The following is a 56,175-nucleotide window of genomic DNA, read 5'->3' on the forward strand; positions in this document are numbered from 1 at the left end:
CATATGCCGACCGCGCCATCGGGCGCTGGGCCGGTTTCACCATTGGCTGGCTGTACTGGTGGTTCTGGGTGCTGGTAATTCCGCTGGAGGCCAACGCCGCAGCGGCCATCCTGCATGCCTGGTTCCCTGCGGTCGACCTGTGGGCGTTCTCCCTGGTCATCACCTTGGCGCTGACCCTGACCAACCTGTGCAGCGTGAAGAACTACGGCGAGTTCGAGTTCTGGTTCGCCCTGCTCAAGGTGCTGGCGATCATCGGCTTCATCGCTGTGGGTTGTGCTGCCATGTTCGGCTTTGTGCCGAGCAGCCAGGTAAGTGGTGCCAGCCACCTGTTCGACACCCAGGGCTTCATGCCTAACGGCCTGGGCGCGGTGCTGGCAGCCATGCTGACCACCATGTTCTCGTTCATGGGTACCGAAATCGTTACCATTGCCGCTGCCGAGTCGAAGGATCCGGGCAAGCAGATCAGCCGCGCCACCAACTCGGTGATCTGGCGTATCTGCCTGTTCTACCTGGTGTCGATCTTCCTGGTCGTGGCCCTGGTGCCGTGGAATGACCCGGCCCTGGCCGAGACCGGTTCCTACCAGACCGTGCTGAGCCGCATCGGCGTGCCGAATGCCAAGCTGATCGTCGACATCGTCGTGCTGATCGCCGTGACCAGCTGCCTGAACTCGGCGCTGTACACCTCGTCGCGCATGCTGTTCTCGCTGAGCAAGCGTGGTGACGCCCCGGCCATTGCCCAGCGCACCACCAAGTCGGCTACCCCGCATGTGGCGGTTCTGCTGTCCACTGCAGCGGCCTTCCTCTGTGTGTTCGCCAACTTCGTGGCCCCGGCCCAGGTGTTCGAGTTCCTGCTGGCCAGCTCTGGTGCCATTGCGCTGCTGGTGTACCTGGTGATTGCCGTGTCGCAGCTGCGCATGCGTGCCCAGCGTGAGGCCCGCGGCGAGAAGATCACCTTCAAGATGTGGCTGTTCCCGGGCCTGACCTGGGCGACCATTGCCTTCATCATTGCCATTCTGGTGGTAATGGCGCTGCGTGAGGACCACCGCGCCGAAATCATCGCGACCGCACTGCTGAGCATTGGTGTGGTGGCGGCTGGCTTGCTGGTGCACCGCAAGCGTGAAGCTGCCGGGCGGGTGGCGCTGGACAACTGATCCGCGCTGGCTGAAATGAAAAGGCCGCGTCCTGTGAAGGGCGCGGCCTTTTTTGTTGACTGTACCGGCCCTTTCGCGGGCTTGCCCGCTCCCACAGGGACGGCATTGCCTTCGGGCCTGTGGTGTTCATGTGGGAGCCGGCTTGCCGGCGATAGGGCCCGGGCAGGTTATCCAGCCCTGTCAGCCAAACTGCTTCTGCTGCTGTTGCTGCTTGGCAACCAGCTCTGAAGCCGCCACATAGGCTGCCTGGAACTCATCGCTCTCCAGCCAGGCCATGGTGGTCTCTTCGTCGGCCCCGTCCAGCCATTTGCGGTAAGCATTGAACACCAGCACGATGTAGTCGGTGGCGTGTTCTTCCTTGTGCCCCTTGAGCACCAGGGCCAGCAGCGGGTCTACCAGGAACACCGAAATCATCGGCACCAGGCCGCCTTCCTGGGCCTCCTTCATTTTCTTGAACAGCGGGTCGTAGCTGCCCGATTCCATGGCCTTGTTGTACACCTGCTCGATGCTGGCGCTGTCGCCTGCGCTGGCCTTGACTGCCTGGCCGCTGCGTACCATGCGGTTCTGCTTGGCCTTGCTGGCGGCGCGCTTGGCGCGTTTCTGTTGCTTGGTGGGGGTGGCCATGGGGAATCCTTGGGCGTGTCTGAAAAGTGCGCGTATTGAAGCGCAATTACCAGAGAAACCCAAGCTGTGCCCCTTTTCGGCATAGGCTGCCAGATGTGCCAGGGATTCGTGTCCCGATTATGGCGACTGCGCAACGTCAGTAGCTTCTCTCCTGCTGTCACTCACGCCAGGCGACAGCCAATTTCGACAATGGATCGGCGCTTTGAGCACGCGTATGTCTGCGCAAAAGGAGAGAACCATGAAGCATTTCTATCTTGTTACTCTATACGGCTATACCGACGACGGACGCCTTGTCTTTCCGACCGGCTTCGCCCCCTGCGATGGACCGCAGATCACGAAGGAGGATCTCGGCGCAGTTATGGCCGATCTTTATGAGAACGATAAACGTTTCAAGAGCGGCCTCGGTTTGCATAGTGTCTCCTACCTGGGCTACATGACCGAAGACGCCTTCGAGCATCTTCGCTCCATGCCTGATGTGGGGGCAGACGAAGAAGCTGACGAGGACTAAGGTTCGATCCGCAGCCCTTCTTGGGTTGCGGATGGCTGGCGTTGGCGTGAACCTTCAATCTATGGTTGCGCCAACTCGTCTTCTTCGAACCCCCGCGACGCCCGACCGACCAACAACTCATCCGGCGCATGCGCCACACTGTGGTTCTTGCCCGGATAATCCAGCGAATGCAGAAAGTGCCGGATGCAATTGATCCGCGCACGCTTCTTGTCATCGGACTTGATCACCGTCCACGGCGCATCGGCGGTATCGGTATGGAAGAACATCGCCTCCTTGGCTGCTGTGTAATCTTCCCACCTGTCCAGCGACTTGATGTCGATGGGCGACAGCTTCCAGTGCTTGAGCGGGTCGTCCCGGCGCGAGATGAAGCGGCGCAGCTGCTCTTCGCGGTTCACCGAGAACCAGTACTTGAACAGCAGGATGCCGCTGTTGCACAACATCCGCTCCAGCTCCGGGGCCTGGCGCATGAATTCCAGATATTGCAGCGGCGTGCAGAAGTCCATCACCTTTTCGACGCCGGCGCGGTTGTACCAGGAGCGGTCGAAGAACACCATTTCGCCTGCCGTGGGCAGATGCTGGATGTAACGCTGGAAGTACCACTGGCCTTTTTCCTGCTCGGAAGGCTTTTCCAGGGCAACGATGCGCGCACCACGAGGGTTGAGGTGCTCCATGAACCGCTTGATGGTGCCGCCCTTGCCTGCGGCATCGCGCCCTTCGAACAGGATCACCACGCGCTGGCCGGTTTCCTTCACCCAGCTCTGTACCTTCAACAATTCGATCTGCAGCGCGTGCTTGGCCTTTTCGTAGTCCTGGCGACGCATGCGGGTGCGGTAGGGGTAGCTGGCCGGCAGGTGGGCCGAGGTGCTGTCTTCGTTGCTGCCCTTGGGGGCGGTGGCGACTTCCAGTGCAGCAGGTTGCTGGCTGATGCTGGTGATCGTCGGCTCCGGCTTGCGCTGGCGTGGGCGACGCGTGCGGGCTGGGGTGATGGCGGGCTCGCTGGGGGCGGGGAGCAGGAGGGGGGATTCTTCGCTCATGGAGGTCCTTGCGGGTCGGGTCGGATGTCCATCTGGCATTTTAAGTCGAGCGATTGGCGGCACTTTGATATCGGTCAACGGCGCGTCCACAAACAGTTTGAAACAGCTAAAAATTGAATGTAGTGTGAACTGTGGTTCACATTTTTTCATGCGCACACCCTCCTGGCGGGTGGCGATAAAACCAGCCAGGCCAGAGATATCAAATCTGCCCTCAAGCTGGCACGCGACCTTTAGGAGGCCGCCATGACAAATATCAAGCTGACCAAATGGGACGCTGTAGACCATTTGAAGACAGAGGAAGACATGGCCCTCTACCTTGAGGCCTGTCTTGAAGAAAACGATCCAGCACTGCTTGCTGCAGCCCTGGGTGATATCGCTCGTGCCCGGGGTATGGCTCAGTTGGCGCGTGATACCGGCCTGACACGAGAAGGGCTGTATAAGGCGTTGTCTGCGGAGGGTAACCCGAGTTTGGCGACCATCATGAAAGTGATGGCGGCCCTCGGGGTCAGACTTCATGCCGAGGTGCTGCCGCGCGCGGCGGGGTAAGGTTTAGCGATCAGGAGGGGCAGTAACGGCAGGTAACTGCCAAGCCTCCAGCAAAAATGACAGACAACAAAAAACCCGCACTAGGCGGGTTTCTTGTTGTCGCTTCGGGTAACTTTGCAACCACCAGAAGCTTGAAGGTGGTGCCCAGAGACGGAGTCGAACCGCCGACACGAGGATTTTCAATCCTCTGCTCTACCGACTGAGCTATCTGGGCGACGAGGTGAATTAAATAGACTTTCAGACCGCTCGTCAACGACTTTTTGAAAAAATTTTAAATTAATTCCGTCGCTTACGTTCCGTGGGGTCATTCCGAGGGTGGAACGTAGCCTTCCGCCTGGGCGTATTCTTCGCCGGCGAAAAACTTGTCCATCTCGCCCTGGAGGAATTTGCGGTCCTCGGCGTTCATCATGTTCAGGCGCTTTTCGTTGATCAGCATGGTCTGGTGCTTCTGCCAGTCGGCCCAGGCTTTCTGCGAGATGTGTTCGAAGATGTCCTGGCCCTTGGCGCCGGGGTAGGGCGGGCGCTCCAGGCCTGGCAGTTCTTCTTTGTACTTGCGGCACATCACGGTGCGGGTCATCGGGCGTCTCCTGCAATCAGTTCGTCGGCCGCGCGTTTGAGCAGCTTTTTCACCGGGGCGGCAAGGCCCAGGCGCGGCGGGGTGGCGAGGTTATACCAGAGCCAGTCGGCCTCGGCCACGTGCTGGCCGACCGGGTCGACGCGCACCAGCCAGGGCTCGATCGCCAGCTGGAAGTGGCTGAAGGTATGGGTCAGGCCGTCCATGGCGCGGCTGTCAGCCAGGCGCAGGCCGTGCTGGTAGGCCAGATCGTCGAGCTGGGCGATGTCGTCAAGCTCCGGCAGGCTCCACAAACCACCCCACAGGCCGCTGGACGGGCGGCGGTAAAGCAGGATGGCGCCTTCGTGGTTGGCCAGCAGTGGCATCAGTGTGCGGCGTTGCGGCAGTGCCTTGCGCGGCTTGGGCTCGGGGTAGCGGGTTTCTTCACCGTGCAGGTGCGCTTCGCAGCCGCGCTGCAGCGGGCAGATCAGGCAGCTGGGCTTGCTGCGGGTGCACAGCGTGGCGCCCATGTCCATCATCGCCTGGGTGTAGTGGTTGGCTCGCTGCTGCGGGGTAAAGCGTTCGGCCGTGGCCCACAGCTGGTTGGCTACCTTGGGTTCGCCGGGGTAGCCGGCCTGGGCGGTGTAGCGGGCCAGCACGCGCTTGACGTTGCCGTCGAGGATCGGTGCGCGGATGCCCATGCTGATGCTGGCGATGGCGCCGGCGGTGGAGCGGCCGATGCCGGGCAGCTCGGTGAGCTGCTCGACACTGCGCGGGAATTCGCCGCCATGCTGTTCGACCACGATCTTCGCGGCCTTTTGCAGGTTGCGTGCCCGGGTGTAGTAGCCCAGGCCCGTCCACAGGTGCAGCACTTCGTCCTCCGGCGCCTCGGCCAGGGCCTGCACGGTCGGCAGGGCCTGCATGAAGCGGTCGAAGTAGCTGAGCACGGTGCTGACCTGGGTCTGCTGCAACATGATTTCCGACACCCAGACCCGGTACGGGTTGATGCCCTGTTGCCAGGGCAGGTCGTGCCGGCCGTGTTCGTCATACCAATCCAGCACTGCGCTGGAGAACTGCTCGGGGCTCATCGCTTGAACAGCCCCTTGAGCGCGTCTTTCAGTTCCGGGCTCACTTTGTCTCCGAGTTTTTCATCGATCTTGTCTTGCAGGCGGTTGCCGGCCACCTTGGCGGCAACCTTGCCCAGGCCGTCCTGGTCCAGGCGGCAGGCTTTGGCGCCCAGCTCCAGCGGGCCGCGGCAGCGCAGCGGTATTTCGACACCCACATAGCGTTCGTTGACCTGGCAGGCCGGGTCCGGCATGGCGCGCTGGTCGCCTTCGACGACCACGCCAACGTTGTAGTCCATGCCCAGTACACGCAGGTCGAGGTCACCATGGCCATTGACGGTCAGGCCCGGAATGCGTGCCTTGAGGTCCGGGTTGTTGGCGACGCCATTGCGTACTACCAGGCTGCCCCGCAGTTCCTGGAACGGGGTGTCCTTGCCGCGAGGCTCGCCGGTGAGCGATTTGCGGTTCAGCGTGGCGATGGCCTTGCACAGCTGCTGTTCCAGGTTGGCATTGACCAGCACGCCGTCGTTGATGACGAAGTTGGCGTTGCCGTTGAGGGTGTCGACCAGGGCCTTCTGGCTGTTGCCGGTGGCGGTCAGGTCGCTGGTCAGGGTCAGCAGGCCTTTGACCGGTGGCGTCTGTTCCTTGCCCTCGGACTTGATGAAGTGTTCCACCGGCACCCGCTGGATGCTGGTGTTGACGCCCAGTTGCGGCACGGCAGGGCGCACGTCGACGGTGCCCTTGGCCTCGAAGGTGCCGTTGTACAGTTCACCGCGCAGGGTTTGCAGGGTCAGCAGGCCGCCCTGGCCGATGGCCTTGAGCTGGGCGTCTTCGATCGGCAGTTTGTCCAGGGTCAGCGAGCCGAAGGCCAGGTCGGCCTGCAGGTCGAGGGCGCGCAGGCGGTCGACCGGCAGCAGCTTGTCGTCGCTCCAGGCGACCTGGGTCGGGGCGTTGGGAAGCGGCGTGGTGCCAGGGCCGGCGACCGCGCTGGCTTCTTGTTGCTTGACCTCGGCCTGGCGCGCGGCGGTGGCGCCCTTGGCCTCTTCACTCTTGGCCGGCAGGTAGCGGTCGGCGTTGAAGGTGTCGCCCTTGAGCTGCAGGCGCAGGGCCTGTTTGGCGAAGTCTTCGACGGCCACGCGGCCACTGAAGGTGCTGTCGTCCAGTTTCACCGCCAGGTCTTCCAGGGCCAGGCTGTTCGGCGTGCCCTGCAGGCGGGTGACCAGCTCCAGCTTGGCGAAGGCCGCCGGGTCGTTGGTGGCTGGCAGCGGGCGGCCGGTGCTGTCGAGGAAGGTGCGCAGGTCGAACTGGGCGATGGACAGGCCGCCGCTCAGCTGTGGCGCCTTGTCCAGGTCTCGCAGGTTCAGTTCGCCCAGAGCGCGCAGCTGGTTGGCCGAGACTTTCAGGCCGTTCCACGAGGCGACATCGGCGGCCAGGTCGACCAGCAACTGGCCTTGGGCGGCGAAGGTCACGGTCTTGCCGCCGGTGGGCTCACCCGAGGTTTCGCCCGACAGGCGCATGTCTTCGAAGTTGTAGCGCTTGAGCTTGCGGTCGAAGCGCAGCTCGCCGGCCAGTTCGGTGCGGGCCTTGATGTTCGGCTGGCTGGCACTGAGGAAGGCGCTGGCCTTGAGCGGAATGTTCGCCCCTTCGTGGACCGGGCCGGTGCTCAGCTGGATGCTTTCGGCGCTGTAGCTCTGGCCGGTCTTGGCATCGGTGTACTGCACGCGGGCGTTGTTCACGGTCAGGCTGTCGATGTCCAGCTTGACGGCGCGTTCATTGCTGGCGACCGGTGCCGACGCCTGTTCGGCCGGTGTCTGGGCCGGAGCACTGGCCTGCGCATCGGCGCTGGCGCCGTTCTGCGCGGGCAGCGGCTTGCCGATGTCTTCCCAGTTGCCATGGCCCTGTTCGTCACGGGCCAGGGTCAGGTTCAGGCCCTCGACGCGTACGTCGCTCATCTGCACTTCGCGGCGCAGCAGTGGCAGCACACGTACAGAAAGCCCGAGCATCTGCAGGTCGGCGAACGGTTCCTTGGGTTTGTTCAAGGTGGCGATGCTCGCTTCGTGCAACTCCAGGCCCAGCCACGGGAACAGGCTCCAGCCAATGTCACCGTTGAGGGTCAGCTCGACGTGAGCCTTGTCACGTGCCAGCTGGCGAATCTCGTCTTTGTAGTCGTTGGGATCGAAGAGGTGGGTCAGGGCGAAGCCCAGCGCCACGATGATCAGCAGCAACCCGAGAAGCCCTAGTCCCAGGATTTTGCCGAACGCTTTCATGGGCGAGTCCTTGTAGTCCGTTTTTGAAATTCAAGCGCCAGAGTATAGCGCCGCAGTGGTTGCCCCTGCGTATTCGACTAGAGATACAGGGCATTTCCTACGCGTACAGCAGATGGTACGGCTTTCGACAGCCATGTTTGTCAGTTCCGAATGTGTGGCCTGTACTGGCCCTATCGCCGGCAAGCCAGCTCCCACAGGGATCCCGCTGTCCCCGAGGTCGGTGGGATCCCTGTGGGAGCTGGCTTGCCGGCGATAGGGCCGGTATAGGCAACATGACCGTTTCAGCCGAGCAAAAATTAACGATATCAGATTGCTTTCACGCTACTTGATGCTGCTACCCTTGCGCCGCTTTGCCTGCACCCTACCTATAAGAAGGATCTGATCCATGAGCAGTACCGTCGCGGCGGGGACCTTGGCCAGTGCGCCAGGCTTCCTGTCGAAGGAGCGCATCATCGCCCGCCCGGGCTTCAACCGCTGGCTGGTCCCGCCGGCCGCCCTGGCCATCCACCTGTGCATCGGCATGGCCTATGGCTTCTCGGTGTTCTGGCTGCCGCTGTCGCAAGCCCTCGGCATCACCGCCCCGGTTGCCTGCGCAGCGGACATGGGCTTCATGGCCCGTATGTTCAGCGCCGAGTGCGATTGGCCGATTTCCATGCTGAGCTGGATCTACACCCTGTTCTTCGTCTTCCTCGGTTGCTCGGCGGCTGTGCTGGGTGGTTGGCTGGAACACGCCGGCCCGCGCAAGGCCGGCCTGGTGTCGGCGCTGTGCTGGTGCGGTGGCATGCTGATTTCGGCGATTGGCGTGAAAACCCATCAGCTGTGGCTGATGTGGCTGGGTTCCGGCGTAATCGGTGGTATCGGCCTGGGCCTGGGCTACATCTCGCCGGTGTCGACCCTGATCAAGTGGTTCCCGGACAAGCGCGGCATGGCCACCGGCATGGCGATCATGGGCTTCGGTGGTGGGGCCATGGTCGGTGCACCGCTGGCCACCGCGCTGATGGGCCATTTCGGCAATGCGCAGGAAGTGGGCGTGTGGCAAAGTTTCGTCGTCATGGCGGCGATCTACTTCGTGTTCATGACCGCCGGTGCCCTGGCGTATCGCGTGCCGCCGACCGGCTGGAAGCCAGAAGGCTGGAGCGCCCCGGTGAAGAAAGCTGGCAACACCATGGTCACCGACCGCCACGTGCATGTCAGCGTGGCCTGGAAGACCCCGCAGTTCGCCTTGATCTGGTTGGTACTGTGCCTGAACGTGTCGGCGGGTATCGGCATCCTCGGCATGGCTTCGCCGTTGCTGCAGGAAGTGTTCGCCGGCAAGCTGCTGGGCAACGGGCTGAGCTTCAGCGAGCTGAACAGCGCCCAGCTGGCGCAGATTGCCGCGATTGCCGCCGGCTTCACCGGCCTGCTGAGCCTGTTCAACATCGGCGGGCGGTTCTTCTGGGCGTCGTTCTCGGACTACATTGGCCGCAAGAACACCTATTTCGCCTTCTTTGCCTTGGGCGTGGGCTTGTACAGCCTGGTGCCGAACATGGGGCACCTGGGTAACGTGGCGCTGTTCGTGGCGGCGTTCTGCATCATTCTGTCGATGTACGGTGGTGGTTTTGCCACGGTACCGGCCTACCTGGCCGACCTGTTCGGCACGCAGATGGTCGGCGCCATTCATGGCCGCCTGCTGACCGCCTGGGCGGCGGCCGGGGTGCTGGGGCCGGTGCTTATCACCTACCTGCGCGAGTACCAGTTGGCGGCCGGGGTGGAGCGTGCGGCTGCTTATGACATGACCCTGTACATCCTCGCCGGCCTGCTGGTGCTGGGCTTTGTCTGCAACATGCTGGTGCGGCCGGTGGCCGACAAGCATTTCATGAGCGATGCCGAACTGGCTGCCGAACGGGCGTTGAGCCATGACAAGGGCTCCGACGGGGCGCGCTCGCTGGAGTGGAAAGCGGCGCCGGGTAGCCTGCCGCTGGTGCTGCTGGCCTGGGCAGTGGTGGTCGTGCCGTTGGCCTGGGGCGTTTGGATTACCCTGCAGAAGACGGCTGTGCTGTTCCATTGATCAGTGGTAAAACCGGCTGACTTTGCTGGCTGTACTGGCCCTATCGCCGGCAAGCCAGCTCCCACAGGTACGCCACAGGCCTGGAAGATTGTGAGGGTCCCTGTGGGAGCTGGCTTGCCGGCGATAGGGCTGCAAAGCAGCCCCAGGCCACCCGGTTGTATAGACCTGTAACGGTATCCGGCCTGCGTAATTCCTCGTTTTGCCATATGTCATCCGCGTTTCAAGCCGGCGCGTTCTAGGCCTATAATGAAGCCCTTTTCGCCTAATGATTTTGCGGAGCTGGTGATGGTCGAACGTAAGGCTTCCGTCGAGCGCAATACCCTGGAAACCCAGGTCAAGTGCTCGATCAACCTCGATGGCAGTGGCAAGGCCCGATTCGATATCGGTGTGCCTTTCCTTGAACACATGCTGGACCAGATTGCCCGCCATGGGCTGATCGATCTGGATATCGAGTGCAAGGGTGACACGCATATCGACGATCACCATACCGTCGAAGACGTCGGCATCACCCTGGGCATGGCATTTGCCCAGGCCATCGGTGACAAGAAGGGCATCTTCCGCTACGGCCATGCCTATGTGCCGCTGGACGAAGCGCTGTCGCGCGTGGTCATCGACTTCTCCGGTCGCCCGGGCCTGCAGATGCACGTGCCGTACACCCGCGCCAGCGTCGGTGGCTTCGATGTCGACCTGTTCCAGGAGTTCTTCCAGGGCTTCGTCAACCACGCCCTGGTGACCCTGCACATCGACAACCTGCGTGGCCACAACACCCACCACCAGATCGAGACCGTGTTCAAGGCTTTCGGCCGCGCCCTGCGCATGGCCATTACCCTCGACGAGCGCATGGCCGGGCAGATGCCATCCACCAAAGGGTGCCTGTAAATGCAGACGGTAGCCGTAATCGACTATGGCATGGGCAACCTGCACTCGGTGGCCAAGGCGCTCGAGCATGTAGGGGCCGGTAAGGTGCTGGTCACCAGCGATGCCACGGTCATCCGCGAAGCCGACCGCGTGGTATTCCCGGGCGTGGGCGCGATTCGTGACTGCATGGCCGAAATCCGCCGCCTGGGCTTCGACAGCCTGGTGCGCGAAGTCAGCCAGGACCGCCCGTTCCTCGGCATTTGCGTGGGTATGCAGGCACTGCTCGACCACAGCGAAGAAAACGACGGTGTCGACTGCATCGGCATGTTCCCCGGCCAGGTGCGCTTCTTCGGCAAAGACCTGCAGGAAGACGGCGAGCACCTGAAGGTGCCGCACATGGGCTGGAACGAAGTTGGCCAGACCAACGACCACCCGCTGTGGCACGACATCCCCGACCGTGCGCGGTTCTACTTCGTGCACAGCTACTACATCAATGCCGGCAAGCCGGCCCAGGTGGTCGGCCGCGGCCATTACGGTGTCGATTTCGCCGCTGCGCTGGCCGATGGCTCGCGCTTTGCCGTGCAGTTCCACCCGGAGAAGAGCCATACCCATGGCCTGCAGCTGCTGCAGAACTTCGTCGCCTGGGACGGGCGCTGGTAAATGAGCAGGTCGAAGACCAAGGCCCCGGTCATCACCCTGGCCCCCGAGCAGGAGCGCGAAGCGCTGCACACGCTCAAGCGCTTCCTCGAAGACCGTTTCGAGCTGGAGCTGGGGTCGTTCGAAGTGGCCGAAGTCCTCGAGCTGTTCAGCAAAGAAATTGCACCCCTTTACTACAACAGGGCGATTGCCGATGTTCAGCTGCACCTCAAGGAGCGGTTCGAGAGCATCGAAAGCGATCTGTGGGCGCTCGAGAAGCCCTGAAAACCCAAGAACAGACAGGTTCCCAAGATGCTGATTATCCCCGCTATCGATCTGAAGGACGGTGCCTGCGTGCGCCTGCGCCAGGGCCGCATGGAAGACTCCACGGTATTTTCCGACGACCCGGTGAGCATGGCCGCCAAGTGGGTCGAGGGTGGCTGCCGCCGCCTGCACCTGGTCGACCTCAACGGCGCCTTCGAAGGCCAGCCGGTCAACGGTGAAGTGGTCACCGCCATTGCCAAGCGCTACCCGACCCTGCCGATCCAGATCGGCGGTGGCATCCGCTCGCTGGAAACCATCGAGCACTACGTCAAGGCTGGCGTCAGCTACGTGATCATCGGCACCAAGGCGGTCAAGCAGCCGGAGTTCGTCGCCGAAGCGTGCAAGGCCTTCCCGGGCAAGGTCATCGTTGGCCTGGACGCCAAGGACGGCTTCGTCGCCACCGACGGCTGGGCTGAAGTGAGCTCGGTGCAGGTCATCGACCTGGCCAAGCGTTTCGAGGCCGATGGCGTCTCGGCGATCGTCTACACCGACATCGCCAAGGACGGCATGATGCAGGGCTGCAACGTGCCGTTCACCAAGGCGCTGGCAGAAGCTACCTCGATCCCGGTGATTGCCTCGGGCGGCATCCACAACCTGGGCGACATCAAGGCCCTGCTGGACGCCAAGGCCCCGGGCATCATCGGCGCCATCACCGGCCGTGCCATCTACGAAGGCACCCTCGATGTCGCCGAGGCCCAGGCCTTCTGCGACAACTACCAAGGCTGAGGACTGAACCATGGCACTGGCCAAGCGCATCATCCCTTGCCTGGACGTGGACAACGGCCGGGTGGTCAAGGGCGTCAAGTTCGAGAACATCCGTGATGCCGGCGACCCGGTGGAAATCGCCCGTCGCTACGATGAGCAAGGTGCCGATGAAATCACCTTCCTCGACATCACCGCCAGCGTCGATGGCCGCGACACTACCCTGCATACCGTCGAGCGCATGGCCAGCCAGGTGTTCATCCCGCTGACCGTGGGCGGTGGCGTGCGCACCGTGCAGGACATCCGCAACCTGCTCAATGCCGGTGCCGACAAGGTCTCGATCAACACGGCCGCGGTGTTCAACCCGGAGTTTGTCGGCGAGGCAGCGGACCGTTTCGGTTCGCAGTGCATCGTTGTCGCCATCGACGCCAAGAAGGTGTCCGGGCCGGGCGAAGAACCACGCTGGGAAATCTTCACCCACGGCGGGCGCAAGCCGACCGGGCTGGATGCCGTTGAATGGGCTAAGAAGATGGAAGGCCTGGGTGCTGGCGAGATCCTGCTGACCAGCATGGACCAGGACGGCATGAAGAACGGCTTCGACCTGGGTGTTACCCGCGCGATCAGTGATGCGCTGGGTATTCCGGTGATTGCCTCGGGCGGGGTGGGTAACCTGCAGCACCTGGCTGACGGCATTCTGGAAGGGCATGCCAGTGCGGTGCTGGCTGCCAGTATCTTCCACTTTGGTGAGTACACGGTGCCGGAAGCCAAGGCCTACATGGCTTCGCGCGGGATCGTCGTTCGCTGATCGATTAATTGGGGCTGCTTTGCAGCCCATCGCCGGCAAGCCAGCTCCCACAGGGACCGCACAAGGCTCAGGGCCTGCGCTGCCAATGTGGGAGCTGGCTTGCCGGCGATGGGCCGCAACGCGGCCCCAATGGCATCAACCGTGGTTCTTGCCGAGCAATGCGTGATACAGCTCGGTATCCCCAAGAATCCCCACCACCTTGTCGTTATCCTGCAACACCAGCTTGTTGCCGGTCTGATAACGAATCTGCAGCGCCTCGCGCATGCCGATATCAGCATTGACCAACGTTGGGCGGCGGCCCAGCAGCTCCACATCCTGCCCCGGCGCCCAGTTCTGCATCTCCAGCCCGTTCTGCCCCTGGCGTGCGCGCTTGATCGAGTTGCCTTCGCCCAGGTCCAGCCACGAATCGCCACCCGGGTCCAGGCACACCGAACCATTCACCCGCTTGCAGTTGTCCAGGCTGCGCATCAGGCTGCGCCCGCACAGCACGTTCAGCGGGTTGGTATGGGCGACGAAGGTGCGCACATACTCGTCGGCCGGGTTGAGCACGATCTCTTCCGGCTTGCTGTACTGGATGATCCGCCCGTCCTTCATGATGGCGATGCGGCTACCCAGCTTCAGCGCTTCGTCCAGGTCATGGCTGACGAACACGATGGTCTTGCTCAGCTTGGCCTGCAGGCCAAGCAACTCGTCTTGCAGGCCCTGGCGGATCAGCGGGTCCAGTGCCGAGAACGGTTCGTCCATCAGCAGGATGTCGGCATCCATCGCCAGAGCCCGGGCCAGGCCCACGCGCTGCTGCATGCCGCCAGACAGTTCGTCCGGCTTCTTGTTGCGCCACTGGGTCAGGCCCACCAGCTCGAGCTTCTCGTCGACCAGCTTGCGCCGTTCCTTCTCGGGGCGGCCCTGCATTTCCAGGCCAAAGCTGATGTTCTCGCGCACCGTCAGCCAAGGCATCAGGGCGAACTTCTGGAACACCATGGCAATGCGCTTGGTGCGCATCATCTTCAGCTCGGCGGGGGTGCAGTGGGCAATGTCGATGTGCTTGCCTTCGTGCTCGACGAACAGCTTGCCGCGGCTGACGGTGTTGAGGCCGTTGATGCAGCGCAGCAAGCTCGACTTGCCAGAACCGGACAGGCCCATCAGCACGCAGATCTCGCCCTTCTGGATATCCAGGTTGGCCTTCTCGACACCCACCACCAGGCCGGTCTGCTTGAGGATCTGCTCGCGGGTCTGGCCCTGGTCGAGCAGGGCCAGCGCTTCGCGCGGCTTGTTGGAGAAGATGACGTCGACGTCTTCGAAACGAATGATGCTCATGCTTCACCCCTTACCGGCAGGTCCGGTTGCTTGCAGATACGGTCGAGCATGATCGCCAGCAGCACGATCGCCAGGCCCGCTTCGAAGCCCAGGGAAATATCGGCGGTGTTCAGTGCGTTGACCACAGGTTTGCCCAGGCCGTCAGCGCCGACCAGGGCGGCAATCACCACCATCGAGAGCGACAGCATGATGCACTGGGTAACGCCGGCGGCGATGCTTGGCATCGCGTGCGGCAGTTCGATACGGGTGAGCAGCTGGCGCCGCGAGCAGCCAAAGGCCTTGCCGGCGTCCATCAGCTCCTGCGGGACGTCGCAGATGCCCAGGTAGGTGAGACGGATCGGCGCGGCGATGGCGAACACCACCGTCGAGATCAGCCCCGGCACCACACCCAGGCCGAACAGGGTCAGGGTGGGGATCAGGTAGACGAAGGTAGGTACCGTCTGCATCAGGTCGAGTACCGGGCGCATGGCGGTATAGAACATCGGTTTGTGCGCGGCGACGATGCCCAGTGGCACGCCGATGGCCACGCAAACCACTGTGGCGAAGGTGACCTGCGCCAGGGTTTCCATGGTTTCCTGCCAGTAACCCAGGTTGAGGATCAGCAGGAACGAAAGAGCAACGAATGCGGTCAGCGCCCACTTGCGCTGGATGAAATGCGCCAGGGCGGCGAACAGAGCGATGAGCACGAACGGATTGAAGAAAGTCAGGGCACTGGTGACGCCATGGATCATGAACTCCAGGCCTTGCGCGATGGCATCGAAGTAATTCGCGCCGTTCTGGGTCAGCCACTCGACGAACGACGCGATGTACTGGCCCAGGGGTATTTTCTGATCGATAAGCATGATAGCGAGCTTCCACCTGCATAGATTGAAATCAACCCGGGGCAGGCACGGGCCTGCCCCGAGGTAGCGCTATTGCGTATTTCGTTATTGCGTCAGCTTGGCCTTGGCCGCCTCAAGGCCGGGTTTGCCATCCACGGTGGTTACGCCGGCCAGCCAGGCATCCAGTTTGCCAGGGTTGTCCTTGAGCCACTTCTTGGCCGCCGCCTCGGGTTTCATCTTGTCGTCCAGGACATAGCCCATCATGGTGCTTTCATCCTTGAGCTCGAACGACAGGTTCTTCAACAGCTGGCCAACGTTGCTGCATTCCTGCACATAACCCTTGCGGGTGTTGGTCAATACGGTCGCCTTGCCGAAGTCGGGGCCGAAGAACTCGTCCCCGCCGGTCAGGTACTGCATCTTGAAGCGGGTGTTCATCGGGTGCGGTTCCCAGCCGAGGAACACCAGCGCATCGCCGCGTTTCTGCGCGCGGTCGACCTGCGACAGCATGCCGGCCTCGCTGGACTGGACGATCTTGAAGCCGGCGTCCTTCAGGCCGAAGGCGTTCTTGTCGATCATGCTCTGGATGGTGCGGTTGCCATCGTTGCCGGGCTCGATGCCGTAGATCTTGCTGTCGAGTTCTTTCTTGAACTTGGGAATGTCGCTGAAATCCTTCAGGCCCTTGTCATACAGCGCCTGGGGCACGGCCAGGGTGTACTTGGCGTTTTCCAGGTTGGCGCGCACTGTTTCTACAGTACCGGCGTCGCGGTACTGCTTGATGTCGTTCTCCATGGTCGGCATCCAGTTGCCGAGAAACACGTCCAGGTCCTTGCCGGTGGCCAGCGACTTGTAGGTCACCGGTACCGAGATCATGGTGGTGTGGGTCTTGTAACCCAGTGCTTCGAGCACAACGCTGGTGGTCGCGGTGGTTACCGTGATGTCGGTCCAGCCGACATCCGAGAACCGTACCGTCTGGCATTGCTCGGGTTCGGCGGCCTGGGCCAGCAAAGGCGCGGACAGCAACGCAACCAGCAACAGCGAGGGTGAACCTTTCATGGATGGACTCCTGTGATTTTGTCTTCGGGTTCGCGTGGGTCGCCGGGCTTTCTCAGGGTCCGGTCGACCAGGCCTGCAGAGGGCAGGATGCGTGGCCGTGCTTTACGAGTCGCTTTCGATAATCCTCCAGCGCTGGGCAATCGCCTACTGGTGGGGTCGTAACCAGTACGGAACGGGTCGTATCCAGTATGGGCGATGTCGCTTATGGATTTTTCCACCCCCTCAGCCGCATTTTTACGTCACCAGGCCGCCGGAAAGCGGCGTGGCGAGGGCAGCTCCCCGGTAAAAAACAGCGCGGCGCTGCTGGACAAAAGTACGTCGGTTGCAGACGGCGAGGGGGTTGGTAAAAGCCCGATGATGCGTGCATTCAAGGCGGCCCGCTGCTTCAGCCTAGCAGCTGCCCCGCCCTGCGCATGGCGCGCAGAGACAAGCCCAGCAAGAGGTGATTCGACAATGGCCATCAGCGTGTTCGACCTGTTCAAGATCGGTGTCGGGCCCTCCAGCTCCCACACCGTCGGCCCCATGCGTGCTGGCGCCCTGTTCGTTCAGGGCCTGCGCGAACGCGGCGAGCTGGAACGTGTGAAGCGGATCGAAGTGCGCCTGTATGGCTCGCTGTCGGCCACGGGTGTGGGGCATGGCACCGACAATGCCACCATCATGGGCCTGATGGGTGAATGGCCTGACGCCATCGACCCGACCCAGATCGCACCGCGTATCGCCGACCTGCGCGAAACCAACACCCTGCAGCTGGACAGCCGCCTGCCCATCGAATTCGTCTGGGCCCGCGACATGCTGCTGCTGGACGAGAACCTGCCGTACCACCCCAACGCGATGACCCTGATTGCCGAAGGCGAGCAGGGCGAGCTGCACCGCGACACCTACTACTCGGTGGGTGGCGGCTTCGTGGTCGATGCCGCCCAGGCCGCCAGCGGCGTGCTGGATGCCGACCAGACGGTGCTGCCGTACGACTTCAACAGCGCCGCCGAACTGCTGCGCCTGTGCAAGCAAAACGACCTCAGCGTGTCGCAATTGATGATGGCGAACGAGAAGGTCTGGCGCAGCGAGGAAGAGATCCGCGCCGGCCTGCACAAGCTCTGGGAAGCCATGCAGGAATGCGTCAACAACGGCCTCAAGTACGAAGGCACGCTGCCTGGCGGGTTGAACGTGCGCCGCCGCGCCGCCAAGCTGCACCGCAGCCTGCAGGAAATCGGCAAGCCCAACGTGATCGGCTCGACCATGAGCGCCATGGAGTGGGTCAACCTGTTCGCCCTGGCGGTCAACGAAGAAAACGCCGCCGGCGGGCGCATGGTTACCGCGCCGACCAACGGTGCGGCGGGCATCATCCCGGCGGTGTTGCACTACTACATGCGCTTCAGCGATGCGGTGGACGAGTCCAGCGTGGTCGACTTCTTCCTCGGTGCTGCCGCGGTGGGCATCCTGTGCAAGAAGAACGCGTCGATATCCGGTGCCGAAGTGGGTTGCCAGGGTGAAGTCGGTTCGGCTTGCGCCATGGCCGCGGCGGGCCTTGCCGAAGTGCTGGGTGCCACCCCGCCACAGGTGGAGAACGCTGCCGAGATCGCCCTGGAGCACAACCTGGGCCTGACCTGCGACCCGGTCGGCGGGTTGGTGCAGGTGCCGTGCATCGAGCGCAACGCGATCGCCGCGGTAAAGGCCATCAACGCGGTGCAGATGGCCCTGCGGGGTGATGGCGAGCACTTCATTTCCCTCGACCAGGTGATCCGTACCATGCGCGATACCGGGGCCGACATGCACGACAAGTACAAAGAGACCTCGCGCGGTGGTTTGGCAGTCAGCGCGATCGAGTGCTGATAGCTTGATCTGACCTCAAGGGCCTCTTCGCGGGTGAACCCGCTCCCACAGGTACTGCGTTGCTCTCACTCGCGGTGCTGTACTTGTGGGAGCGGGTTTACCCGCGAAGAGGCCCTTGAGTTTGACGCAGGTGCAGCACAGCCCCCCAATGCCCCTTTATGGTGCAGTACGGCGCATACCGATCGTCGGGTGTCGTTATCAGTGTGGGCGTTGTCGGTGACACTCAAGAGTGTCGTTTCTGGGCATCTTACACTGCGCATGTCACCAAATTGCTCAGCCGTTACACGCACAGCGCCTAGCACGCCAGTTCCACGAAGATTGGCCAACTCGATCAAAGCACCTGATTTGCCTGACAAAGGCGTCGTTTTCAGGTTTTTTTGGATAGCCGTTCAATTTCAGGCACGGCGTTTGCGTTGAGATTGGCACCAAGGCCCCTGCACATGAACCGGGGCCATACATAACAAGAAATCAGTGCTCGCCTGAGGCACACCCTGCATTTGTGTGAGGAGAAATCGCGATGACGTCGTACACCTCCGGGAACCCAACCCAGAACCGCACAGCCCCCCAGTCCATCGGGTTTCTCCTACTGGACAATTTCACCCTCATTTCCCTGGCATCGGCCGTCGAGCCGCTGCGCATGGCCAACCAGCTTTCCGGCCGCGAGCTGTACCGCTGGCACACCCTCACCGCCGATGGTGGACAGGTGTGGGCCAGCGATGGCTTGCAGATAACCCCTGACGCCGCCATGCACAGTGCGCCCCCCATCGATACCGTGATTGTCTGTGGCGGCGTGGGCATCCAGCGCAGCGTTACTCGCGAGCATGTCACCTGGTTGCAAACCCAGGCCCGTCAGTCGCGCCGTCTGGGCGCGGTATGTACCGGTAGCTGGGCCTTGGCCTGTGCCGGGCTGCTGGATGGTTTCGATTGCAGCGTGCACTGGGAATGCCTGGCGGCCATGCAGGAGGCCTACCCGCGGGTCAACATGAGCACCCGCCTGTTCACCCTCGACCGTAACCGCTTCACCAGCTCCGGCGGCACTGCGCCGCTGGACATGATGCTGCACCTGATCAGCCGCGACCATGGCCGTGAACTGTCGGCTGCGATTTCCGAAATGTTCGTCTACGAGCGCATCCGCAACGAGCAGGATCACCAGCGCGTGCCGCTCAAGCACATGCTTGGCACCAACCAGCCGAAGCTGCAGGAAATCGTCGCGCTGATGGAGGCCAACCTCGAAGAGCCGATCGACCTGGACGAACTGGCGGTATACGTGTCGGTATCGCGTCGGCAGCTCGAGCGCCTGTTCCAGAAGTACCTGCACTGTTCGCCGTCGCGTTACTACCTGAAGCTGCGCCTGATCCGCGCCCGGCAGCTGCTGAAGCAGACGCCGATGTCGATCATCGAAGTGGCGTCGGTGTGCGGCTTCGTGTCTACCCCGCACTTCTCCAAGTGCTACCGCGAATACTTCGGCATTCCGCCGCGTGACGAGCGCGTGGGCTCCAACACCGCGCAGCAGGTGGCGATGATGCCGATCCCGCAGGCCATGACTCTGTCGCCGCACAGCGGACCGATGGCGGCCCTGAGCCAGGCGCGCAACGAGTCGACCTTTGCCAGTGTAAGGCTCTGAAACAGCACTGGCCTCTTCGCGGGTAAACCCGCTCCCACAGGTACTGCACTGAATTCAAAAGCAGTGCAGTACCTGTGGGAGCGGGTTTACCCGCGAAGAGGCCAGTACAGGAAAACGAATCAGCCGCGCTTGTTGAACTGCGCCAACGCCGGCAACAGCTGTTTGTCGATGGCTTGGCGCACCGCCGGCAGGATCGTCGCACTACCGGTATACATCTGCTCCACCATCCCCTTCAGCGCCCGTGCATTGGGCTCGGTCAGCCCACGCACCACCGCTTCGCACGCCTGCTCGGCAGTAGCGCCGGCCGGAATCTCGAACCCGCGCGCGCGCAGGTGGCCTGCCAGATCGTCCTGGTCAATCAAATCCGCATGCATCATGGCTGTTGTCCCTTTTATCGCTAAGAGAGTGCTGCTGTGATTTACGACCGATTCTGTGACGCCGGCGACATGCCCGCAACAACAGAATGGCGCCATGGCTGCTTTGGCTAAGAACAGGTCGTTCCCGGCTAAATCCACCTGCCGGGAAGTGCGCAAACTCAAGCCATCTACCGCAACGGAGGGTTTGGTCACCCTCGTTCGTGCACAGTGGATGTTGCTCGCTCTTGGCCCCGGATGCTCACGGCTTTCCGGGGTTATTTTTTTGCCCGACGCAACACCGCCGCCGCTGTTGGCACACTGTCTTGCTTGCTCAATACTTGCAGGCATGCATGCCCTCTGTGGGAGCGGGTTCACCCGCGAATGCGTCGGTAGCATCACCATCGCATTCGCGGGTGAACCCGCTCCCACAGGGTACGCAGTTTTGTTCAGGATCGGGTGTTCAAACCCATCACACGGCCGACGAACTCAGCCGAGGGCACATCCTGCTGCTCATCCACCAACCCTTGCAGCAACCCGACACTACGCTCACTGAACGGCGCCGACTTCGGCCCCGCCAGGTCTACATGCAGCAGCATCTGCTCACTGGCCGCCAGCGCTTCGTCGAACCCTGCCCGGTGCAGGCTGTGGTAGACATGCAGGCGCTTGCGGTCGAAGCCGATGATCTGCGTCTGCACCCATACCTCGGTGCCCAGCTTCACTTCGTGCAGGTAGTTGATGTGCGCCTCGAGGGTGAACAGCGAGTTACCGCTCTGGCCGCGGCTGTCGGCATCCAGGCCGATGCGCTCCATCAGCGCGTCGGTGGCGTAGCTGAAGATCAGCAGGTAGAAGGCATCGCGCAGGTGCCCGTTGTAGTCGACCCAGTCCTCCTGGACTGGGGTGCGGTAGGTGATCAGTGCGGGCATCGCGGTCTCCTCAGTCGCCGAAAGCCATACCGTGCTTGGCCTTGCTGGTCTTCACCGCTTCCAGCACTGCCAACAGGGTGTCATCACGATAACGCTCCAGCGCGGCGATGCTGCGGTCGCCCAGTTGCTCGGAGGTGCCTTCGACCACATCGTCGATCAGTTTGTCGGTCAGCTCTGGTGCCGGCAGGTAAGTCCACGGTAGCTGCAGCGCCGGGCCGAACTGGGCCATGAAGTGACGCATGCCTGCGTCACCACCGGCCAGGGTGTAGGTGAGGAACGTACCCATGAACGACCAGCGCAGGCCGGCGCCGAAGCGGATGGCATCGTCGATCTCGCCGGTGCTGGCCACGCCGTCGTTGACCAGGTGCAGGGCCTCGCGCCACAGGGCTTCGAGCAGGCGGTCGGCGATGAACCCGGGCACTTCCTTGCGTACATGCAGCGGGCGCATGCCCAGGGCGGTGTAGATGGTCCTGGCAGCTTCAATGGCCTCGGGGGTGGTGCGCTTGCCACCGACGATTTCCACCAGTGGCAGCAGGTACACCGGGTTGAACGGGTGGCCGACCACGCAGCGCTCGGGGTGGGTGGCCGATTCGTAAAACTCCCTGGGCAGCAGCCCCGAGGTGCTGGAACCTATGATCGCGTCGGGTTTGGCGGCAGCGCTGATCTTTGCGTGCAGGTCGAGCTTCAGGTCCAGGCGTTCAGGGGCGCTTTCCTGGATGAAATCGGCATCGCGGACGCATTCCTCGATGGTGGCGACGAACTTCAGGCGGTCTTGTGAGGCGCCTGGTGCCAGGCCTTGCTTTTCCAATGCCGGCCAGGCGTTGGCGATGCGTTTGCGCAACGCCTGCTCGGCGCCTGTCGCCGGGTCCCAGGCGACCACGTCCAGCCCGTGGGCCAGGGCGCGCGCGACCCAGCCGCTGCCGATCACGCCACTACCCAGGGCGGCGAAGGTCTTGATCTCGGTGATGAAGGTCATGTTGGGCTCCTGAAAGTGTCAGCGGCGTTTGAGGTTCATCTTTTCCCGGCCTTCGGCCGGGGTCAGCACACGGGCGCCAAGGCGCGAAATGATCTCTACCGCGCGCTCGACCAACTGGCCGTTGCTGGCCAGCACGCCACGGTCCAGGTACAGGTTGTCCTCCAGGCCCACCCGCACGTTGCCGCCCAGCAGCACCGCCTGTGCGGCCATCGGCATCTGCATGCGGCCGATGCCGAACCCGGCCCAGGTGACGTTGGCCGGCAGGTTGTCGACCATCGCCTTCATGGTGGTGGTATCGGCCGGCGCGCCCCACGGGATGCCCAGGCAAAGCTGGAACAGTGGGTCGTCGAGCAGGCCTTCCTTCATCATCTGCTTGGCGAACCACAGGTGGCCGGTGTCGAAGATTTCCAGCTCGGCTTTTACCCCCAGCTCGGTAATGCGCTTGGCGCCGGCGCGCAGTTGTGCCGGGGTGGAGACGTAGATCGAGTTACCGTCGCCGAAGTTGAGGGTGCCGCAGTCGAGGGTGCAGATTTCCGGCAGCAGCGCTTCGACGTGGGCCAGGCGCTCCAGTGGGCCGATCAGGTCGGTACCCGGGCCGAATTCCAGTGGTGTTTCACCCGGGCCGATTTCCAGGTCGCCACCCATGCCCGCGGTAAGGTTGACGATGATGTCCACGTCGGCTTCACGGATGCGTTCCATGACTTCGCGATACAGCGCCACGTCACGGCTGAAGCGGCCGGTTTGCGGGTCGCGCACGTGGCAGTGGACCACGGTGGCGCCAGCTTTGGCGGCCTCTACGGCAGACTCGGCGATCTGCTTGGGGGTGACTGGAACAAGGTGGCTTTTCGAGGCGGTGTCGCCGGCGCCGGTGAGGGCGCAGGTGATGATGACGTCGTGGTTCATGGCGGGGTTCCTTGTGGTGTCTGGTGGCCTTTTCGCGGGTAAACCCGCTCCCACAGGGGACGATGTTGCCCCTGGCATGTGCATGACTTGTGGGAGCGGGTTTACCCGCGAATGGGCCGGATCAGTTGGCAGTGAGGTTGAGGTTGTCGGCAGCCGGCTTGCCATCGAAGGTGGTCACACCCTCGAGCCAGCGGGCCTTGTCCTCGGGGTGGTCCTTGAGCCACTGGCGGGCCGACTCCAGCGCATCCTTGTGGTCGAGCAGCGGCTGCATCATGCGGCTCTCGTCCTCGGCGCTGAAGTTCAGGTTGGCCAGCAGGCGGTGGGCGTTGGGGCAGCGTTCGGCGTAGTCCGGCGCAGTCACCGTCCACACTGTCGCGCGGCCTTCGTCCGGGCCCAGGGCGTCCTGGCTGTCGCCCAGGTAGACCATGTCGATATTCACGTTCATCGGGTGCGGTGCCCAGCCGAAGAACACCACAGCCTCGTTGCGCCGCACCGCGCGGTCGACGGCGGCGAGCATGCCGGCCTCGCTGGACTCGACCAGCTGGAACTTGCCCAGGCCGAACTGGTTCTTGGCGATCATTGCCTTGATCTGGGTGTTGGCGCCGGAACCCGGTTCGATGCCGTATATTTTCCCGCCCAGTTCCTTTTCGAACTTGTGGATGTCGGCGAAGGTCTTCAGGCCCTTGTCGGCCAGGTACTTGGGCACTGCCAGGGTGGCGCGGGCGTCTTCCAGGCTGGGTTTGTCGAGCACCTTGACCTGCTTGGCGTCGACGAACGGTGTGATGGTCTGGGTCATGATCGGGTTCCAGTAACCCAGGAACATGTCCAGGCGTTTGTCGCGGATGCCGGCGAAGATGATCTGCTGCGAGGCGCTGGTCTGCTTGGTCTGGTAGCCAAGGCCATCGAGCAGCACCTGGGCCATGGCGCTGGTGGCGATGACGTCGGTCCAGTTGACCACGCCCAGACGGACGTTCTTGCAGGCCGCAGGCTCGGCGGCGAATAGTGGGGAAGTGGCGATGCTGCTCAGGGCAAGGGTCAACAGGCTGCGGCGGATCAAGCTGTGCATGGTGGCTCTCCATCGGCAGTGCATATTGTTATTGGGGTTCGACCTCTCTGGGCCGTATGAAGAAGCTACGCTGCTGTCAGGGTGGAAAATCGCACCCTGGCGACCAACATTTGCACGGAGGCGACCACCTTTGCCGTGGAGCATGCAATGCCGCAAATCATTCACTTCCTGTTGTTGCCCGGGTTCTCGGCCATGGGTTTCATCAGTGCCTTGGAGCCACTGCGGGTGGCCAATCGTTTCAAGGGACCGTTGTATCGCTGGCAGGTGTTGAGCCTGGACGGCGGGGCGGTGCAGGCCAGCAATGGCATGTCGGTGAACGCCGATGCGGCGCTGGCGGCGGGCGAACCTGGTGGCATCCTGCTGATCGTCGCGGGTTTCGAGCCATTGGCCTGTTACGGGCCGGCGCTGCAGCAGGCGCTACGCCGCCTGGACCATGAGGGGGTGGTTCTGGGTGGCATCGATACCGGCGCGGTGGTGCTGGCCGAGGCCGGCCTGCTCGACGGCCACCGCGCCACCGTGCACTGGGAGGCACTGGAGGCGTTCAAGGAGAATTACCCGAGCCTGCAGGCCACCCAGGAACTGTTCGAAATCGACCGGCGGCGCATCACCTGTGCGGGCGGTACTGCCTCAATCGACCTGATGCTCGACCTGATTGCGCAATCCCATGGTAGCGAGCTGGCGGTGCAGGTTTCGGAGCAATTCGTGTTGGGCCGTATTCGGCCGCGGCAGGATCATCAGCGGATGCAGGTCGCCTCTCGCTATGGCATCAGCAATCGCAAGCTGGTGCAGGTGATCGGCGAGATGGAAAAGCATACCGAGCCACCGTTGAGCACATTGGAGCTGGCCGCCCGTGCCATGATCACCAGGCGTCAACTGGAGCGCTTGTTTCGCTTGTACCTGAATGATACGCCCAGTGGCTTCTATCTTGACCTGCGTCTGGACAAGGCGCGTCAGCTGCTGTGTCAGACGCAGATGAGCATCACGCAGGTCAGCGTGGCATGTGGTTTCGAGCTGCCGTCGTACTTCACCCGCCGTTACAAAAGACGCTTTGGGCGCTGTCCGCGTGAAGAACGTCAGGCGCTCAAGCCACAGCTGCCGGATCAGAACTGATCGAGGTCAGAAAGCGCCTGGAGGCGGTTTTCGACCTGTACTCGCCGTGCCTCGAAAGCCCGGGCGTCGAGTTTCGCGCCCATGTGGTCCAGTTGCAGGGCAAGGCGCGTACGTGGGGCATCCGGGTCGGTCGAACAGCACAGGTTGAAGACGATCGCCAACGGGCTGCCGCTGTCATCCAGGTCAAACTCGATGCGCAGGTGCGAGCTGGCCGAGGTGCTGCGCAGCAGGGCGAGGTCTGGCTGTTTCAAGCCATTAAGTATGTCGTTGGCAACCCGCTCGAACTTGAGGTTGCGACGCTGGGGCGCTGGAATCCAGCCGTTGAAGACGTCTTGAAACACAGCATCCGTGGGTACGCAGTTGATGCTTTTCGTCGTCCGTTCGATCAGTTCGACACCGCTGTTTTCCAGGCCTTGCAGAAAACGGTTGAACCAGCGCTGGCCATCCTGTTGGCGATCGTGAACCTGGTTGGCCTCCAGTTGCGCCAGGCGCAGGCAGGCATGAAGGTCTTCCCAGGGTTGGTTGGCAGGTTTGGTGGGCATGCTTGTGGCCCTCGCTGCAGGCGTAGGAAGGGGAACCTGGCGCCGCTGGGCGGCGCCAAGTGGAGGTCAGATGTCCAGCGCCAGGATGTCGAACGCCTGGCTGGCCAGCTTCATCCTGACGGCTTCGCGCATGGCGTCGAAGTGGCGAACACTGAACGAGCCCTGCTGCGAGGCCCGATATACCCGGGTGTTCGACTTGTCGATGATGCGGCCAGCGGAACCTGCGGTTTTCTCGGCCTTGTCATAGCTCAGCTGAACGCTGGTCATGTGCATGATCGGCAGGCCTTGCGGTGTCATCTCGCAGGCCGAAATCTGAATGGTGCTGGATTTGCCCGAAACGCTCACGCTGCTCTCTTCGAGCAGTTGCTGCGCCTTGGGTGTTTGCACGATCACTTCGAAGGAGCGTTTTACACAGCGGCTCAGGCGGTGGCTGGCGCCGATCTGGACGGTGACGATCTGCGGCACCAAGGTGGCCAGCGTGTGGGTGTCCTTGTCGATTGCTTCCTCGACATGGGCGGCGCCGGTCAGCGTCCAACCGAACTTGCCCAGGCCGTCGTTGTAGAAGTTGTACCACTCGCGCTGCTGGGTTTCCTTGTCGAACTTCTTGTTCGCCGACAGGTTCATCAGGCGCATGCCATCGAGCACGTCTTCGGCAACGCTGGCGGGTACATCCGGGGCAAAGATGCAGACGGTGTTGGCAACCATGACGGCGCGTTCTTCGCCTTCCTTCTTCAGGGCGGCAATGGCGCTGTTCATGTCGGTCTTGCTGATAGTGGAGGTCATGTCTTGGTTTCCGATCGAGTTCATCATCGGCACCTCGGGTGAGGCGCCGGGGACGCACTTTGGTTCGGATCGTCAAGACAGATAAGCCGAAAGCCTTTCCTGCCGAGGAACTCCCTTACTGCTGGCCGATGGACTGCAGGTACTCAGAGCGGTCATCGCTGCGCTGTGCCACGCAAGTGTTCCACGCCGCTTCGAACGCCTTGCTGCCCGGCTTCTCGGCGTAGGTTTCGACCTTGCAGTCGGCATCGCGCAGTTGCGTCCACAGTTTTTCGGCCGCCTCCATGCGCCCGGCCAGCGCATCTGCCTTGTCGCCTTCGTCGGCGTACTGGTCGCGAATGCGCTGTATCAGGTCGTCATACGCCGACTTCAGTTCACGCTCGGCCGTCTGCTTGTTGAACGCCGCGCAAGCGAATGTCTGCTGGTCGGTCTCGACGTTGTCGCACGGGGTGCTTTCTTCCTCGCCGGCCTGGGCGCCCGATACGACAGCCAGCAATACCAGCCATGCCATTGATTTCATCCGTTTTCTCCTCAACAAGGCTGACGAATCGGCTGGATTCTCGCTCAGCCGCCGACAAGACGATAGCTCCCTGAAGAAATGTTCATGAAACGGCCGGAAATGTCGTTATCGAGACTGTCTCTCATCGCCAGACGGCGCGCCAGAGGGCGCGATGTCGCGCATTGACGCTTTCGGCAAACCCCCTGTCGTTTTTGCATCGGGGCGCCTTTGGGCACAGGCATATGCTGGCCCCAAAGCGCCGGCAATAAGGTTTGGCGCAAACCCATTCAATAAAAGGGGACAGCCTGATGAGCCCAGCCGAACTTCACGCCGACAGCATCGTCATCGACGGCCTGATCATTGCCAAATGGAACCGCGAGCTGTTCGAGGACATGCGCAAAGGCGGGCTGACTGCGGCCAACTGCACGGTGTCGGTCTGGGAAGGCTTCAAGGCTACCGTCGACAATATCGCCGCCAGCCAGAAGCTGATCCGCGATAACAGCGACCTGGTGATGCCGGTACGCACCACCGCCGACATCCGCAAGGCCAAGGAACTGGGCAAGACCGGCATCCTCTTCGGCTTCCAGAACGCCCACGCCTTCGAAGACCAGATCGCCTACGTCGACGTGTTCAAGCAGCTGGGCGTGGGCATCGTGCAGATGTGCTACAACACCCAGAACCTGGTCGGCACCGGCTGCTACGAGCGTGACGGCGGCCTGTCGGGCTTCGGCCGCGAGATCGTTGCCGAAATGAACCGCGTCGGCATCATGTGCGACCTGTCGCACGTCGGCTCCAAGACCTCCGAAGAAGTCATCCTCGAGTCGAAAAAGCCGGTCTGCTACTCGCACTGTCTGCCTTCGGGCCTGAAAGAGCACCCGCGCAACAAGTCGGACGAAGAACTGAAGTTCATCGCCGACCACGGCGGTTTCGTCGGCGTGACCATGTTCGCGCCGTTCCTGGCCAAGGGCATCGACTCCACCATCGACGATTACGCCGAAGCCATCGAGTACACCATGAACATCGTCGGTGAAGACGCCATCGGTATCGGTACCGACTTCACCCAGGGCCACGGCCAGGACTTCTTCGAGTACCTGACCCACGACAAGGGCTACGCCCGTCGCCTGACCAACTTCGGCAAGATCATCAACCCGCTGGGCATCCGCACTGTGGGCGAATTCCCCAACCTCACCGAAACCTTGCTCAAGCGCGGCCACTCCGAGCGCGTGGTGCGCAAGATCATGGGTGAGAACTGGGTCAACGTCCTCAAGGACGTGTGGGGCGAGTAAGCCGCTCTCCAAGCCTGAAAGCCCCTGCCAGCAACGCCGGGGCATCCCAATAAAAAATTTTATGGAGTTGAGTTTCCATGGCCAAGATCGCCCCGCAATTGCCAATCGAAGTAGACAGCGAGACCGGTGTCTGGACCAGCGACGCCTTGCCGATGCTGTATGTGCCGCGCCATTTCTTCGTCAACAACCACATGGGCATCGAAGAAGTCCTGGGCGCCGACAAGTACGCCGAGATCCTCTACAAGGCCGGCTACAAGTCCGCCTGGCACTGGTGTGAAAAAGAAGCCGAGTGCCATGGCCTGGAAGGCGTGGCGGTGTTCGAGCACTACATGAAGCGCCTGAGCCAGCGCGGCTGGGGCCTGTTCGAAATCCAGGACATCGACCTCGACAAGGGCACCTGCAGCGTCAAGCTCAAGCACTCCGCGTTCGTGTACGTCTATGGCAAGTGCGGCCGCAAGGTCGACTACATGTTCACCGGCTGGTTCGCCGGCGCCATGGACCAGATTCTCGCTGCCCGCGGCAGCTCGATCCGCACCGTGGCCGAACAGGTCTATGGCGGGTCGGAAGAAGGCCACGAAGATGGCCTGTTCGTTACAAAGCCGTTGTAAGCCGGAGATAGCGTCATGGCATTCGAAGCAATGTTCCAGCCGATCCAGATCGGCAAACTGACCATCCGCAACCGTGTGCTCAGCACCGCGCACGCCGAGGTCTACGCCACTGACGGCGGCATGACGACCGACCGCTACGTGAAGTACTACGAAGAAAAGGCCAAGGGCGGTATCGGCCTGGCGATCTGCGGCGGCTCGTCGGTGGTGGCCATCGACAGCCCGCAGGAGTGGTGGGCGTCGGTCAACCTGTCGACCGACCGCATCATCCCGCACTTCCAGAACCTGGCCGACGCCATGCACAAGCATGGCGCCAAGATCATGATCCAGATTACCCACATGGGCCGTCGCTCGCGCTGGGACGGCTTCAACTGGCCGACCCTGATGTCGCCGTCGGGTATCCGTGAACCCGTGCACCGCGCCACCTGCAAGACCATCGAGGTGGAAGAGATCTGGCGCGTGATCGGCAACTACGCGCAAGCTGCCCGCCGCGCCAAGGAAGGTGGCCTGGACGGCGTGGAACTGTCGGCCGTGCACCAGCACATGATTGACCAGTTCTGGAGCCCGCGGGTCAACAAGCGTACCGACGAATGGGGCGGTACCTTCGAAGGCCGCATGAAGTTCGGCCTGGAAGTACTGAAGGCTGTGCGCGCCGAGGTCGGTGACGACTTCTGCGTGGGCATGCGTATCTGTGGCGACGAGTTCCACCCCGATGGCCTCAGCCACGAGGACATGAAGCAGATCGCTGCCTACTACGACGCCACTGGCATGCTCGACTTCATCGGCGTGGTCGGTTCGGGTTGCGACACCCACAACACCCTGGCCAACGTCATCCCGAACATGAGCTACCCGCCGGAGCCGTTCCTGCACCTGGCGGCCGGCATCAAGGAAGTGGTCAAGGTTCCGGTGCTGCACGCGCAGAACATCAAGGACCCGAACCAGGCCACGCGTATCCTCGAAGGCGGCTACGTGGACATGGTCGGCATGACCCGTGCGCACATGGCTGACCCGCACCTGATCGCCAAGATCAAGATGGGCCAGATCGACCAGATCAAGCAGTGCGTCGGTGCCAACTACTGCATCGACCGCCAGTACCAGGGCCTGGATGTACTGTGCATCCAGAACGCCGCGACCTCCCGTGAATACATGGGCGTGCCGCACATCATCGAGAAGACTACCGGCGCCAAGCGCAAGGTGGTGGTGGTTGGCGCCGGCCCGGCCGGCATGGAAGCGGCCCGCGTGGCTGCCGAACGTGGCCACGATGTGACCCTGTTCGAGAAGAAGGAGCAGATCGGCGGGCAGATCACCATCGCCGCCAAGGCCCCGCAGCGCGACCAGATCGCCGGTATCACCCGCTGGTACCAGCTGGAGCTGGCGCGCCTGAAGGTCGACCTGCGCCTGGGCACCGCCGCCGACGTGGCCGCCATCCAGGACCTGCGCCCGGACATCATCGTGCTGGCGGTGGGTGGGCATTCCTTCCTGGAGCAGAACGAGCACTGGGGCGCCGCCGAAGGGCTGGTAGTCAGCAGCTGGGACGTGCTCGACGGCAAGGTTGCGCCGGGCAAGAACGTGCTGGTGTACGACACCATCTGCGAGTTCACCGGCATGTCGGTGGCTGACTTCATCGCCGACAAGGGCAGCCAGGTCGAGATCGTCACCGACGACATCAAGCCGGGTGTGGCCATGGGCGGTACTACCTTCCCGACCTACTACCGCAGCATGTACCCGAAAGAAGTGATCATGACCGGCGACATGATGCTGGAAAAGGTCTACCGCGAAGGCGACAAGCTGGTGGCGGTGCTGGAAAACGAATACACCGGCGCCAAGGAAGAGCGTGTGGTCGACCAGGTGGTTGTGGAGAACGGCGTGCGTCCTGACGAGCAGCTGTACTACGCACTGAAGGAAGGTTCGCGCAACAAAGGCCAGATCGACGTGGAGGCACTGTTCGCCATCAAGCCACAGCCGATCCTCAGCCAGCCGGGCGAAGGCTACCTGCTGTACCGCATCGGCGACTGCGTGGCCCAGCGCAACGTGCATGCGGCGATCTACGACGCCTTGCGCCTGTGCAAGGACTTCTGATCGAGAAAAATCGTCGCCACCGGGCGCGGTCCCTGTGGGAGCGGGTTCACCCGCGAAAGCGTCAGCACAAGCAACAGAGTTGTCTGATCTGACGCATTCGCGGGTAAACCCGCTCCCACAAGGGGCCAATCCCACCTTCAGAGTGGCGCAAGAATCCAGCTGTTGTGGGAGCCTCCCATGTTGAACACCCTTCTACCTATCCTGCTGTTCGCTGCCCTTGGCCTGGCAGTGCTCGGCGCCCTGCGCCGGGTGCGCATGTGGCGGCGTGGCCGGCCGTCCAAGGTCAACCTGATCGGCGGCCTGCTGGCCATGCCGCGCCGCTACCTGGTCGACCTGCACCATGTGGTCGAGCGCGACAAGTACATGTCCAAGACCCACGTGGCCACCGCTGGCGGCTTCGTGCTGTCGGCCGTACTGGCGATCCTGGTGCACGGCTTCGGCCTGCAGAGCAAGATCCTCGGCTACGCGTTGCTGGTGGCCACGGTGATCATGTTCAGCGGCGCCATCTTCGTCTTCAAGCGCCGCCTCAACCCGCCTTCGCGCCTGTCCAAGGGCCCGTGGATGCGCCTGCCGAAGAGCCTGCTGGCGTTTGCCGTGAGCTTCTTCATCGCCACCTTGCCAGTCGCCGGCATCCTGCCGGCCAACACCGGTGGCTGGGTGATGGTGGGCATTCTGGGCCTGGGCGTGCTGTGGGGCGTGTCGGAGCTGTTCTTCGGCATGACCTGGGGCGGCCCGATGAAACACGCCTTCGCCGGTGCCCTGCACCTGGCCTGGCACCGTCGCGCCGAACGCTTCGGCGGCGGCCGTTCCACCGGCCTCAAGCCGCTGGACCTGGAAGACCCGAACGCGCCGCTGGGCGTGGAAAAGCCGGTGGACTTCACCTGGAACCAGCTGCTGGGCTTCGACGCCTGCGTGCAGTGCGGTAAATGCGAAGCCATGTGCCCGGCCTTTGCCGCCGGCCAGCCGCTGAACCCGAAAAAGCTCATCCAGGACATGGTCATCGGCCTGGCCGGTGGCACCGACGCGCAGTTCGCCGGCAGCCCATACCCGGGCAAACCGATCGGTGAGCATGGCGGCCACCCGCACCAGCCGATCGTCAATGGCCTGGTCGACGCCGAAACGCTGTGGTCGTGCACCACCTGCCGTGCCTGCGTCGAGGAATGCCCGATGATGATCGAGCACGTCGATGCCATCGTCGACATGCGCCGTCACCTCACCCTGGAAAAAGGCGCCACCCCGAACAAGGGCGCCGAAGTGCTGGACAACCTGATCGCTACCGACAATCCGGGCGGCTTCGCCCCAGGCGGGCGCATGAACTGGGCCGCCGACCTCAACCTGCAACTGCTGTCGGAGGTGAAAACCACCGAGGTACTGTTCTGGGTCGGTGACGGTGCCTTCGACATGCGCAACCAGCGCACCCTGCGCTCGTTCGTCAAAGTGCTCAAGGCGTCGGGCGTGGACTTTGCCGTGCTCGGCCTGGAAGAGCGCGACAGTGGCGACGTGGCGCGCCGTCTGGGCGATGAAGCGACCTTCCAGCAACTGGCCAAGCGCAATATCCAGACCCTGGCCAAGTACAAGTTCCAGCGCATCGTCACCTGCGACCCGCATAGCTTCCATGTGCTGAAGAACGAGTACGGCGCCCTGGGCGGGGACTATCAGGTGCAGCACCACAGCACCTACATCGCCGAACTGATCGCGGCCAACAAGCTCAACCTCGGCCAGCACAAGGGCGGCAGCGTCACCTACCACGACCCGTGCTACCTGGGCCGTTACAACGGCGAGTACGAAGCTCCGCGGGCTGTGCTCAAGGCCTTGGGTATCGAAGTGCGCGAGATGCAGCGCTCGGGCTTCCGTTCCCGTTGCTGCGGCGGTGGTGGCGGTGCGCCGATCACCGACATCCCTGGCAAGCAGCGTATCCCGGACATGCGCATGGACGACATCCGGGAGACCGAGGCCGAGCTGGTAGCTGTGGGTTGCCCACAGTGCACCGCCATGCTCGAAGGTGTGGTCGAACCGCGCCCGCAGATCAAGGACCTGGCCGAACTGGTGGCCGACGTGCTGATCGAAGAGGACGCGCCCTCTGCCCCAAAGCCGCAAACGGCCAAACGTGAACCTGCGGAGGTGCACTGATGAGCGACATTATCCGCCGCGACCCACGCGCCGAGTGGATCGCCCGTAACCGTCTGCACCCGCTGCATGCAGCGATGCAGACGCAGCAGACCAGCTGGATGGGGCCCAACGGCCTCATCCGCAAGAACCCCCACGCGATTGCCGCAGGCTTCATCGGCCCGGCCGGCATCAAGCGCATCGACCGCAGCGGCGCCCAGCAGGGCACCGCCGTGGGCGGGCGACGCACGGCGGCGGCCGAGGTCAAGCTGCCGCTGCACCAGGTGCCGGCGCCGGCGTTCTACATCGCCGTGGTGCCGGACATGGTCGGTGGCCGCCTGAGCAGCCACGACCGCGACCTGCTCGGCCTGGCCCACAGCCTGGCCGGCAACGACGGTGCGGTGCTGGCAGTGGTGTTTGGCGAGCACAAGGAAAGCAACTTTTCCACAGCCGGGGTCGACCGCCTGCTGGTCATCGAAGGCGAGGCTTTCGAAGGTTATGCACCGGAGCAACTGGTACAAGGCCTGCGGGCTGTGGATAACCAGTTCACCCCGCGCCACTGGCTGCTGCCCGACAGCCGCACCGGTGGTGGCGAACTGGGCCGGCGCCTGGGCGCGGCACTGGGTGAGCGCCCGGCGACGCGGGTATGGCAGGTCAAGGACGGCCAGTGCATCGGCCGTGCCGGTGCCGGCCAGCAAGATCTGCAGCGCGCCGTACCACGCTTGATCCTGGCGGCGGCCGAGTGCGCCGAGCCGGTCAGCGAAACCCGGCACGAAGCGCTGCCCGTGGAGTTGTCCACAAGCGTGGCGCGCAGCCTGTCGCGCATCGAAGACCTCGGCTCGGTGGCCGTGGACCCGGCCACCATTGCCATGGCTGAAGCCGAGTTCATCGTCTCGGGCGGCAACGGGGTCAAGGACTGGGACCTGTATCACAAGGCCACCGCGGCCCTTGGCGCCACTGAAGGCGCCTCGCGGGTGGCGGTGGACGACGGCTTCATGCCGCGCAACCGCCAGGTGGGTGCCACCGGTACCTGGGTTACCGCACGGGTCTACGTGGCTGTGGGTATCTCGGGCGCGATCCAGCACCTGCAGGGCATCGGCGCCTGCGACAAGGTGGTGGCGATCAACATGGACCCGGGCTGCGACATGATCAAACGGGCCGACCTGTCGGTAATTGGCGACAGTTCGGCGATTCTCCAGGCACTGATCGAGGCTGTGGACAACTACCGCAGCGGCGGCCAGCGCGACGCGGCATAAGGGCACGAGCATGAGTACGAAAGTGATCAGCCTGGTTTCCATCGGTGCCCACCCCAGCTCCGGCCGCGCTCGCCGCGCCGAGCAGGATGCGCGCGCCGTGGAGCTGGGTTTGCAGCTGGCTGGGGATAACTTGCAGGTGGTGCATGCCGGCGACCCACGGGAAGAGGCGCTGCGCGCCTACCTGGGGATGGGCCTGGACCATCTGGATGTGCTGGAGCAGCCGGCTGGTGCCGACGTGCTGGGCGTGCTCGGGGATTACCTGCGCGATGCCGGGGCACAGCTGGTGCTGACCGGTAGCCAGGCCGAGACCGGCGAAGGGTCGGGCATGTTGCCGTTCCTGCTGGCCGAAAAGCTCGGCTGGCCGCTGATTGTGGGGTTGGCTGAAGTGGAGTCGATCGACAACGGCACCGCCCAGGTATTGCAGGCGCTGCCGCGCGGTCAGCGGCGTCGGCTGAAGGTGCGCCTGCCGTTGCTGGCGACTGTGGATAACGCTGCGCCCAAGCCGCGCCAGAGCGCTTTCGGGCCGGCGCGTCGGGGTGTGTTGGCGGCACGCAACGTGGCTATCGTCGAAGACGAACTGCTGGCCGAAGCCGAACTGCAGCCAGCCCGCCCACGGCCCAAGCGGCTTAAGGTGATCAAGGCCAAGAGCGGTGCCGACCGGATGAAGGCGGCGACGGCCAAGGCCAGTGGCGGCGGTGGCAAGGTGTTGAAGGACGTTTCTCCACAGGAAGGCGCCGAGGCCATCCTCAAGCTGCTGGTGGAAGAGGGCGTGCTGCGCTGAAGTTTGAGGGTTGTAGGTCTCTTTGTGGGAGCGGCCTTGTGTCGCGAAAGGGCCGCGCAGCGGCCCCAGCCATTTCTGCTGTGATGCAAAAACCTGGGGCTGCTGCGCAGCCCTTTCGCGACACTAGGCCGCTCCCACATTGCATACACAGCATCCACCGAGCGCTTTTGCCCACCAAATCTGTTCGCCAAGGTGTGGATAAAGTGTTGGCGCATGGCCGCAGCCCTTGTATCACGTGGCCCCCAAGCTTTTGATCAAAAAACGATCAGTCTTATCCCTGCCTTCGCATGCAACGCGCGGCAGCACCCTCCTGATTTTGCCCACAATCGCTGTTAGCCGGTCTGTGGATAATCTGTTCGGTATCTCCTGTAAGCGGCGTAGTGAAAGGCTTTGGCAGACTTGTTCGAAAATTGATCAATCCCGTCAGAATCCTACGTAATGCCTGAAAATCAGGCCCTTGGGTCACTTATCAACAGGGCGATCGCAAAAAACTCATTGGTTGCCCACAAACTCTGTTGGTGTCTCTGTGGACAAGATGTATGAACTCCGCTGTAGCCCAATGAACATGCGATCTTGGCTGATATGGTCAAATAATGATCAGCGGCCTACCTGACATTTTTGCCAGTACGCAAATTTCCAACCAACCATTACGGTATCCACAGGTCTTCGTATTTGTGAATAACTTATGGCGACATACCTGCTCAATACCGATCGGCAGCACTCTGTACTGGGTTCGCATCCCGGTGGCCCACATGTCTATGCGCCTTATGGAGTCATGAGCGCCGCCTGTGCACCAGAGCTGGCATTTTGTGGAGAGTATCGGGACCCAGTGACTGGGAATTACCCACTAGGAAATGGTCATCGTACCTACACACCCTCGCTGAAGCGTTTCCAGTCGCCGGACACGCGAAGCCCGTTCGACGAGGGCGGGCTCAATGCTTATGTCTACTGCCTTGGTGACCCGGTCAACCACCGCGATCCCACAGGGCAGAAGGCAGAGGATTATGTACTGCCAGTGCTGAGTATCCTTACCAACGTGCTAGGTCTGTTTATCAGCGGGCTACGATTCAGAGCTTTCGTCAAGCAGGTGGGCGCTAGTCGAAGAATTCGCGTGGAAAGCCTTTCACCGTCGATTATGCCGCCAACACGACAGGATTGGGCTTTGTCCAGCGTCAGTGCGGTCGCTGCCGTTGCGGGGTTGACCATTGGTGTTGCCAGAACGGCCGATCCTGAAAACAAGTGGCAGACATGGGCGTTGGCTGCGCTGACCCTTGTGTCGCTCACAACGACGGCCTATGAGGCATGGGGGCTGGCTCAGAGGAGGCCATGGCAATCGAGCACACCTGTGCCTGTATCAGGATCTCCTTTGCCTACCCCTGCAAATCCGACAGATTCAGCGGCCGTGATCAGAGGACAATTAACCCCATTTTAGAAATACGGATAGCGACATCTGTCGCTATCCGCTTATCCCGGGCGGTTACTGCGCCTGCACTTCTTTCAGGTAAGGCGCAGGTTCCGCGCCCAGATTGTTCAGCAGGCGCTGGCTGTACCAATCGATGAAGTTCACCACACCAAACTCGTAGGTCTTCGAGTAAGGCCCAGGCTGATACGCAGTGGAGTTGATTCCACGCTGGTTCTCTTCAGCCAAACGACGGTCCTGGTCGTTGGTGGCGTCCCACACCTTGCGCATGTTCTCGGGGTTGTAGTCCACACCCTCCACGGCATCCTTGTGCACCAGCCACTTGGTAGTGACCATGGTTTCCTGGGCGCTGATCGGCCACACGGTGAACACGATCATGTGGTCGCCCATGCAGTGGTTCCAGGAGTGCGGCAGGTGCAGGATGCGCATCGAGCCCAGGTCCGGGTTCTGGATACGACCCATCAGCTTCTGGCAGGCCTGCTTGCCGTCCATGGTCATCGACACGGTGCCCTTGAGCAGCGGCATGCGCACGATACGGTTACGCAGGCCATGGCTCTTGTGCAGGTACGGGATCTTCTCGGCTTCCCAGGCGGCGGCGGAGGCAGCCACGTGGTCCTTGAATTCCTGGCTGGCGCGCGGGTCGTTGGTGTCGTCCCATTCCAGCAGGGTTTGCAGCAGCTCCGGGTGCGAACCGTTGCAGTGGTAGCACTCGCGGTTGTTTTCCAGCACCAGCTTCCAGTTGGCCTTTTCCATCAAGGTGGTCTGTACCGCCACCTTGGTGTTTTCCATGTCGTACGGTTCCATGTAGTGGTCCAGGGTGGCCAGGAACTCGTCGATGGCAGGCGGGTTTTCCGCCAGGCTGATGAAGATGTAGCCGCCGGCGACCTTCACGTTCACAGGCTTCAGGCCATACTGGTTCATGTCGAAGTCGGCACCCATTTCGGTACCGGCGAACAGCAGGCGGCCGTCCAGCTCGTAGGTCCACTGGTGGTACGGGCAGACCAGCTTGGCCACCTTGCCCTTGTCGCTGACGCACAGGCGCGAACCGCGGTGGCGGCAGACGTTGTGGAAGGCGTGCACCTTACCTTCGGCGCCACGCACCACGATGATCGGGTTCTTGCCGATCTGCAGGGTGATGTAGTTGCCCTTGGCCGGGATCTCGCAGGTCATGCCGGCGATCAGCCACTCCTTGTGGAAGATCTCCTGCATGTCGATCTGGAACAGACGCTCGTCGGTGTAGAAAGGCTGGGGCAGCGAGTAGGTGCGCTCGCGGGTCTGCAGCATCTCGGCGGTGGCCTTGCGTGCAGGTTCCAGTGGATCGCCCAGGCTCAGGGTTGCGGTGACGTCCATCGTGTATTCCTCGGGGCCGTGTGCGGCCGGCAAAAGGTGGCTAATCGTTGTTGTGGTGCCGCAAGGCTGCTTATCAAGAAACAGCTGGTTGTTTTGCCGTGGAGTGTGCGTCCGAAGGCGTCATGAACCGTATCCATGGGCGACATGGCCGATTTGAATTACGACGCGCCAGCCCTTGCAGCGCGGGGCTGGTCGCGATAAGCACGCCGATGTCGCTGGCAGGAATGTACGTCGTCTTCAGCTTGCGCATTATCCAAGCCATAAAAAGGCCAATAGTCGGCTGCTGGAGATGAACATGTCCGATACCTTCCTCAATCCGGTCACTACCCAGACCTGGGCCAACGGCCGCCACATCGTGCGCTGCGTCAAGGTCATCCAGGAGACCTGGGACGTGCGCACGTTCTGCTTCATGGCCGATCAGCCGATCATGTTCTTCTTCAAGCCGGGGCAGTTCGTCACCCTGGAACTGGAGATCGAAGGCAAGCCGGTGATGCGTTCCTACACCATCTCCAGTTCACCGTCGGTGCCCTACAGCTTCTCGATCACCGTCAAGCGTGTACCGGGCGGCCTGGTGTCCAACTTCCTCCACGACACCATGCACGAAGGCGCCGAGCTGCCGGTGCACGGCCCGGTGGGGCTGTTCAATGCCATCGACTTCCCTGCGCAGAAGGTGCTGTACCTCTCGGGCGGTGTCGGGATCACCCCGGTCATGTCGATGGCGCGCTGGTTCTACGACACCAACGGCAATGTCGACATGGTGTTCGTGCACAGCGCCCGTTCGCCGAAGGACATCATCTACCACCGCGAGCTGGAGCAGATGGCCTCGCGCATCCCCAATTTCAGCCTGCACATCATTTGTGAAAAGCATGGTCTGGGTGAGCCGTGGGCGGGTTATCGCGGTTACCTCAATCAGCGCCTGATGGAGCTGATCGCGCCGGACTACATGGACCGCGTGGTGTTCTGCTGCGGCCCGACGCCATACATGACTGCGGTCAAGCGCATGCTCGAAGCGGTCGGCTTCGACATGAAGAACTATCACGAGGAATCGTTCGGCGCGACGCCGCCCGAGGCCAAGGCCGATGCGGTGGAGCATGCCGAGCAGGCTGCCGACGCGCCGGAACTGGATGTGGCCGACCTCAACCTGGTGGAGTTCATCGGCAGCGAGAAGAGCATCCGCATCGCCCCGGGCGAGACCGTGCACGCGGCGGCTGCCAAGGTTGGCCTGATGATCCCGAAAGCCTGCGGCATGGGCATTTGCGGCACCTGCAAGGTGCTCAAGCTGGGCGGCGAAGTGGAGATGGAACACAACGGCGGCATTACCGAAGAGGACGAAGCCGAGGGCTACATCCTGTCGTGCTGCAGCGTGCCGAAAGGGGATGTGCGGATCGATTACTGATCTGAAATTGCAGGGGGCTGCTTTGCAGCCCATCGCGACACAAGGCCGCTCCCACAAAGGCGCCGGTTACATCGGCCAATGTGGGAGCGGCCTTGTGTCGCGAAAGGGCCGCAAAGCGGCCCCGGCCTTTTAAAGTCAGGTACGGAACCGCGCCACCAACCCATTCAGATCCACGGCCAACCGCGACAACTCCGCACTCGCCGCACTGGTCTGATGCGCCCCGGTAGCACTTTGCACCGACAGGTCATTGATGTTCACCAGGTTGCGGTCCACTTCACGCGCCACCTGCGCCTGCTCTTCCGCCGCGCTGGCAATCACCAGGTTACGCTCGTTGATCTGCGCCACCGCCCCGGCAATGGTGTCCAGCGCCATGCCTGCGCCACGGGCAATGTTCAGGGTGGATTCGGCACGCTCGGTGCTGGTGCGCATCGATTCCACCGCTTCTTCCGTACCGCCCTGAATACTGCCGATCATCCGCTCGATCTCGCTGGTCGACTGCTGGGTACGATGAGCCAGCGCCCGCACCTCATCCGCCACCACGGCAAAGCCACGGCCTGCCTCACCGGCACGTGCCGCCTCGATCGCGGCGTTCAGCGCCAGCAGGTTGGTCTGGTCGGCCAGGCCACGGATCACGTCCAGCACCTTGCCGATGTCGCGCGACTGTTCGGCCAGGTGAGTGATCAGTTTGGCAGTGGCCTGCACATCGCCACTCATGCGCTCGATGGCACCCACGGTCTCCATCACCAGGTCACGTCCATCACCGGTGGAGCGGCTGGCTTCACTGGACGCTTCCGAGGTGCTCACCGCATTGCGCGCCACTTCTTCCACAGCGCTGGTCATTTCAGTTACCGCAGTGGCAGCCTGCTCGATCTCGTTGTTCTGCTGCTGCAGGCCACGGGCACTTTCGTCGGTGACGGCATTCAACTCTTCGGCCGCCGAGGCCAGCTGGGTGGCGGAACCGGCGATCTGTTGCAGGGTATCGCGCAGCTTGTCCTGCATGCGGGCCATGGCACGCAGCAGGCGGGCGGCTTCGTCGGTGCCTTCGGCGCGGATGACGTGGGTCAGGTCACCGTCGGCGACCTGTTCGGCGCTTTTGAGTGCTTCTTCGATCGGCTTGACGATACTGCGGGTCAGCAGGAAGGCGCAGACGAACGTCAGCACGGTGGCGGCGACCAGCAGGCCGATCACCAGGGCGAAGGCAGCGGCGTACTGGTTGGCGGCCTTCTCGTTGGTGGCGCGGGTCTGGTCGGTGTTGATGCGCACCAGGGTGTCCATGACCTTGTTGACCTGTTCGGAGTTGGCCAGCAGGTCGCGGTTGAGCAGGTCGCGCAGTTCGTCGACGCGGTCGGCCTGGCTCAGGCTGCGCATGCGCGACTCAAGTTGGCGGTACTGGTTGAGCAACTGGCCGTACTGGTCGAATGCAGCCTGTTCGTCGGCGGCGCCGATCATCGGCAGGTAGGCCTGGCGTGCACGGTCGATCTGGCTGTTGCGCTCGTCCAGCAGGCTCAGGGTCTCGCGCTGGGTTGCCGGCTCGCGGTTGAGCAGCAGGCGGTAGGAGAGGGTGCGCATGCGCAGGTTCAGGGCGGTGAGTTCGTCGAGGATCTTGATGCTGGGCACGCTGACCTGTTCGATGACGACGCCGGCCTGGCGGATGTTGCCCATCTGGATGAGGGAGAAGATGCCGAGGCCAAGCATCAGCAGGCCGATGAGCGCGAAGCCGAGCAGCGCGCGCGGGGCGATGTTCATATTACGTAGAGACATGGAGAGGACGATCCAGGCAAGGGAAAAAGGGTGCGCAAAGTGCGACAGAACATGACTTGCCGGGCTATCGGTTGTGACTGCTCAGTCTTGAGTGCCGTTGGCGAAAATTGTGAGGTTGCTAACCTTTTCCTGACCGGCGGTTGACCCATGTCGGAACAAGGGGGTGGTTCCTCTGTCAATCTGCGGGTTAGACACCTTGTGAATCCGATATTTAATGGCGATGGGCCGCACTTTTCTTTATCGTGTGCGCCCCTCGCAACAACCTGAGATAGACCCATGCTGGAAGCTTCCCTGAACCAAATCGAGCAACTTGTCAGCGACCTGATGCAGAAGAACGCTCAACTCACCGAGCAGAACACCGCCCTCGGCCAGGAATTGGCCCAGGCCAAGGAAGAGAACGAAACCCTGCAGCTGTCGCTGATGGAGCAGGAAGAGAAGAACGGCAGCACCGCCGCACGCCTGCAGGCCCTGCTCGAGCGCGCCAACGCCGGCGTCGTAGGCGCATGACACTGCGAGCGCAGCCGATCAATGTCGTGTCGATCCTCGGCAACGACTATTCGATCAAGGCGCCTGAAGGCCAGGAAGCGACCCTGGCCCAGGCGGTGCAGATGCTCAACACCGCCCTGGCCCAGACCAAGCGTCAGTACCCGACCCTGATCGGCGACAAGCTGCTGGTGCTGGCCGCGCTGAACCTGTGTTCGCGACAGATCGAACTGCAGGATGAGCACCGCAAGACGCTGGAGCGTACCCAGGCGCAGATCGACGCCACGGTGGACGCCATCGTGCGGACCATAGCCGAACAATAAGGTCTTGCATCGACCTCTGTGGGAGCGGGTTCACCCGCGAATGCGTCAGTGCATTCAGCATCGCATTCGCGGGTAAACCCGCTCCCACAGGGTATCTGATTGCTTCAGGTCACTGGATTAACTGGATACGCAAGTGTATACACTTTCCGCAAAACAATAATTATGCGGGGAGTAGGGCATGCGTATCTGGCGTAAGAGCATCCAGTGGCAGTTGATCACCAGCATGGGGGCCGCCCTGCTGGCGAGCATCCTGGTGGTGGTCATCATTTTCACGGTGGCGCTAAACCGCCTCACCGAACGCTACCTGGTCGATACCGCGCTGCCCGCCAGCATCGAGGCCATCCGCAACGACATCGAGCGCATGCTCGGCCAGCCGCTGGTGGCGGCGGCGGATATTGCCGGCAACACCCTGCTGCGCGACTGGCTTGCCGCCGGTGAAGACCCCGCCCAGGCCGCTCCATTCATCGAATACCTGACCGCCGCCAAGCAGCGCAACCAGGCCTTCACCACCTTGTTCGTCTCGACCGAAACCGGCCACTACTACAACGAGAATGGACTGGACCGTACCCTAAGCCGCAGCAACCCCAAGGACAAATGGTTCTACGGCTACATCGACAGCGGTGCCGAACGCCTGATCAACATTGACATCGACGGTGCCACCGGCGAACTCGCGCTGTTCATCGACTATCGCGTGGAAAAGAACGGCCAACTGGTCGGTGTGGCTGGCATGGGCCTGCGCATGAGCGAACTGTCGAAGCTGATTCATGACTTCAAATTTGGCGAGCACGGCAAGGTGTTCCTGGTGCGTAACGATGGCCTGATCCAGGTTCATCCGGACGCTGCCTTCAGCGGCAAACGCCAGCTCACCGAACAGCTCGGCGCGGATGCCGCCAAGGCGCTGATGACCGGCGGCGAAGGCCTGCGCAGCAGCCGCTTCAGCCGTGACGGCGAAAGCTACCTGGCGCTCGGCCTGCCCCTGCGCGACCTCAACTGGACCCTGGTGGCCGAGGTGCCCGAGGAGGAAATCTACGCGCCGATGCACCAGGCGGTATGGCTGACCAGCCTGATCGGTGGTGCGGTGGCCCTGGTGTCGCTGCTGCTGGTGGTGCTGCTGGCGCGTGGCCTGGTGCGGCCGATCCGCCGCGTCACAGCGGCGCTGGTGCAGATTGGCAGTGGCGCGGGCGACCTCAGCCACCGGCTGGACGATTCACGCCAGGACGAACTGGGCGACCTGGCGCGTGGCTTCAACCGCTTCCTCGACAGCCAGCGCCGGTTGATCGGCGAGGTATTGCACACTTCCGAGCGGCTGCACCTGGCGGTCGAGCAGGTGACACAGGTGGTGGACAACACCGCCGAGCGTTCCGGGCGCCAGCAGGAAATGACCGAAATGGTCGCTACCGCCGTGCACGAAATGGGTTTGACCGTGCAGGATATTGCCCGCAATGCCGGTGATGCGGCCCAGGCCTCGCAGTCGGCGAGAGACGAAGCCCTGCAGGCGCGTGAAGTGGTGCAACGCTCGATCCGTGGTATCGAGGGGATGTCGGGTGATATCGGCAAGGCGGCCGATGCAGTAAGCCAGCTGGCCGATGAAGTGGCCTCGATCGACGAAGTTCTGGCGGTTATTCGTAGCATTTCCGAGCAAACCAACCTGCTGGCGCTGAATGCCGCCATCGAAGCGGCCAGGGCAGGGGAGATGGGCCGTGGGTTTGCCGTGGTGGCCGATGAGGTGCGTACTTTGGCCCGGCGCACGCAGCTGTCCACCGACGAAGTGCAGCAGATGATCCAGCGCTTGAAGCAGGGCGCGGGTTCGGCTGTGAGTTCGATGCAGGCGGGGCAGCAAGCGACGGGTAGCGGCGTGGAGTCGAGCCAGCGCACCGGGGCGTCATTGGGTGCGATCACTGACCAGGTGGAGCACATCAGCGACATGAACCATCAGGTGGCTACTGCGACCGAAGAGCAGTCGGCGGTGACCGAGGAGATCAATCGTACGGTGCAGGGGATTTCTGACCTTGCTCGGGAGACCGCGGCGGAGGTGCAGGGGTGCCGCGAGGAATGCCAGGCGTTGCGTGGGTTGGCGGATGACCTGGCGCGGCAGATGGGTGGGTTCAGGCTTTAGATCCGAGTTGGCTTCTTCGCGGGTGAACCCGCTCCCACAGGTTCATCATTGCTCTTGAGGGCAGAGCTGTACCTGTAGCTCCCACAGGCTCACCTCAAGCCTTGAAACCTGCGCGATCCCTGTGGGAGCGGGTTTACCCGCGAATGCGACCTGTCAAGCGCTGATGATGGCGCGGATATCCGCCGCCAGCTCGCGCACCCGCTCTTCCTCGGTATCCCACGAGCACATGAACCGCGCCCCGCCACTGCCAATGAAGGTATAGAACCGCCACCCTCTGCCGCGCAGTGCTTCGATCGCGTGCTCCGGCATCTGCAGGAACACCCCGTTGGCCTCAACCGGGAACATCAGCTCCACCCCCGGCAAGTCACTCACCAGCGAGGCGAGCAACTGCGCGCAATGGTTGGCATGCGCGCCATGGCGCAGCCAGGCGCCATCTTCCAGCAGGCCCACCCAAGGCGCCGACAGGAAGCGCATCTTCGATGCCAGTTGCCCGGCCTGCTTGCAGCGGTAGTCGAAGTCCTCGGCCAGTTGGCGGTTGAAGAACAGGATCGCCTCGCCCACCGCCATGCCGTTCTTGGTGCCGCCAAAGCACAGCACATCGACGCCGGCCTTCCAGGTCAGCTCTGCCGGGCTGCAGCCCAGGAACGAACAGGCATTGCTGAAGCGTGCGCCGTCCATGTGCAGGTTCAGCCCCAGCTCCTTGCAGGTGGCGCTGATCGCCTTCAGCTCGTCGGGGCGATAGACGGTGCCCACCTCGGTGGCCTGGGTAATGGTCACCACCCGTGGCTTGGGGTAGTGGATGTCCTGGCGCTTCAGCGCCACTTCGCGGATCGACTGTGGTGTCAGCTTGCCGTTGACGCTGGGCGCGGTCAGCAGTTTGGAGCCGTTGGAGAAGAACTCCGGCGCACCGCACTCGTCGGTTTCGACGTGGGCGGTCTCGGAGCAGATCACGCTGTGGTAGCTCTGGCACAGCGAGGCCAGGGCCAGGGAGTTGGCGGCGGTGCCGTTGAAGGCGAAAAACACCTCGCAGTCGGTTTCGAACAGCTTGCGGAAGTATTCCGCGGCGCGTTCGGTCCACTGGTCGTCGCCGTAGGCGCGGTCGTGGCCATGGTTGGCCTTTTCCATCGCTGCCCAGGCTTCGGGGCAGATGCCGGAATAGTTGTCGCTGGCGAATTGTTGGCTCTTATCTGTCATGACACTGTCCTGTGAACGACGCAGAACAGCACTCTAAACCATCGATTCAGCAGTTGCCTATACAAGCGGTGCAGCGTTTGATTTCGGCATTGCCTGTACTGGCCTCTTCGCGGCTAAAGCCGCTCCCACAGGGAGATTGCAAGCATTGAGGCACCGCCGTACCTGTGGGAGCGGGTTCACCCGCGAAAGGGCCGGCACGGTCAACACAAAAGCGAATGTCGTAAACGCGCCATTGCAAGGCGTGCGCAGGCATCTGACCCGCCCCGGCCAGTCATAACATCGCCACAAAGGGCCACAGTGCCCCACGACAAAAAATGATCGCTGCCGGGAGATACACGATGTTCAGCAAGCAAGACCAGATTCAGGGTTACGACGATGCACTGCTGGCGGCGATGAATGCCGAAGAACAGCGCCAGGAAGACCACATCGAGCTGATCGCTTCGGAAAACTACACCTCCAAGCGCGTGATGCAGGCCCAAGGCAGCGGCCTGACCAACAAGTACGCCGAAGGCTACCCGGGCAAGCGCTACTACGGTGGCTGCGAGCACGTGGACAAGGTAGAAGCCCTGGCCATCGAGCGCGCCAAGCAGCTGTTCGGTGCCGACTACGCCAACGTCCAGCCGCACTCCGGCTCCTCGGCCAACGGTGCCGTCTACCTGGCCCTGCTGCAGGCTGGTGACACCATCCTCGGCATGAGCCTGGCCCACGGCGGCCACCTGACCCACGGCGCCAAGGTGTCGTCCTCGGGCAAGCTGTACAACGCTGTGCAATACGGCATCGACACCAACACCGGCCTGATCGACTACGACGAAGTCGAGCGCCTGGCTGTCGAGCACAAGCCGAAAATGATCGTTGCCGGCTTCTCGGCCTACTCCAAGACCCTCGACTTCCCACGCTTCCGCGCCATCGCCGACAAGGTCGGTGCGCTGCTGTTCGTCGACATGGCCCACGTAGCCGGCCTGGTTGCCGCTGGCCTGTACCCGAACCCGATCCCGTTCGCCGATGTGGTTACCACCACCACCCACAAGACCCTGCGCGGCCCGCGTGGCGGCCTGATCCTGGCCAAGTCGAACGAAGAGATCGAGAAGAAACTGAACGCCGCGGTGTTCCCTGGCGCCCAGGGCGGCCCGCTGATGCACGTTATCGCCGCCAAGGCCGTGTGCTTCAAGGAAGCGCTGGAGCCTGAATTCAAGGCCTACCAGCAACAAGTGATCGAAAACGCCCAGGCCATGGCCCAGGTGTTCATCGACCGCGGCTACGACGTGGTTTCCGGTGGCACCGACAACCACCTGTTCCTGGTCAGCCTGATCCGCCAGGGCCTCACCGGCAAAGATGCCGACGCCGCCCTGGGCCGCGCGCACATCACCGTCAACAAGAACGCCGTGCCGAATGACCCGCAGTCGCCATTCGTCACCTCGGGCCTGCGTATCGGCACCCCGGCCGTCACCACCCGCGGCTTCAAGGTCGCTCAGTGCGTGGCCCTGGCCGGCTGGATCTGCGACATCCTCGACAACCTCGGTGACGCAGACGTCGAAGCCGATGTGGCGAAGAACGTCGCGGCCCTGTGCGCAGATTTCCCTGTTTACCGCTGAGTGGAGTCACACACCATGCAACGTTACTCGGGCTTCGGCCTTTTCAAGCACTCCCTCAGCCACCACGAGAACTGGCAGCGCATGTGGCGCACGCCAACCCCTAAAAAGGTCTACGACGTGGTTATCGTCGGCGGTGGCGGCCATGGCCTGGCCACGGCCTACTACCTGGCCAAGGAACACGGCATCACCAACGTTGCCGTGATCGAGAAGGGTTACCTGGGCGGTGGCAACACCGCCCGTAACACCACCATCGTGCGTTCCAACTACCTGTGGGACGAGTCGGCGCACCTGTACGAGCACGCCATGAAGCTGTGGGAGGGCCTGTCCCAGGACCTCAACTACAACGTGATGTTCTCCCAGCGCGGTGTGTACAACCTGTGCCACACCCTGCAGGACATGCGTGACTCCGAGCGCCGGGTCAGCGCCAACCGCCTGAACGGCGTGGATGGCGAGCTGCTCAACACCGCCCAGGTCGCGGCCGAGATCCCGTACCTGGACTGCTCGAAGAACACCCGCTACCCGATCCTTGGTGCCACCGTGCAGCGCCGTGGCGGCGTGGCCCGTCACGACGCCGTGGCCTGGGGCTTCGCCCGTGCCGCCGACGCCCTGGGCGTGGACCTGATCCAGCAGACCGAAGTGATCGGCTTCCGCAAGGAAAACGGCGCGGTCATCGGTGTGGAAACCAACAAAGGCTTCATCGGCGCCAAGCGCGTCGGCGTGGTCACCGCCGGTAACTCCGGGCACATGGCCAAGCTGGCCGGCTTCCGCCTGCCGCTGGAATCGCACCCGCTGCAAGCACTGGTATCCGAGCCGATCAAGCCGATCATCGACAGCGTGATCATGTCCAACGCCGTGCACGGCTACATCAGCCAGTCCGACAAGGGCGACCTGGTGATCGGTGCCGGTATCGACGGCTGGGTCGGCTACGGCCAGCGCGGTTCGTACCCGGTGATCGAGCACACCCTGCAGGCCATCGTCGAGATGTTCCCCAACCTCTCGCGCGTGCGCATGAACCGCCAGTGGGGCGGCATCGTCGATACCTCGCCGGACGCTTGCCCGATCATCACCAAGACCCCGGTCAAGAACATGTTCTTCAACTGCGGTTGGGGTACTGGCGGCTTCAAGGCGACCCCGGGTTCGGGCAACGTCTTCGCCGCGAGCCTGGCCAAGGGCGAAATGCACCCACTGGCCGCGCCGTTCTCCATGGACCGTTTCTACAACGGCGCACTGATCGACGAACACGGCGCCGCCGCCGTCGCCCACTAACCGGAGACACCGTCATGTTGCATATTTTCTGTCCCCACTGCGGCGAGCTGCGCTCCGAAGAAGAGTTCCACGCCTCTGGCCAGGCGCACATCGCCCGCCCGCTGGACCCTAACGCCTGCTCCGACGAGGAATGGGGTACCTACATGTTCTACCGTGACAACCCACGCGGTATTCACCACGAACTGTGGGACCACGTTGCCGGCTGCCGCCAGTACTTCAACGTCACCCGCGACACCGTGACCTACGAAATTCTGGAAACCTACAAGATTGGCGAGAAGCCGCAAGTGACCGCCAGCGGCAAGCAGAACAGCGCCGCGTCGACCGTCAAAGGCCAAGGGGAAAAAGTATGAGCCAGACCTATCGCCTCGCCAGCGGCGGCCGTATCGACCGCAGCAAGGTCCTGAACTTCAGCTTCAACGGCAAGACCTACCAGGGTTATGCCGGTGACAGCCTGGCCGCCGCATTGCTGGCCAACGGCGTCGACATCGTCGGCCGCAGCTTCAAGTATTCGCGCCCACGCGGCATCATCGCCGCTGGTACCGAAGAGCCGAACGCCATCCTGCAGATCGGCTCCAGCGAAGCCACCCAGATCCCCAACGTGCGTGCCACCCAGCAGGCGCTGTACGCAGGTCTTGTAGCTACCAGCACCAACGGCTGGCCGAACGTCAACAACGACGTCATGGGCATCCTGGGCAAAGTTGGCGGCAGCATGATGCCGCCGGGCTTCTACTACAAAACCTTCATGTACCCGAAATCGTTCTGGATGACTTACGAGAAGTACATCCGCAAAGCCGCAGGCCTTGGCCGCGCGCCGCTGCAGAACGACCCGGACAGCTACGACTACATGAACCAGCACTGCGACGTGCTGATCGTCGGCGCCGGCCCTGCCGGCCTGGCCGCTGCCCTGGCCGCTGGCCGCAGCGGTGCCCGCGTGATCCTGGCTGACGAGCAGGAAGAGTTCGGCGGCAGCCTGCTCGACACCCGCGAAACCCTCGACGGCAAGCCTGCTGCCGATTGGGTCAGCGCCGTGGTCAAAGAGCTGGAAAGCCTGCCGGAAGTGACCCTGCTGCCACGTGCCACGGTCAACGGCTACCACGACCATAACTTCCTGACCATCCACGAGCGCCTCACCGACCACCTCGGCGATCGCGCGCCGATCGGCCAGGTACGCCACCGCGTGCACCGCGTCCGCGCCAAGCGCGTGGTGCTGGCTGCCGGTGCCCACGAGCGCCCGCTGGTGTACGGCAACAACGACCTGCCGGGCAACATGCTGGCCGGTGCCGTGTCCACCTACGTACGCCGCTACGGCGTGGCCCCGGGCCGCAAGCTGGTGCTGTCGACCAACAACGACCACGCCTACCGCGCCGCGCTGGACTGGCACGACGCCGGCCTGCAAGTGGTCGCCATTGCCGATGCCCGCCACAACCCACGTGGCTCGCTGGTTGAAGAAGCACGTGCCAAAGGCATCCGCATCCTCACCTCCAGCGCCGTGATCGAGGCCAAGGGCAGCAAGCACGTCACCGGCGCCCGCGTGGCCGCCATCGATGTGCAGGCACACAAGGTCACCAGCCCTGGCGAAACCCTCGAGTGCGACCTGATCGCCACCTCCGGCGGCTACAGCCCGATCGTGCACCTGGCTTCGCACCTGGGCGGTCGCCCGGTATGGCGTGAAGACATCCTCGGCTTCGTGCCGGGCGATGCCCCGCAGAAACGCGAATGCGTGGGTGGCATCAACGGCGTCTACGCTCTGGGCGACGTGATCGCCGATGGCTTCGAAGGCGGCGTTCGCGCAGCCACCGAAGCGGGCTTCAAGGCCACCGTTGGCAGCCTGCCGAAAACCGTTGCGCGCAAGGAAGAGGCCACCGTGGCGCTGTTCCAGGTGCCGCACGACAAGGGCACTGCCCGTGCACCCAAGCAGTTCGTCGACCAGCAGAACGACGTCACCGCGGCCGCCATCGAACTGGCCACCCGCGAAGGCTTCGAGTCGGTCGAGCACGTGAAACGCTACACCGCGCTGGGCTTCGGTACCGACCAGGGCAAACTGGGCAACATCAACGGCCTGGCCATCGCCGCCCGTTCGATCGGCATTACCATCCCGGAAATGGGCACCACCATGTTCCGCCCCAACTACACGCCGGTTACCTTCGGTGCAGTAGCGGGCCGTCACTGTGGCCACCTGTTCGAGCCCGTACGCTTCACCGCCCTGCATGCCTGGCACGTGAAGAATGGCGCCGAGTTCGAAGACGTCGGCCAGTGGAAGCGCCCATGGTACTTCCCGAAAGCCGGTGAAGACATCCACGCCGCCGTGACCCGTGAATGCAAGGCCGTGCGCGACAGCGTGGGCCTGCTGGACGCCTCGACCCTGGGCAAGATCGACATCCAGGGCCCGGATGCGCGTGAGTTCCTCAACCGCATCTACACCAACGCCTGGACCAAGCTCGATGTGGGCAAGGCCCGCTATGGCCTGATGTGCAAGGAAGACGGCATGGTCTTCGACGACGGCGTGACCGCCTGCGTCGGCGACAACCACTTCATCATGACCACCACCACTGGCGGCGCCGCCCGCGTGCTGCAGTGGATGGAGCTGTACCACCAGACCGAATGGCCGGAACTGAAGGTGTACTTCACCTCGGTCACCGACCACTGGGCCACCATGACCCTGTCCGGCCCCAACAGCCGCAAGCTGCTGAGCGAGCTGACCGACATCGACATGGACAAGGAAGCCTTCCCGTTCATGACCTGGAAGGAAGGCAACGTCGGCGGCGTACCGGCCCGGGTGTTCCGTATCTCGTTCACCGGCGAGCTGTCGTACGAAGTCAACGTGCAGGCCAACTACGCCATGGGCGTGCTGGAACAGATCATCGAGGCAGGCAAGAAGTACAACCTGACCCCGTACGGTACCGAGACCATGCACGTACTGCGTGCCGAGAAGGGCTTCATCATCGTTGGCCAGGACACCGATGGCTCGATGAACCCGGACGACCTGAACATGAGCTGGTGCGTGGGCCGTAACAAGCCGTTCTCGTGGATCGGCCTGCGTGGCATGAACCGCGAAGACTGCCTGCGCGACAACCGCAAGCAACTGGTAGGCCTGAAGCCGGTCGACCCGAACCAGTGGCTGCCGGAAGGCGCCCAGCTGGTGTTCGACCCGAAACAGCCGATCCCGATGGATATGGTTGGCCACGTCACCTCCAGCTACGCGTCCAACTCCCTGGGCTACTCGTTCGCCATGGGTGTGGTCAAAGGCGGCCTCAAGCGCATGGGCGAGCGCGTCTACTCGCCGCAGGCGGATGGCAGCGTGATCGAGGCGGAGATCGTGTCTTCGGTGTTCTTCGATCCGAAGGGTGAGCGGCAGAACGTTTGAGGCTTCACCGGTAGCTCTGATTGGAATGCGACCTCTGTGGGAGCGGGTTCACCCGCGAATGCGATGGTGGATTCACCGCCCTCTTCGCGGGTAAACCCGCTCCCACACTGGGTCTCCTCAGTCTGTGACTACAGGTTCTACCTCAGGTCTTCGCGATCAACAGAATTCAAGGCAGGTAAGAAATGAGCGCTATCAACGTCTTCCAGCAAAACCCCGGCGCCGAGGCCAAGGCCCAGTCGCCACTGCACCACGCCGACCTGGCCAGCCTGGTTGGCAAAGGCCGCAAGAACGCAGGCGTGACCCTGCGTGAACGCAAGTTCCTCGGCCACCTGACCATCCGTGGCGACGGCCACAACCCGGAATTCGCCGCCGGCGTGCACAAGGCCCTGGGCCTGGAGCTGCCAGTGGCCCTGACCGTGGTCGCCAACAACGAAATGTCGCTGCAATGGGTCGGCCCCGACGAGTGGCTGCTGATCGTGCCTGGCGGCCAGGAACTGGCGGTCGAGCAGAAACTGCGCGCAGCCCTCGAAGGCCAGCACATTCAGGTAGTCAACGTCAGTGGCGGGCAGAGCCTGCTGGAACTGCGCGGCCCGAACGTGCGCGAAGTGCTGATGAAGTCCACCAGCTATGATGTTCACCCGAACAACTTCCCGGTGGGCAAGGCAGTCGGCACCGTGTTCGCCAAGTCGCAACTGGTGATCCGCCGCACCGCCGAAGACACCTGGGAACTGGTTATTCGCCGCAGCTTCGCCGACTACTGGTGGCTGTGGCTGCAGGACGCTTCGGCCGAGTACGGCCTGAGCATCGAGGCTTAAGGAGAACAGAGCATGAGTCGGGCACCGGATACCTGGATTCTCACCGCCGACTGCCCGAGCATGCTCGGCACCGTCGACGTGGTGACGCGTTACCTCTTCGAGCAGCGCTGCTACGTGACGGAGCACCACTCCTTCGATGACCGGCAGTCGGGGCGTTTCTTCATTCGCGTGGAGTTCCGCCAGCCGGACGATTTCGATGAAGCCGGCTTCCGCGCTGGCCTTGCCGAGCGCAGCGAGGCGTTCGGCATGACCTTCGAGCTGACCGCACCGAATCACCGCCCCAAGGTGGTGATCATGGTGTCCAAGGCCGACCACTGCCTTAACGACCTGCTGTATCGCCAGCGTATCGGTCAGCTGGCCATGGACGTGGTCGCGGTGGTGTCCAACCACCCCGATCTCGAACCCCTGGCGCACTGGCACAAGATCCCTTACTACCACTTTGCCCTCGACCCCAAGGACAAGCCTGGGCAAGAGCGCAAGGTACTTCAGGTGATCGAGGAAACCGGCGCCGAGCTGGTGATTCTTGCGCGCTACATGCAGGTACTGTCGCCAGAGCTGTGCCGGCGCCTGGATGGCTGGGCGATCAACATTCACCACTCGTTGCTGCCAGGGTTCAAAGGCGCCAAGCCTTACCACCAGGCGTACAACAAGGGCGTGAAGATGGTTGGCGCTACGGCGCACTACATCAACAACGACCTGGACGAAGGCCCGATCATCGCCCAGGGCGTGGAGGTGGTCGACCACAGCCATTACCCCGAAGACCTGATTGCCAAAGGGCGCGACATCGAGTGCCTGACCTTGGCGCGAGCGGTGGGGTATCACATCGAGCGACGGGTGTTCCTCAACGCCAACCGGACCGTAGTTCTGTAATAACCAGTACCGGTCTCTTCGCGGCTAAAGCCGCTCCCACAGGCACTGCGGTGGCCTTGAGCCTTGCGCTGAACCCTGTGGGAGCGGCTTTAGCCGCGAAGAGGCCGGCACAGCTCACCCCATCCGTTCCCCCATATCCTCCAACGACAACCCTGCCGCTAAAAGGCATCTCCCTGTCGCTCCCAGTCAGTGCATCCGGCCGTATCAGGCCCACAATTCCCTGCATTCCAGTAACACATGCCGCCCACGGATGGCGGCGCGTTCAACCACCGCTGCATAAATAAAAATCAAGCGAGGTAAGAGCATGTCTGGCAATCGTGGAGTGGTATATCTCGGCGCCGGCAAGGTCGAGGTGCAGAAGATCGACTACCCGAAAATGCAGGACCCGCGCGGCAAGAAGATCGAGCACGGCGTGATCCTGAAGGTGGTCTCCACCAACATCTGCGGCTCCGACCAGCACATGGTCCGCGGCCGCACCACTGCCCAGGTCGGCCTGGTCCTGGGCCACGAAATCACTGGTGAAATCGTCGAGAAGGGCCGTGACGTCGAGCGCATGCAGATTGGCGACCTGGTCTCGGTGCCATTCAACGTCGCCTGTGGCCGCTGCCGCTCCTGCAAGGAAATGCACACCGGTGTCTGCCTCACCGTCAACCCTGCCCGCGCTGGCGGTGCCTACGGTTACGTCGACATGGGCGACTGGACCGGCGGCCAGGCCGAGTACGTGCTGGTGCCGTACGCCGACTTCAACCTGCTGAAACTGCCCGAGCGCGACAAGGCCATGGAAAAGATCCGTGACCTGACCTGCCTGTCCGACATCCTACCGACCGGCTACCACGGTGCCGTGACTGCCGGTGTAGGCCCAGGCAGCACCGTCTACGTTGCTGGCGCCGGCCCGGTCGGTCTGGCTGCCGCTGCCTCGGCACGCCTGCTGGGCGCTGCCTGCGTCATCGTCGGCGACCTCAACCCGGCCCGTCTGGCTCACGCCAAGTCCCAAGGCTTTGAAGTGGTCGACCTGTCCAAGGACACCCCGCTGCACGAGCAGATCGTCGATATCCTCGGCGAGCCGGAAGTGGACTGCGCCGTTGACGCCGTCGGCTTCGAAGCCCGCGGCCATGGTCACGAAGGTGCCAAGCATGAAGCGCCGGCCACCGTCCTGAACTCGCTGATGCAGGTTACCCGCGTTGCCGGCAACATCGGTATCCCGGGCCTGTACGTGACCGAAGACCCGGGTGCGGTGGATGCTGCCGCCAAGATCGGCGCGCTGAGCATTCGCTTCGGCCTGGGCTGGGCCAAGTCGCACAGCTTCCACACCGGCCAGACCCCGACCATGAAGTACAACCGCCAGCTGATGCAGGCAATCATGTGGGATCGAATCAACATCGCTGAAGTGGTTGGTGTACAGGTGATCAACCTGGATCAGGCGCCGGAAGGTTATGGCGAGTTCGATGCAGGTGTGCCGAAGAAGTTCGTCATCGACCCGCACAAGATGTGGGGCGCGGCTTGATCGCGTGATGTAACAAAGAGCCCCTCGATATGAGGGGCTTTTTTTATGGGCTGAATGGAGAACCTGTGAACCTGCTTCGGCAAGGCCCAAATCAGCGATTGGGCCTAGTTTTTTCTGATTGCCTTAAGCCCAAAATACAGGGCAGCCGCGCCACCACCAAGGAACGCAAGGGCAAAAAATGTGGTTTTTGCAGCAAAGTTTGAGCTGTCTCTTCTGCCATATCCGGGTCTATTGAACACCTGTTCCTGTTGAGGAACTTTGATGGGCGCCGAGATTGGATCTTGCGTTTTTGAGAGTGAGGCAGGAGCGGATACTAGAGCAGAAGTCGCAGTGTTTTTAACGTTTTGTTGAGATGCTTGCGCAAGTAATTGCGACCGGGGCTTCACGGGGATAGCCCCATTGGTTTTCTGTTGCCCGGCCAAGATTTTGATGAAATTAAGCGTTTTGAGCGACTTGGGGCCCATGGCTGCAGTGTTTCCAGTCATTCCATTGATGTTGAAATTCCTAGCTGTTACGAGACTTCTGCCTACGGCTGACGCAAATCTTCTGGCGAGCGGTACTAAAAACTGGAAGAATTCGCCGGTAGGGTCATGCCGATTAATTGGATCTCCTTCACAGTAAGCAGATGGGTGCGGCCCACCTTTCCCGAATGGGCTCGTCGGGTCATCACTGTGGAAACGCATGCGTTCAGTGCTGTATGTTCGACGTCCTGCACCCAGAGGGTAACCTTCAGTAATCGGGTCACACCACTGCCCGTTGAACCCAAGCAACGCTAGCATTTTTTCCATGGGCAGGTATCCATAGGGTGAGTACGCCATTGATCCAGATGCCAGTCCCAGGACTGAATTAGCAAGGTCAACTCGTAGCATCTCTGCTGATTGCGACTGATCAAGTTGAGCCAGCGCCACGTCATTTGCCCATAACACGTGACGATTGCCTTGGGTGGCTATTTCTGTTGCCAAATGATCATTTTTATAGAAATGCAGGCTCTGCCGCGATGCCAGAGCGTGTTTGTTCCTGCTGGTGGAAGGGGTACTCATGATGGTGACCTGAGTGTTGATTGCTGTGTCGGCACTTTGCGCGGTCTGTAAACCCATCACAACTGGCAGTTTTAACAGGTCGAAAGCACTGAGGCGGGCAGCAAAAGTGGTCGACAGTCGGGTCGGAACAAAGCTGCGAAATCCCAGTCAAAACTCGCGTTTCCCAGGCCATCCCGGCCCACGAGGTCCCTCCCGATGAAAGCATTCACCCTGGCAACCCTGATGACCCTGGCCGCAAGCCCGGTGTTCGCCTTCAACCTCAGCGACGCCGCCAACGCCGTGTCGGCCATGCAGAACCAGAATCAGAGCCAGCAAGGTCAGGTGCAGGCACCCGAGGCGCAGGCAAACCTGCTCAATACCTTGGGCAGCCAATTGAATATCACCCCAGAGCAAGCCGTGGGCGGGGCAGGGGCCATGCTGGGGCTTGCGCGCAACAACCTGAGCTCCGACGACTACGGCCAGCTGACCAAGGCCGTGCCGGGACTGGACCTGCTTGCCGGGGCCAATGCACTGGGTGGCTTGAGTGGCCTGGGTGAGCTGCTGGGCAAGAACAGCGAGAGCCAGTCGGCCTTGAGCAATGCGCTGGGCAACAATGTGGAAAACCGCAGCGACCTGGACAATGCGTTCAAGGCGCTGGGCATGGATACCGGGA

General features: G+C 62.5%; 51 protein-coding genes and 1 tRNA gene (2 of these 52 cut by a window edge). 31 read left to right on the forward strand and 21 right to left on the reverse strand.

Translation table 11 applies throughout. The features are described from left to right. Nucleotides 1–1,151, forward strand: partial view of a GABA permease gene (gene gabP, locus ABX298_RS12015; RefSeq protein WP_025337364.1) — the 3' portion only. The gene continues 235 nt to the left of window position 1, outside the view; 1,151 of the gene's 1,386 nt are visible here — the last part of the coding sequence; the start codon falls outside the window, past its left edge; the stop codon is at nt 1,149–1,151. A gap of 180 nt (nt 1,152–1,331) precedes the next feature. On the opposite strand, the gene ABX298_RS12020 is transcribed toward gabP, so the two are convergent. Next, the gene (locus ABX298_RS12020) at nt 1,332–1,775 is read right to left on the reverse strand and encodes a hypothetical protein (RefSeq protein ID WP_075044344.1); all 444 of its coding nucleotides are present in this window, start codon (nt 1,773–1,775) and stop codon (nt 1,332–1,334) included. A gap of 238 nt (nt 1,776–2,013) precedes the next feature. Between ABX298_RS12020 and ABX298_RS12025 the strand changes: the two genes are divergently transcribed. Beyond that, nucleotides 2,014–2,283 carry a hypothetical protein gene (locus ABX298_RS12025; protein ID WP_075044345.1) on the forward strand — a complete coding sequence of 90 codons (270 nt, stop codon included), beginning with the start codon at nt 2,014–2,016 and terminating at the stop codon, nt 2,281–2,283. Between the two features lie 59 nt (nt 2,284–2,342). On the opposite strand, the gene ppk2 is transcribed toward ABX298_RS12025, so the two are convergent. Beyond that, entirely contained in the window at nt 2,343–3,317 is a 975-nt protein-coding gene (gene ppk2 / locus ABX298_RS12030; protein ID WP_075044346.1) for a polyphosphate kinase 2, read from the reverse strand. A gap of 243 nt (nt 3,318–3,560) precedes the next feature. On the opposite strand from ppk2, the gene ABX298_RS12035 reads away from it, so the two are divergent. After that, nucleotides 3,561–3,863 carry an addiction module antidote protein gene (locus ABX298_RS12035; protein ID WP_015268632.1) on the forward strand — a complete coding sequence of 101 codons (303 nt, stop codon included), beginning with the start codon at nt 3,561–3,563 and terminating at the stop codon, nt 3,861–3,863. 138 nt (nt 3,864–4,001) lie between these two features. Here the strand turns inward: ABX298_RS12035 and ABX298_RS12040 are convergent. The 4 genes from ABX298_RS12040 to ABX298_RS12055 all read right to left on the reverse strand — a co-directional run bounded on the left by ABX298_RS12040 (nt 4,002) and on the right by ABX298_RS12055 (nt 7,747). Next, nucleotides 4,002–4,077, reverse strand: a tRNA-Phe gene (locus ABX298_RS12040). 90 nt (nt 4,078–4,167) lie between these two features. Continuing rightward, a complete protein-coding gene (locus tag ABX298_RS12045) occupies nt 4,168–4,440 on the reverse strand; it encodes an oxidative damage protection protein (protein WP_003257478.1) in 273 nt (90 codons plus the stop codon). After that, nucleotides 4,437–5,504 carry an A/G-specific adenine glycosylase gene (gene mutY / locus ABX298_RS12050; RefSeq protein ID WP_367394431.1) on the reverse strand — a complete coding sequence of 356 codons (1,068 nt, stop codon included), beginning with the start codon at nt 5,502–5,504 and terminating at the stop codon, nt 4,437–4,439. The genes ABX298_RS12045 and mutY overlap by 4 nt, the downstream gene beginning before the upstream one ends. After that, complete coding sequence (locus ABX298_RS12055; RefSeq protein ID WP_367394432.1) at nt 5,501–7,747, reverse strand: AsmA family protein; 2,247 nt, start codon at nt 7,745–7,747, stop codon at nt 5,501–5,503. Before ABX298_RS12055 ends, mutY begins: the two co-directional genes overlap by 4 nt. Before the next feature lie 385 nt (nt 7,748–8,132). On the opposite strand from ABX298_RS12055, the gene ABX298_RS12060 reads away from it, so the two are divergent. The 6 genes from ABX298_RS12060 to hisF all read left to right on the forward strand — a co-directional run bounded on the left by ABX298_RS12060 (nt 8,133) and on the right by hisF (nt 13,119). Continuing rightward, nucleotides 8,133–9,794, forward strand: a complete 1,662-nt coding sequence (locus ABX298_RS12060; RefSeq protein WP_238067158.1) for an OFA family MFS transporter — start codon at nt 8,133–8,135, stop codon at nt 9,792–9,794. A 285-nt stretch (nt 9,795–10,079) separates the two neighbouring features. Further along, nucleotides 10,080–10,673, forward strand: coding sequence for an imidazoleglycerol-phosphate dehydratase HisB (hisB, locus tag ABX298_RS12065; protein WP_003255736.1), 594 nt, complete (start codon nt 10,080–10,082; stop codon nt 10,671–10,673). After that, entirely contained in the window at nt 10,674–11,312 is a 639-nt protein-coding gene (hisH, locus tag ABX298_RS12070) for an imidazole glycerol phosphate synthase subunit HisH (RefSeq protein ID WP_025337371.1), read from the forward strand. Then, on the forward strand, nt 11,313–11,573 hold the full coding sequence (locus ABX298_RS12075; RefSeq protein ID WP_003257483.1) for a DUF2164 domain-containing protein: 261 nt from the start codon (nt 11,313–11,315) through the stop codon (nt 11,571–11,573). It begins immediately after the preceding gene. Nucleotides 11,574–11,600: 27 nt separating this feature from the next. Continuing rightward, complete coding sequence (hisA, locus tag ABX298_RS12080) at nt 11,601–12,338, forward strand: 1-(5-phosphoribosyl)-5-[(5-phosphoribosylamino)methylideneamino]imidazole-4-carboxamide isomerase (RefSeq protein ID WP_003257484.1); 738 nt, start codon at nt 11,601–11,603, stop codon at nt 12,336–12,338. A gap of 10 nt (nt 12,339–12,348) precedes the next feature. Next, the gene (gene hisF / locus ABX298_RS12085; RefSeq protein WP_013970495.1) at nt 12,349–13,119 is read left to right on the forward strand and encodes an imidazole glycerol phosphate synthase subunit HisF; all 771 of its coding nucleotides are present in this window, start codon (nt 12,349–12,351) and stop codon (nt 13,117–13,119) included. Nucleotides 13,120–13,254: 135 nt separating this feature from the next. Here hisF and choV read toward each other — a convergent pair whose 3' ends face one another. The 3 genes from choV to choX (ABX298_RS12100) all read right to left on the reverse strand — a co-directional run bounded on the left by choV (nt 13,255) and on the right by choX (ABX298_RS12100) (nt 16,307). Beyond that, complete coding sequence (gene choV, locus ABX298_RS12090; RefSeq protein WP_075044350.1) at nt 13,255–14,433, reverse strand: choline ABC transporter ATP-binding protein; 1,179 nt, start codon at nt 14,431–14,433, stop codon at nt 13,255–13,257. Next, nucleotides 14,430–15,278, reverse strand: a complete 849-nt coding sequence (choW, locus tag ABX298_RS12095) for a choline ABC transporter permease subunit (protein ID WP_169774667.1) — start codon at nt 15,276–15,278, stop codon at nt 14,430–14,432. The genes choV and choW overlap by 4 nt, the downstream gene beginning before the upstream one ends. 81 nt (nt 15,279–15,359) lie before the next feature. After that, nucleotides 15,360–16,307, reverse strand: coding sequence for a choline ABC transporter substrate-binding protein (choX, locus tag ABX298_RS12100; protein ID WP_085591296.1), 948 nt, complete (start codon nt 16,305–16,307; stop codon nt 15,360–15,362). A gap of 453 nt (nt 16,308–16,760) precedes the next feature. Here choX (ABX298_RS12100) and ABX298_RS12105 point away from each other — a divergent pair, with 453 nt between their 5' ends. Together ABX298_RS12105 and ABX298_RS12110 are read left to right on the forward strand one after the other, a co-directional pair. Continuing rightward, nucleotides 16,761–18,137: an L-serine ammonia-lyase gene (locus ABX298_RS12105; RefSeq protein ID WP_025337375.1), complete on the forward strand. Its 1,377-nt coding sequence runs from the start codon at nt 16,761–16,763 to the stop codon at nt 18,135–18,137. A 517-nt stretch (nt 18,138–18,654) separates the two neighbouring features. Then, complete coding sequence (locus ABX298_RS12110; protein ID WP_025337376.1) at nt 18,655–19,761, forward strand: GlxA family transcriptional regulator; 1,107 nt, start codon at nt 18,655–18,657, stop codon at nt 19,759–19,761. Between the two features lie 119 nt (nt 19,762–19,880). Here ABX298_RS12110 and ABX298_RS12115 read toward each other — a convergent pair whose 3' ends face one another. The 5 genes from ABX298_RS12115 to choX (ABX298_RS12135) form a co-directional block, all read right to left on the reverse strand. Continuing rightward, on the reverse strand, nt 19,881–20,138 hold the full coding sequence (locus tag ABX298_RS12115; RefSeq protein ID WP_003257487.1) for a hypothetical protein: 258 nt from the start codon (nt 20,136–20,138) through the stop codon (nt 19,881–19,883). Between the two features lie 425 nt (nt 20,139–20,563). Continuing rightward, a complete protein-coding gene (locus ABX298_RS12120) occupies nt 20,564–21,040 on the reverse strand; it encodes a thioesterase family protein (protein ID WP_075044351.1) in 477 nt (158 codons plus the stop codon). A gap of 10 nt (nt 21,041–21,050) precedes the next feature. Continuing rightward, nucleotides 21,051–22,016 (reverse strand): L-carnitine dehydrogenase, encoded by a 966-nt coding sequence (locus ABX298_RS12125; RefSeq protein WP_367394433.1) that lies wholly within the window; start codon nt 22,014–22,016, stop codon nt 21,051–21,053. Between the two features lie 18 nt (nt 22,017–22,034). Continuing rightward, complete coding sequence (locus ABX298_RS12130; protein ID WP_046614490.1) at nt 22,035–22,919, reverse strand: 3-keto-5-aminohexanoate cleavage protein; 885 nt, start codon at nt 22,917–22,919, stop codon at nt 22,035–22,037. A gap of 121 nt (nt 22,920–23,040) precedes the next feature. Next, nucleotides 23,041–23,985 carry a choline ABC transporter substrate-binding protein gene (gene choX / locus ABX298_RS12135; protein ID WP_013970502.1) on the reverse strand — a complete coding sequence of 315 codons (945 nt, stop codon included), beginning with the start codon at nt 23,983–23,985 and terminating at the stop codon, nt 23,041–23,043. Between the two features lie 147 nt (nt 23,986–24,132). Between choX (ABX298_RS12135) and ABX298_RS12140 the strand changes: the two genes are divergently transcribed. After that, entirely contained in the window at nt 24,133–25,095 is a 963-nt protein-coding gene (locus ABX298_RS12140) for a GlxA family transcriptional regulator (RefSeq protein WP_367394434.1), read from the forward strand. On the opposite strand, the gene ABX298_RS12145 is transcribed toward ABX298_RS12140, so the two are convergent. The 3 genes from ABX298_RS12145 to ABX298_RS12155 form a co-directional block, all read right to left on the reverse strand. Then, a complete protein-coding gene (locus tag ABX298_RS12145; protein WP_075044353.1) occupies nt 25,086–25,637 on the reverse strand; it encodes a hypothetical protein in 552 nt (183 codons plus the stop codon). The genes ABX298_RS12140 and ABX298_RS12145 overlap by 10 nt on opposite strands. 66 nt (nt 25,638–25,703) lie before the next feature. After that, the gene (locus tag ABX298_RS12150; protein ID WP_080958440.1) at nt 25,704–26,420 is read right to left on the reverse strand and encodes a hypothetical protein; all 717 of its coding nucleotides are present in this window, start codon (nt 26,418–26,420) and stop codon (nt 25,704–25,706) included. 115 nt (nt 26,421–26,535) lie between these two features. Then, nucleotides 26,536–26,937 carry a lysozyme inhibitor LprI family protein gene (locus tag ABX298_RS12155; protein WP_003257504.1) on the reverse strand — a complete coding sequence of 134 codons (402 nt, stop codon included), beginning with the start codon at nt 26,935–26,937 and terminating at the stop codon, nt 26,536–26,538. 287 nt (nt 26,938–27,224) lie between these two features. Here ABX298_RS12155 and ABX298_RS12160 point away from each other — a divergent pair, with 287 nt between their 5' ends. From ABX298_RS12160 to ABX298_RS12190, 7 genes are all read left to right on the forward strand, one after another. Then, a complete protein-coding gene (locus tag ABX298_RS12160; protein ID WP_003257506.1) occupies nt 27,225–28,202 on the forward strand; it encodes a dipeptidase in 978 nt (325 codons plus the stop codon). 77 nt (nt 28,203–28,279) lie between these two features. Continuing rightward, on the forward strand, nt 28,280–28,810 hold the full coding sequence (locus ABX298_RS12165; RefSeq protein ID WP_013970507.1) for a DUF5943 domain-containing protein: 531 nt from the start codon (nt 28,280–28,282) through the stop codon (nt 28,808–28,810). A gap of 15 nt (nt 28,811–28,825) precedes the next feature. Next, nucleotides 28,826–30,886 carry a dimethylglycine demethylation protein DgcA gene (dgcA, locus tag ABX298_RS12170; RefSeq protein WP_025337383.1) on the forward strand — a complete coding sequence of 687 codons (2,061 nt, stop codon included), beginning with the start codon at nt 28,826–28,828 and terminating at the stop codon, nt 30,884–30,886. A 177-nt stretch (nt 30,887–31,063) separates the two neighbouring features. Beyond that, nucleotides 31,064–33,016: a dimethylglycine demethylation protein DgcB gene (gene dgcB / locus ABX298_RS12175; RefSeq protein ID WP_013970509.1), complete on the forward strand. Its 1,953-nt coding sequence runs from the start codon at nt 31,064–31,066 to the stop codon at nt 33,014–33,016. Continuing rightward, nucleotides 33,016–34,248: an electron transfer flavoprotein subunit alpha/FixB family protein gene (locus ABX298_RS12180; protein WP_025337385.1), complete on the forward strand. Its 1,233-nt coding sequence runs from the start codon at nt 33,016–33,018 to the stop codon at nt 34,246–34,248. Before dgcB ends, ABX298_RS12180 begins: the two co-directional genes overlap by 1 nt. A 10-nt stretch (nt 34,249–34,258) precedes the next feature. Then, on the forward strand, nt 34,259–35,029 hold the full coding sequence (locus tag ABX298_RS12185) for an electron transfer flavoprotein subunit beta (protein WP_003257512.1): 771 nt from the start codon (nt 34,259–34,261) through the stop codon (nt 35,027–35,029). A gap of 775 nt (nt 35,030–35,804) precedes the next feature. Further along, on the forward strand, nt 35,805–36,461 hold the full coding sequence (locus ABX298_RS12190) for an RHS repeat-associated core domain-containing protein (protein WP_367394478.1): 657 nt from the start codon (nt 35,805–35,807) through the stop codon (nt 36,459–36,461). Between the two features lie 45 nt (nt 36,462–36,506). Here the strand turns inward: ABX298_RS12190 and gbcA are convergent, their stop codons facing one another. Then, nucleotides 36,507–37,799 carry a glycine-betaine demethylase subunit GbcA gene (gbcA, locus tag ABX298_RS12195; RefSeq protein WP_075044357.1) on the reverse strand — a complete coding sequence of 431 codons (1,293 nt, stop codon included), beginning with the start codon at nt 37,797–37,799 and terminating at the stop codon, nt 36,507–36,509. Between the two features lie 295 nt (nt 37,800–38,094). Between gbcA and gbcB the strand changes: the two genes are divergently transcribed. Then, nucleotides 38,095–39,195 (forward strand): glycine-betaine demethylase subunit GbcB, encoded by a 1,101-nt coding sequence (gene gbcB, locus ABX298_RS12200; protein WP_025337388.1) that lies wholly within the window; start codon nt 38,095–38,097, stop codon nt 39,193–39,195. Nucleotides 39,196–39,330: 135 nt separating this feature from the next. Here the strand turns inward: gbcB and ABX298_RS12205 are convergent, their stop codons facing one another. After that, nucleotides 39,331–40,956 carry a methyl-accepting chemotaxis protein gene (locus ABX298_RS12205; RefSeq protein WP_367394435.1) on the reverse strand — a complete coding sequence of 542 codons (1,626 nt, stop codon included), beginning with the start codon at nt 40,954–40,956 and terminating at the stop codon, nt 39,331–39,333. 276 nt (nt 40,957–41,232) lie between these two features. Between ABX298_RS12205 and ABX298_RS12210 the strand changes: the two genes are divergently transcribed. The 3 genes from ABX298_RS12210 to mcpH all read left to right on the forward strand — a co-directional run bounded on the left by ABX298_RS12210 (nt 41,233) and on the right by mcpH (nt 43,878). Continuing rightward, nucleotides 41,233–41,463: a hypothetical protein gene (locus ABX298_RS12210; RefSeq protein WP_025337390.1), complete on the forward strand. Its 231-nt coding sequence runs from the start codon at nt 41,233–41,235 to the stop codon at nt 41,461–41,463. Then, nucleotides 41,460–41,762 carry a cell division protein ZapA gene (locus ABX298_RS12215; RefSeq protein ID WP_003257516.1) on the forward strand — a complete coding sequence of 101 codons (303 nt, stop codon included), beginning with the start codon at nt 41,460–41,462 and terminating at the stop codon, nt 41,760–41,762. Before ABX298_RS12210 ends, ABX298_RS12215 begins: the two co-directional genes overlap by 4 nt. Before the next feature lie 178 nt (nt 41,763–41,940). Beyond that, nucleotides 41,941–43,878 carry a methyl-accepting chemotaxis protein McpH gene (gene mcpH, locus ABX298_RS12220; protein ID WP_367394436.1) on the forward strand — a complete coding sequence of 646 codons (1,938 nt, stop codon included), beginning with the start codon at nt 41,941–41,943 and terminating at the stop codon, nt 43,876–43,878. A 153-nt stretch (nt 43,879–44,031) separates the two neighbouring features. On the opposite strand, the gene ABX298_RS12225 is transcribed toward mcpH, so the two are convergent. Continuing rightward, the gene (locus ABX298_RS12225) at nt 44,032–45,072 is read right to left on the reverse strand and encodes a low specificity L-threonine aldolase (protein ID WP_317409603.1); all 1,041 of its coding nucleotides are present in this window, start codon (nt 45,070–45,072) and stop codon (nt 44,032–44,034) included. Nucleotides 45,073–45,410: 338 nt separating this feature from the next. Here ABX298_RS12225 and ABX298_RS12230 point away from each other — a divergent pair, with 338 nt between their 5' ends. The 7 genes from ABX298_RS12230 to fdhA all read left to right on the forward strand — a co-directional run bounded on the left by ABX298_RS12230 (nt 45,411) and on the right by fdhA (nt 54,483). Next, nucleotides 45,411–46,664 carry a serine hydroxymethyltransferase gene (locus ABX298_RS12230; protein ID WP_025337394.1) on the forward strand — a complete coding sequence of 418 codons (1,254 nt, stop codon included), beginning with the start codon at nt 45,411–45,413 and terminating at the stop codon, nt 46,662–46,664. A 15-nt stretch (nt 46,665–46,679) separates the two neighbouring features. Next, complete coding sequence (locus ABX298_RS12235) at nt 46,680–47,930, forward strand: sarcosine oxidase subunit beta family protein (protein ID WP_003255680.1); 1,251 nt, start codon at nt 46,680–46,682, stop codon at nt 47,928–47,930. 14 nt (nt 47,931–47,944) lie between these two features. After that, nucleotides 47,945–48,280, forward strand: a complete 336-nt coding sequence (locus ABX298_RS12240) for a sarcosine oxidase subunit delta (protein ID WP_013970519.1) — start codon at nt 47,945–47,947, stop codon at nt 48,278–48,280. Then, the gene (locus tag ABX298_RS12245; RefSeq protein WP_075044362.1) at nt 48,277–51,294 is read left to right on the forward strand and encodes a sarcosine oxidase subunit alpha; all 3,018 of its coding nucleotides are present in this window, start codon (nt 48,277–48,279) and stop codon (nt 51,292–51,294) included. Before ABX298_RS12240 ends, ABX298_RS12245 begins: the two co-directional genes overlap by 4 nt. 182 nt (nt 51,295–51,476) lie before the next feature. Further along, entirely contained in the window at nt 51,477–52,109 is a 633-nt protein-coding gene (locus ABX298_RS12250; protein ID WP_025337396.1) for a sarcosine oxidase subunit gamma, read from the forward strand. 12 nt (nt 52,110–52,121) lie between these two features. Next, entirely contained in the window at nt 52,122–52,979 is an 858-nt protein-coding gene (purU, locus tag ABX298_RS12255) for a formyltetrahydrofolate deformylase (protein ID WP_075044363.1), read from the forward strand. 304 nt (nt 52,980–53,283) lie between these two features. Next, on the forward strand, nt 53,284–54,483 hold the full coding sequence (fdhA, locus tag ABX298_RS12260; RefSeq protein WP_003255673.1) for a formaldehyde dehydrogenase, glutathione-independent: 1,200 nt from the start codon (nt 53,284–53,286) through the stop codon (nt 54,481–54,483). Nucleotides 54,484–54,587: 104 nt separating this feature from the next. On the opposite strand, the gene ABX298_RS12265 is transcribed toward fdhA, so the two are convergent. Then, on the reverse strand, nt 54,588–55,523 hold the full coding sequence (locus ABX298_RS12265) for an RHS repeat-associated core domain-containing protein (RefSeq protein ID WP_367394437.1): 936 nt from the start codon (nt 55,521–55,523) through the stop codon (nt 54,588–54,590). A 195-nt stretch (nt 55,524–55,718) separates the two neighbouring features. Here ABX298_RS12265 and ABX298_RS12270 point away from each other — a divergent pair, with 195 nt between their 5' ends. Then, a protein-coding gene (locus tag ABX298_RS12270; RefSeq protein ID WP_075044365.1) for a DUF2780 domain-containing protein crosses the window boundary here: on the forward strand, nt 55,719–56,175 show its 5' portion. It continues 125 nt past the right edge of the window; only the first 457 of its 582 coding nucleotides appear in the window; its start codon is at nt 55,719–55,721; its stop codon lies off the right edge, out of view.

Origin of the sequence: Pseudomonas sp. X4 (assembly GCF_040784925.1) — a bacterium.
Classification (GTDB): domain Bacteria; phylum Pseudomonadota; class Gammaproteobacteria; order Pseudomonadales; family Pseudomonadaceae; genus Aquipseudomonas; species Aquipseudomonas putida_Z.

Excerpts from the sequence above, each read along its gene's own strand:
- ABX298_RS12020 (WP_075044344.1), bottom strand. The coding sequence starts at position 1,775 with ATGGCCACCCCCACCAAGCAACAGAAACGCGCCAAGCGCGCCGCCAGC.
- ABX298_RS12025 (WP_075044345.1), top strand. The coding sequence starts at position 2,014 with ATGAAGCATTTCTATCTTGTTACTCTATACGGCTATACCGACGACGGA.
- ppk2 (WP_075044346.1), bottom strand. The coding sequence starts at position 3,317 with ATGAGCGAAGAATCCCCCCTCCTGCTCCCCGCCCCCAGCGAGCCCGCC.
- ABX298_RS12035 (WP_015268632.1), top strand. The coding sequence starts at position 3,561 with ATGACAAATATCAAGCTGACCAAATGGGACGCTGTAGACCATTTGAAG.
- ABX298_RS12045 (WP_003257478.1), bottom strand. The coding sequence starts at position 4,440 with ATGACCCGCACCGTGATGTGCCGCAAGTACAAAGAAGAACTGCCAGGC.
- mutY (WP_367394431.1), bottom strand. The coding sequence starts at position 5,504 with ATGAGCCCCGAGCAGTTCTCCAGCGCAGTGCTGGATTGGTATGACGAA.
- ABX298_RS12055 (WP_367394432.1), bottom strand. The coding sequence starts at position 7,747 with ATGAAAGCGTTCGGCAAAATCCTGGGACTAGGGCTTCTCGGGTTGCTG.
- ABX298_RS12060 (WP_238067158.1), top strand. The coding sequence starts at position 8,133 with ATGAGCAGTACCGTCGCGGCGGGGACCTTGGCCAGTGCGCCAGGCTTC.
- hisB (WP_003255736.1), top strand. The coding sequence starts at position 10,080 with ATGGTCGAACGTAAGGCTTCCGTCGAGCGCAATACCCTGGAAACCCAG.
- hisH (WP_025337371.1), top strand. The coding sequence starts at position 10,674 with ATGCAGACGGTAGCCGTAATCGACTATGGCATGGGCAACCTGCACTCG.
- ABX298_RS12075 (WP_003257483.1), top strand. The coding sequence starts at position 11,313 with ATGAGCAGGTCGAAGACCAAGGCCCCGGTCATCACCCTGGCCCCCGAG.
- hisA (WP_003257484.1), top strand. The coding sequence starts at position 11,601 with ATGCTGATTATCCCCGCTATCGATCTGAAGGACGGTGCCTGCGTGCGC.
- hisF (WP_013970495.1), top strand. The coding sequence starts at position 12,349 with ATGGCACTGGCCAAGCGCATCATCCCTTGCCTGGACGTGGACAACGGC.
- choV (WP_075044350.1), bottom strand. The coding sequence starts at position 14,433 with ATGAGCATCATTCGTTTCGAAGACGTCGACGTCATCTTCTCCAACAAG.
- choX (WP_085591296.1), bottom strand. The coding sequence starts at position 16,307 with ATGAAAGGTTCACCCTCGCTGTTGCTGGTTGCGTTGCTGTCCGCGCCT.
- ABX298_RS12105 (WP_025337375.1), top strand. The coding sequence starts at position 16,761 with ATGGCCATCAGCGTGTTCGACCTGTTCAAGATCGGTGTCGGGCCCTCC.
- ABX298_RS12110 (WP_025337376.1), top strand. The coding sequence starts at position 18,655 with ATGACGTCGTACACCTCCGGGAACCCAACCCAGAACCGCACAGCCCCC.
- ABX298_RS12115 (WP_003257487.1), bottom strand. The coding sequence starts at position 20,138 with ATGATGCATGCGGATTTGATTGACCAGGACGATCTGGCAGGCCACCTG.
- ABX298_RS12120 (WP_075044351.1), bottom strand. The coding sequence starts at position 21,040 with ATGCCCGCACTGATCACCTACCGCACCCCAGTCCAGGAGGACTGGGTC.
- ABX298_RS12125 (WP_367394433.1), bottom strand. The coding sequence starts at position 22,016 with ATGACCTTCATCACCGAGATCAAGACCTTCGCCGCCCTGGGTAGTGGC.
- ABX298_RS12130 (WP_046614490.1), bottom strand. The coding sequence starts at position 22,919 with ATGAACCACGACGTCATCATCACCTGCGCCCTCACCGGCGCCGGCGAC.
- choX (WP_013970502.1), bottom strand. The coding sequence starts at position 23,985 with ATGCACAGCTTGATCCGCCGCAGCCTGTTGACCCTTGCCCTGAGCAGC.
- ABX298_RS12140 (WP_367394434.1), top strand. The coding sequence starts at position 24,133 with ATGCCGCAAATCATTCACTTCCTGTTGTTGCCCGGGTTCTCGGCCATG.
- ABX298_RS12145 (WP_075044353.1), bottom strand. The coding sequence starts at position 25,637 with ATGCCCACCAAACCTGCCAACCAACCCTGGGAAGACCTTCATGCCTGC.
- ABX298_RS12150 (WP_080958440.1), bottom strand. The coding sequence starts at position 26,420 with ATGACCTCCACTATCAGCAAGACCGACATGAACAGCGCCATTGCCGCC.
- ABX298_RS12155 (WP_003257504.1), bottom strand. The coding sequence starts at position 26,937 with ATGAAATCAATGGCATGGCTGGTATTGCTGGCTGTCGTATCGGGCGCC.
- ABX298_RS12160 (WP_003257506.1), top strand. The coding sequence starts at position 27,225 with ATGAGCCCAGCCGAACTTCACGCCGACAGCATCGTCATCGACGGCCTG.
- ABX298_RS12165 (WP_013970507.1), top strand. The coding sequence starts at position 28,280 with ATGGCCAAGATCGCCCCGCAATTGCCAATCGAAGTAGACAGCGAGACC.
- dgcA (WP_025337383.1), top strand. The coding sequence starts at position 28,826 with ATGGCATTCGAAGCAATGTTCCAGCCGATCCAGATCGGCAAACTGACC.
- dgcB (WP_013970509.1), top strand. The coding sequence starts at position 31,064 with ATGTTGAACACCCTTCTACCTATCCTGCTGTTCGCTGCCCTTGGCCTG.
- ABX298_RS12180 (WP_025337385.1), top strand. The coding sequence starts at position 33,016 with ATGAGCGACATTATCCGCCGCGACCCACGCGCCGAGTGGATCGCCCGT.
- ABX298_RS12185 (WP_003257512.1), top strand. The coding sequence starts at position 34,259 with ATGAGTACGAAAGTGATCAGCCTGGTTTCCATCGGTGCCCACCCCAGC.
- ABX298_RS12190 (WP_367394478.1), top strand. The coding sequence starts at position 35,805 with ATGAGCGCCGCCTGTGCACCAGAGCTGGCATTTTGTGGAGAGTATCGG.
- gbcA (WP_075044357.1), bottom strand. The coding sequence starts at position 37,799 with ATGGACGTCACCGCAACCCTGAGCCTGGGCGATCCACTGGAACCTGCA.
- gbcB (WP_025337388.1), top strand. The coding sequence starts at position 38,095 with ATGTCCGATACCTTCCTCAATCCGGTCACTACCCAGACCTGGGCCAAC.
- ABX298_RS12205 (WP_367394435.1), bottom strand. The coding sequence starts at position 40,956 with ATGTCTCTACGTAATATGAACATCGCCCCGCGCGCGCTGCTCGGCTTC.
- ABX298_RS12210 (WP_025337390.1), top strand. The coding sequence starts at position 41,233 with ATGCTGGAAGCTTCCCTGAACCAAATCGAGCAACTTGTCAGCGACCTG.
- ABX298_RS12215 (WP_003257516.1), top strand. The coding sequence starts at position 41,460 with ATGACACTGCGAGCGCAGCCGATCAATGTCGTGTCGATCCTCGGCAAC.
- mcpH (WP_367394436.1), top strand. The coding sequence starts at position 41,941 with ATGCGTATCTGGCGTAAGAGCATCCAGTGGCAGTTGATCACCAGCATG.
- ABX298_RS12225 (WP_317409603.1), bottom strand. The coding sequence starts at position 45,072 with ATGACAGATAAGAGCCAACAATTCGCCAGCGACAACTATTCCGGCATC.
- ABX298_RS12230 (WP_025337394.1), top strand. The coding sequence starts at position 45,411 with ATGTTCAGCAAGCAAGACCAGATTCAGGGTTACGACGATGCACTGCTG.
- ABX298_RS12235 (WP_003255680.1), top strand. The coding sequence starts at position 46,680 with ATGCAACGTTACTCGGGCTTCGGCCTTTTCAAGCACTCCCTCAGCCAC.
- ABX298_RS12240 (WP_013970519.1), top strand. The coding sequence starts at position 47,945 with ATGTTGCATATTTTCTGTCCCCACTGCGGCGAGCTGCGCTCCGAAGAA.
- ABX298_RS12245 (WP_075044362.1), top strand. The coding sequence starts at position 48,277 with ATGAGCCAGACCTATCGCCTCGCCAGCGGCGGCCGTATCGACCGCAGC.
- ABX298_RS12250 (WP_025337396.1), top strand. The coding sequence starts at position 51,477 with ATGAGCGCTATCAACGTCTTCCAGCAAAACCCCGGCGCCGAGGCCAAG.
- purU (WP_075044363.1), top strand. The coding sequence starts at position 52,122 with ATGAGTCGGGCACCGGATACCTGGATTCTCACCGCCGACTGCCCGAGC.
- fdhA (WP_003255673.1), top strand. The coding sequence starts at position 53,284 with ATGTCTGGCAATCGTGGAGTGGTATATCTCGGCGCCGGCAAGGTCGAG.
- ABX298_RS12265 (WP_367394437.1), bottom strand. The coding sequence starts at position 55,523 with ATGAGTACCCCTTCCACCAGCAGGAACAAACACGCTCTGGCATCGCGG.